Origin of the sequence: Variovorax boronicumulans (assembly GCF_030812215.1) — a bacterium.
GTDB classification, from domain to species: Bacteria; Pseudomonadota; Gammaproteobacteria; order Burkholderiales; family Burkholderiaceae_C; genus Variovorax; species Variovorax boronicumulans_C.
On the sequence record NZ_JAUSSG010000006.1, the window covers coordinates 390,434 to 444,213 of the forward strand.

Genomic DNA, 53,780 nt, shown 5'->3' on the forward strand with positions numbered 1-53,780 from the left:
GCACGCAGCAGGAGCTGCCGTACTTCGGCCCGCTGCAGTCGCTGCCCAAGGACTTCATCGACATCAACCTTGCGTTCTCGCGCACGCCCGGAAGCCCCAAGCGCTACGTGCAGGACCTGATGCGCGAGCGCGCCGCCGATTTGGCCGCGCTGCTCAAGGACGGCGCGAGCCACTTCTACGTGTGCGGCTTGAAGAGCATGGAAGAGGGCGTGGTGCTCGCGCTGCGCGACGTGGCGACGGAAGCCGGGCTCGACTGGGACACGGTCGGCGCCTCGCTCAAGCGCGAAGGTCGCCTGCACCTGGAAACCTACTGAGCTGCGGCGAATGAAGTTCGCCGACTTCCATGCAGGCCAGGTCATCGAGGCCGGGCCTTATGTGCTCAACGAAGCCGAGCTGGTCCGGTTCGCGAGGGAATACGACCCGCAGTGGTTCCACACCGATGCGGAGGCCGCCACCGACAGCGCCTTCGGCGGGCTGATCGCGAGCGGCTGGCACACCTGCTCGATCGCGATGCGCCTCGTGGTCGATGCGGCACTGAAGGGCTCGGAGTCGTTCGCGTCGCCGGGGCTCGAGCATGTGCGCTGGCCCAACCCCGTGCGGCCCGGCGATGCGCTGCGGCTCGTGGCCGATGTGATCGAGGTGCGGCGCTCCGAGAAGCGGCCCATGCTGGGCATCCTGCGCTGGCGCTGGCGGCTGTTCAACCAGCGTGAGCTGATGGTGCTCGACGTGGAAGTCACGAGCCTTTTCAAGCTCGAAGCGCCCGGCTGATACGCGGAAAAAGCCCGCAACGCGCGAGCGCTGCGGGCCTGTGCGAACGAAGCGCGCTTACTTCGTGATGTCGACCGCGCCCGAGCCCTTGGCCTTGCCGCTGGCCTTCGCGCCCACGCCGGCACCCGAAGGCTTCACCGCACCGCCGGCTGAGCCGACTGCACCGGTCGCGCTGTTCAGCGTGCCGCCCACGGTGTTCGTGAGGCCGCCTGCCGCGCCTGTTGCCGCACCGGTCGCACCGCCCACGGCACCCGTGGCACCGCCGACCGTGCTGGTCGCGTTGCCCACGGCGCCCGTTGCGCCGCCGACCACGCCACCGACCGTGTTGCCCAGGCCGCCTGCTGCGCTGCCGGCACCGCCATTGGCCGATGTGCCTGCGCCTGCCGCAGCGCCGGTGCTTGCGCCTGCACTGCCTTGCGCCGGTGCGGCCTTGACTGTGCCCGATGTATTCACATCGGCGTTCACGCCCACGCCGACCCCGACGCCCTGTGCCTGGGCGAAGCCGCTCATGGCAAGAAGGCCTGCGAGCAAGGCGCCGACGAAGATGGATTTGTTCTGATGTTGCTTCATGGGTGACTGTTCCTTTCGTTTGAATGGTCACGGATTGACAAGAACCGGCTCAGGGCCAGTTCGGTCGCTACCGTGACCACCTCGCACCCTGTCGCCATGTGCGGGGTGTTCGCTCTCGCTTGTGGGACGTGTCCGTCGGCGGGAATGGGGGGTTGTGCGTTAGGGCGACGCCTTGCATTGGATGGGTTTCGCATGGCGCAAACCTTTCTCCGGACAGGGTCAAAGCAAGCTCCTTCCGGCAGGGCCAATTTCACGCAACTAATAATGTTGCATGAAACGAGACAGCAAGCTTTCGGCCGTTCTCCATGTGTTGCTGCACATGGCCGAAATGGACGGACCCATCACCTCCGAGTCGCTTGCGGCGGCGATGCACACCAACCCGGTCGTGGTGCGGCGGCTCATGGCGGGCCTGCGCCAGGCCGGCTTCGTGAGTTCCGCCAAGGGGCACGGCGGCGGCTGGGTGCTGTCGTGCTCGCTGGCGCGCGTGACGCTGGGCGACATTCACAACGCCGTCGGCGCACCCGCGCTGCTGGCCCTGGGCAACCGCACCGAGAGCCCCGGCTGCATCGTCGAGCAAGCCGTGAATGCGGCGCTCGACGATGCATTCGATGCGGCCGAGGCCTTGCTGCTCAAGCGTTTCAACAGCATCACGCTGGCCGATCTCTCCAAGGACTTTCATCGCCGCATGACGGGCGGCGGCTTCACCAAGAAGGACATTGAACATGCGCTATGACGCTCTCGTCGTGGGCGGCAGCTTTGCCGGCCTTTCCGCTGCCATGCAGCTCGCTCGCGCACGCAAGAACGTGTGTGTGGTCGATGCGGGTGCGCCGCGCAACCGCTTCGCCGCCGCGGCGCACGGCTTCTTCGGGCAGGACGGCGTGCCGCCGCTGAAGATGATTGCCGACGCGCGCGCCAAGCTGCTGGCCTATCCGAACGTCACCTTCATCGAAGGCCGCATCGTGAGCGCGCAGGCCGATGGCGCGGGCGGGTTCGTCGCGTCGCTCGACAGCGACCGGCAGCTGTCGGCTGGCAAGCTCATGTTGGCTTTCGGCGTGCAGGACGGTTTTCCGGACGGCATCGCCGGCGTGCGCGAACGCTGGGGCACCAGCGTGCTGCACTGCCCGTATTGCCACGGCTATGAATTCAGCGGCCGGAGGCTCGGCGTGCTGATCGAAGCACCGCATCCGCCGGACCACGCAATGCTGATTGCAGAGTGGGGACCAACCACGCTTTTCCTGAACGCCAACAACACGATGGACGACGAGGCGCGCGCCAGGCTGCAGGCGCGCGGCGTGACGATCGAGCCCGGCCGCATCGCGGCGCTGGAGGGGGCGGGGCAGGATCTTGCGGGCATACGCCTCGAAGACGGCCGCATCGTGGCGGTCGAGGCGCTGTTCATGGTGCCCCGCACGCGTCCGTCGAGCCCCATCGCCGAACAGCTGGGATGCGCATTCGACGACGGCCCCGCCGGTCCGGTGATCCGCACCGACGCGATGAAGATGACCACCGTGCCCGGCGTGTACGCCGCGGGCGATGCGGCCATGCCGATGCACAACGCCACGCTGGCCTCGGCCGATGGCGTGATGGCCGGCACGGCGATGCATCGCGCCATGGTGTTCGGCGCTTGACCCCACTTTTTTCTCGGGCTCGGAAAAATCGGGCTCCGAGACCCCTATAATTCGACGCTCGAAATGCGGGAATAGCTCAGTTGGTAGAGCGCAACCTTGCCAAGGTTGAGGTCGAGAGTTCGAGACTCTTTTCCCGCTCCACATTTCATGCAAAAGGCCACCTCCCCGGTGGCCTTTTCTTTTGGAACGCGCCGAACGCGCTTTCAGCCCTTGGCCGGTAACACCGTTCCGCGGCTCTCACCGAAGCCGATGCGCGCATGTCCCGGCTTCTCGCACCAGCCGCGCAGCAGCACCGCGTCGCCGTCTTCCAGGAACCCGCGCTGTTCGCCGTTGGCCAGCGCCACGGGGCTCTGCCCCGCACGCGTCAGCTCGATGATCGCGCCGGCTTCGCCAGGCCCCGGGCCCGAGATGGTGCCGCTGCCGAACAGATCGCCCGCGTTCAGCTTGCAGCCGCCCATCGTGTGGTGCGCCACCATCTGCGCCACGCTCCAGTACTGGTGCTTGAAGCTCGTGCGCGACAGGCGTGACGGGCCGCTTCCGCCTTCGCGCGCCTTCCCGCTTTCGAGCCAGACCTCCAGGCTGATATCGATCGCGCCGCTTTCGCGGTTCGCCCTGCTCTCCAGGTAATCGAGCGGCTGGGGCTCGCTGGCTGGCCGCGTCCAGGCCTGGCGATAGGGCGCGAGCGCTTCCATCGTCACGATCCACGGCGAGATGGTGGTCGCGAAGTTCTTCGCGAGGAAGGGCCCGAGTGGCGCCATTTCCCAGAACTGGATATCGCGCGCCGACCAGTCGTTGAGCAGGCAGATGCCGAAGATGTGGTCTTCGGCGCGATCCAGTGGAATTGGCTCGCCCGCCGCGTTGCCTTCGCCGATCCACACGCCGAGTTCGAGTTCGTAGTCGAGCCGCGCGCAGGCGTGGTACGTCGGCGCCTTCGCGCCCGGCGCCATCGTCTGCCCCATCGGCCGGTGAAAGCGCTGCCCGCTCACGCCGATGGTCGAGACGCGCCCGTGGTAGGCCGTCGGAATCCAGCGGAAGTTCGGCGTGACGTCGCCTTCGGGATTGAACAGGCGCGTGATGTTCAGCGCATGGTCGATCGATGTGTAGAAGTCGGTGTAGTCGCCGATGCGCGCGGGCACGGTGTATTCGGCGTCGGTTTGCGGCACCAGGCACTTGCGCAGGTCGTCCACGGTCGAGGCCGGCGCATCGCTTCGCAGCAGTGAAAAGACGAGGTGGCGCAGCGCCTGCCAGGCGGAGGGACCCAGCGCGAAGAAGTCGTTCAGCGCGGGCAGGGCGGCCGCACGTGCCGCGTCGAGCGCGAGCCCGTCGGCATGCGAGCCAGCGGCCAGCGCCGCCAGGTCGAGCACCTGGTCACCGATGGCCACGCCGCCGCGAAACGGCTCGGGGCTGCCGATGCGTCGGAACACCGCATACGGCAGGTTCTGGATCGGGAAGTCGCAGCCCGCGACATTGGCCGAGTCCACCCAGCTGCGCGCGTCGACATCGTGCGTGTGATTGAGTTCGATCATGGGGGCGGTTTTCCTTCGTTCAGGCCGACGCCATCAGCGCGTCGTCGAAGATCGCCACCGCGCGCGTCCAGCCCGCCGACGCGCCACGGATCTTGTGCGGAAAGCAGCTGATGAAGAAGCCCGTGGGCGGCAGCACTTCCAGGTTGTGCAGCTTCTCGATGTGGCAGTAGCCGATGTCGCGACCGGCCTTGTGGCCCTCCCAGATCAGCGAGGCGTCCTGCGTCTCGCCGTACTTCTTCGCGGTGTGCACGAACGGAGCATCCCAGCTCCACGCGTCGGTGCCGGTGAGGCGCACGCCGCGTTCCAGCAAGTACATCGTCGCTTCATAGCCCATGCCTGCGCCGGCAGATACGTAGTCGTTGCTGCCGTAGCGCTTGCCCGCACGCGTGTTGACCACCACGATCTCCAGGGGGCTCAGCGTGTGACCGATGCGCTTGAGTTCGGCCTCCACGTCGGCGGCCGTGACCACGTAGCCATCGGCAAAGTGGCGAAAGTCGAGCTTCACACCCGGCTGGAAGCACCATTCGAGCGGCACGTCGTGGATGGCGATGGCAGGCTTCTTCTCGCCGAGCGCCTTGTCCATGGTCGAGTGGAAGTGATAGGGCGCATCCAGGTGCGTGCCGTTGTGCGTGGACAGCTGCACCAGTTCCACGGCCCAGCCTTCGCCGTCGGGCAGGTCCTCTTTCTTCAGTCCGGGGAAGAAAGGCTCTATCTGCTCGTAGGTCTGCTCGTGCGTGAAGTACTGGATCTTCGGCGCGAAGGCGGGCGGATCGGAGAGCACATCGTTCTCAAGAAAGATCGAGAGGTCGACGAATTTGCGTGGCATGGCGGGGCTCCTTGTGGGGGATATTGGTGTTGGCGTGAAGGAAGAAATGAGTGAATGAAGCAATCGGTCAGGGCTGCTGCCAGCGCAGCAGGCGCTTCTCGGCAAAGGCCAGCAGCGCATTGCTTACGAAGCCGATGAGCCCGAGCAGCACGATGCCGGCGAAGAGATCGCTGGCGCGGAAGGCGCGCGCAGCCAGCAGGATGGCCTGGCCCAGCCCGCTTTGCGAGGCGATCATTTCGCCCACCACCGCGACGATGAGCGCGATGGTCAGTGCGAGACGCATGCCTGCCAGGATGTCGGGCATCGCATTCGGCAGGCCCATCTTCCAGATGTACGCCGCGCGCGACATCTGCAGGCAACGCGCCACTTCCGCCAGGCGCGGCTCCACTGCCGCGAAGCCATGCACCGTGGCCAGCAACACCGGCCACATCGCGCCGAATGCGACCACGAACAGCACCATGCCGGGGTTGAGCCCGAAGATCGAAATGGCGAGCGGCAGCAATGCCGATGCGGGCAAGGGGCGAATGAATTCGAGCGTCGGCTGCACCCACGCGCGCACCGCGGGCGACACGCCGATGGCCGCACCCAGCACCACGCCGAACAGCGAGGCCAGCAGCCAGCCCTCGACCATGCGGCCGACGGTGGCCTGCGTGAAGGCGAGCAGCTCGCCATTGCCTGAATCGCCGGAGAGATTGAGCCCTTCGAGCAGGCTCGCGAACGTGGCCTGCGGTGTCGGCAGGAACACGCGGCTCACCCAGCCCGCGTTGCTCGCGACCCACCAGAGCGCGACGAGCGCGCACAGCACGGCGAACGAACCGAGCCAGTGCAGGCCCGAGGGCGCGCGGTCATTGCCGTTCATGGCATCGCTCCCATGCGCCGCGCGACCGTGCGCTGCAGCAGCACCATGCCCGCGTTGACCGCAAAGCCCACCACGCCGATCCAGCCGAGCCATGCGAGCATCAACGCGGGATCGAAGCTTTGCTGCGCGATCATCATCGCGTAGCCCATGCCGTTCGGATTGGCCGCGATCTCCACCGTGACCGCGACCACCAGCGCCACCGCCACGCCGAGCCGCAGCGCGACGAACAGGCGCGGCACGATGGCCGGCAGCACGATCTTGAACGCACGCTCGCGCGCCGAGAGGCCGAGCACGCGGCTCACTTCGAGCAGGCGCGGCTCGATCTGCTGCACCGCCGACTGCACCAGCACCAGCAGCGGCCAGAAAGTGGCGAAGGCGACGATGGCCAGCTCCATGCGCACGCCGAAGCCGAAGGCCAGCATCGCGAGCGGAATCAACGCGACCGAAGGCACGGGCCGCAGCACCTCGATGGAGACGGAGCCCAGCTGTGCCGCGCGGCGCGAGAGGCCGAGAACCAGGCCCAGCGCGATGCCGAGCACCGCGCCGATCAGCAAACCAAGCGCCGCGGTGCCGAGCGTGAAGCCGGTCGCTTGCCAGAGCGAGCCGTCGAGTGCCGCGCCGACGAAAGCCTTGGCGGCCGCGCTCGGCGGTGCGAGCGCATCGCTGCCCAGCGCCGCCGCACGCCGCGCGTACCACTCGAAGGCGACGACCAGCACCGCGGGAAAGACCCACGGACGCAGCCAGCGGAAGAGGCGGCCTTCAGTCATGGCCTTGCTCGATGAAGGCGAACAGCTCACGCCGCAACTGGAGGTATTCCGGATGCTCCTTGGTCGTGAGCTGGTCGCGGGGGCGCGGAATCTTCACGTCGATCATCCGCGCGAGGCTTGGCCGTCCGGGGCCGGGATTGGCCTGCAGCGCGATCACGCGGTCACCGAGGTAGATGGCTTCCTCGAGGTCGTGCGTGACGAACAGCACCGTGAGCCCGTCGTCGCGCACCAGCCGCGCGAGTTCGTCCTGCAGGCTCTGGCGGGTGAGCGCGTCGAGCGCGCCGAAGGGCTCGTCCATCATCATCAGCTCGGGTTTCTGCGCAAGGCAGCGCGCGATCTGCGCGCGCTGCTGCATGCCGCCCGAGAGCTGCACCGGAAACTTCTGCGCATGCTTCGCAAGGCCGACCTTGCCCAGCACATCCGCGATGCGCGGCGCGCGTTCGGCGGCGGGCACGCCGGCCGCTTCGAGCGCGAGGCTCACGTTGCCTTCCACCGTGCGCCACGGCAAGAGGGCGCGGCCGTAGTCCTGGAACACGAAGGCCACTTCGCGCGAAGGCTCGGTCATCGTCACGCCGTTGCGCCGCACCTCGCCGGCGCTCGCGGTGACGAGGCCGCTGGCCGCGCGCAGCAGCGTGGTCTTGCCGCAGCCGCTCGGGCCGACGATGCAGACGAACTCGCCGCGCGCCACGTCGAACGAGGTGGGCGAAAGAATCTCGCGGCCGCCCAGGCAGATGGTGACGCCGTCGAAGCGAAGGAAGGGTGTGGCCTGCATCGTGGAACTTGTCGGCAAACGCGCAGCGCTCACGGAAAGCGCGGCGCGCGCGGTGATCGGGGCTGGAGCGGAAATCACTTGGCGATCAGCTTCGCAACGTCGATGTTCGTCTTGAGCATGTCCTGCTCTTTCATGAGCCCGGTCCAGTAGCCGAGCTGCTTGTCGGTGACGACCGGGCCGGGCGGCGAGACCTGCACCTTGGCCAGCACGTCGGGCGGCAGCTTGATGTACTTGCCGATGGCCGCGCGCACCTTCGCATCGTTCTTCGCCTGCTGCATGAAGCCGCCGGACTCGACGAGGGCTTCGCGGAACGCACGTGCCGTTGCGGGGTTCTTCGCGACCCATTCGCGCTTGGCTGCATGCACGATGGTCTGATTGTTCTCGGGCAGGAAGGTCGAGTAGTAGGAGGCCACATAGCCCGCGCCGCTCTCGGTGATGCGGCTCATGAACGGGTCGGCCGACACCACCGCATCCACCGAGCCGCCGCGCAGAAGGTCGGCGTGCTGCGGGAACGAGGCTTCGACGAAGTTGACCTTGCGGTAGTCCACGCCGCTGTCCTTGAGCCATGCACGGAAGGTCACGTGCAGGAACGCGCCCAGGCCCGGCACGCCGATCTTCTTGCCCACGCAATCCTGCGGGCTCTTGATGCCCGAGCCCGCGCGCGCCACCAGGCCGAAGCCGGTGATGGTCTTGGAGGTGAGGCCGCCGCCGGCCACCAGCACCAGGTCGAGGCCGCCGTCCACCGCCTGCAGGAACACCGAGGGCGTGGGGCCGCCGATCTGCAGCGAATCCGATTGCAGCGCTGCCGGGATCGTGGAGTTCAACGGGATGAACTTGAGCTCCACCTCGAGCCCGCGCTTCTTGAAGTAGCCCTCTTCGGCCGCCACGAAGACAGAGGCGAAATCGGTCACCGCCGTGTAGCCGAACACGATCTTCGGATGGGACTGCTGCGCGCGCGAAGGCAGCGCCGCGCTGGCCGAAGCGGCCGCGAGTGCCGACAGCAAGGTGCGTCGTTTCATCATGTCTTCTGTCTCCGGGTGGGGGTTTTTTGTGTGCGCGGGGCCTTGGGCTTCGGCAGCGCGGCGCGCAGGCCGCCGACGATGAAGTTCACGAGCATTGGCGCCACGGCCGGGTCGGCGCGCTTGTTCTCGCCGCGCGAGAGCCGTTCGATGCGGCTGTCGTTCAGGTGGTGCAGCAGCGCACCGAGCGCGAACTGATAGCCCCACGCGACCTGCGCGCGCGTGGCGTGCGGCAGCGCCACGTGCAACGCATCGATGTACGCGGCGGCCAGTGGATCGAAGTAGCCGCGCAGCACACGGTCGGCTTCCTCGGTCGCGTGATAGAGCTCGCGCGCCACCAGCAGCGCGTAGTACTCGCCCTCGGCGCTTGCACGCAATGCGAGCACGGGTGCGGTGAAGGCTTCGATGATGCGCGGCAGCGTGTGCACGTCGTCGGGATCGTTGTCGACCTGCGAGAGCCGCGCGAGCCGCTCGTCGATGGTGTGGCTCCAGTGCTCGAAGATGGCGTGGAAGAGATCGTGCTTCGGCCCGAAGTAGTAGCCCACCAGCGCGAGCGGCACGCCGGCTTCCTCGGCGATCTGCCGGATCGTCACCGCGTGGTAGCCGTGCTGCGCGAACAGCTTCTCGGCGGCCAGCAGGATGGCCTGGCGGCGGTCGGGCCTGCCGGCTTCGACGGTGATGGCCGCGGCCCGCGGGGCACTGCGTCTGGCGGTCGTGGTGCGGGTGTTCATGGGGGCGTATTGAACGGCCGTACAAAAATGTTGAACACGCGTACAAACCCTGAGGTCAACCCTCATTGAGCACGGTCGTTCGCAGCGCTACGCTCGGTTCATGCCCGCTCCCAACATCCCCCAGATCCGTCTCTATCAAAACTGGCTGCGCGACCAGCGCGGCCTTTCGTTCGACACCTACGACGCGCTGTGGCGCTGGTCCGTCACCGACCTCGATGCGTTCTGGCAAAGCATCTGGGACTACGCCGGCCTGCAGTCGCCGACACCGCATACGGCAGTGCTCGCCGAGGCGCACATGCCCGGTGCACGCTGGTTTCCGGGCGCGCAGGTCAACTACGCACGCGAGGTGCTGCGCCATGCCGATGCCGCGCACGCCGCCGGCATGCCCGCCATCGTGAGCGACAACGAACTCGGTGAAGTGCGCGAGCTGTCATGGCCCGAGATGCGCCGCCAGGTCGCCGCGGTGGCGCTCACGCTCAAGTCGCTCGGCGTGCAGCGAGGCGACCGCGTCGCGGCCTACATGCCCAACGTGCCCGAGACCATGGTCGCGTTTCTCGCGTGTTCCAGCATCGGTGCGATCTGGAGCGTGTGCGCGCCCGACATGGGCACCGCCGCCGTGGCGGATCGCTTCCGCCAGATCGAGCCCAAGGTGCTGATCGCCGTCGACGGCGTGCACTACGGCGGCAAGCCGCTGGACCGCAGCGCCGTCCTGCAGGAACTGCGCGCCCAATTGCCCAGCGTGCAGAAACTGCTGCTTGTGAAGACGCCCTTCGCCGCGAGCCCCGTCGCGCACGATGTCGACTGGACCGAAGCCACCGCGCGCAACGACGCCGAGGTCGCCGCCTTCGAACCCGAGTGGCTGCCTTTCGACCACCCGATCTGGATCGTCTACTCGAGCGGCACCACCGGCCTGCCCAAGCCCATCGTGCACGGGCAGGGCGGCATCCTCTTGACGATGCACGCCTGCGGCCTGCACAACGACGTGGGCGCGAGCTACGGCGCCAACAACTTCGGCGAGCGCTACCACTGGTACAGCTCCACCGGCTGGGTGATGTGGAACTCGCAGCTGTCGGGCATGGCCTTCGGCGCCACCATCTGCATCTACGACGGCAACCCGGCGGGCAGCAAGGAGAAGCCCGACTGGGGCGTGCTGTGGCGCTTCGTCGCACGCCACAAGGTCACCTTCTTCGGCGCGGGGGCCGCCTACTTCACCAACTGCATGAAGGCCGGCATCGTTGCCAAGGAATGCGGCGATCTCTCGCGCGTGCGCGCACTCGGCAGCACCGGTTCGCCGCTGCCCGACGAGGTGCAGCGCTGGGGTTCGAAGCAGATCCTCGATGCGGGCTCGAAAGAAGTCTGGTGGTGCAACATCTCAGGCGGCACCGACTTCTGCGGCGCCTTCGTCGGCGGCAACCGCGAGCTGCCCGAGGTGCCGGGCCAGATGCAGTGCCGCGAAATCGGCCACGCGGTCGAGGCCTGGAACGAGCAGGGCCAGCCGGTCATCGGCGAGGTGGGCGAACTGGTCTGCACGAAAGCCATTCCGTCGATGCCGCTTTACTTCTGGGGCGACGAGGGCAATGCGCGCTATGTGTCGAGCTACTTCGACACCTACCCCGGCGTGTGGCGCCACGGCGACTGGATCAAGATCGGCGAGGACGGCGGCTGCATCATCTACGGCCGCAGCGACGCCACCATCAACCGCCAGGGCCTGCGCATGGGCACCAGCGAGATCTACAGCGCGGTCGAAGGCCTGCCCGAAGTGCTCGACTCGATGGTGGTCGATCTCGAGTACCTCGGCCGCGACAGCTACATGCCGCTCTTCGTGGTGCTGCGCCCGGGCGTGGCGCTCGACGAGGCGATGCGCAACCGGATCAACAACGCGATCAAGACCTCGCTCTCGCCGCGCTTCGTGCCCAACGATATCTTCCAGGTCGCCGAGATTCCGCGCACGCTCTCGGGCAAGAAACAGGAGCTGCCGATCAAGAAGCTACTGCTGGGCCAGCCGATCGAGAAGGTGGTGAACCGCGAGGCGATGGCGAACCCCGGCAGCCTCGATTGGTATGTGGCATTTGCCGCCCAGCGTACCTCCGCATAATGGGGCGGATGAAAAGACGCACCAGCCTTCTCCTGATTTCCGCCGCTGCCGGCACCTCGTTGCTGAGCGCATGTTCAGCGCCTGCGCCTGCACCGACGTCCGCCTCGCCCGCTGCCTCGTCGCTGCGCGTGAGCGGCACGGTGGCCTACCGCGAGCGCATCGCGCTCGACCCCGCGGCCGAGGTCGTGGTCCAGCTGCTGGACGTGTCGCGCATGGATGCGCCTTCGGTCACGCTGGCCGAGCAGCGCATCAAGGCCAACGGCAAGCAGGTGCCCTTCGGGTACGAGCTTCAGGTCGATGCCGCGCGCATCGATCCGCGCATGCGCTACGCGGTGTCGGCGCGCATCCTGCGCGGCGAGCAGCTGCTGTTCATCAACGACACGCAGTACCCGGTGCTCACGCAGGGCAGCGGTACCACCGCCAACCTGATGCTGGTACGCGTCACGCCGTCGCCACGCTGAACGGCGCTGGAGCCGGGCGCTACGGCGTCATCAGTTCGTAGAGCACCATGCGTGTCTGCCTGCCGCGCAGCTCCACCAGTTCCTCGATGCGGCGCGTGCTGAGGCGCCCTTTCAGCCCCGCGAAGGTGTCTTCCGACATCAGCGTCTGCGTGCCCAGCTGCTTGTTGATGCCCTCGATGCGGCTTGCCACGTTGATGACGTCGCCGAACGCCGTGTACGACAACCGGTCGTTCGAGCCCAGCACCCCCGCGATCACCACGCCGGTATGGATGCCGATGCGCGTGCGGAACTCGGGCAGGCCCTGGGCGCGCCACTTGCTGTTGAGGTCGCCCATCTGCACATGCAACTGCAGCGCGGCGAGGCAGGCTCGGTACTCCGCGTCTTTCATGTCCGCGGGCGCGCCCCAGAGCACCATGATGCCGTCGCCGATGAACTTGTCGACCACGCCGCCGTAGCGTGCGAACACGCCGGTGGCGAGGTTGAAGTACTCGGTCAGCATGCCCACCAGCACGTCGATGGGCAGTGACTCCGAGATCGAAGTGAAGCCCTCCACGTCGGTGAACATCACCGTCACTCGCCGCGAAGAGCCGTTGGGCGCGAGCGCATGCCCCTCGGCGACGAGCTGGTTGATCACGTCCACCGGCACGAACTTGCTGAAGGCCTTGAGGCTGCGCGCCGAATCGTCCAGCGCCTGGTCCAGGTGCTGGATCTCCAGCACGCGGCTGGGCTCGCGCGGCAAGTTGTCCAGCTCCAGCCGGCCGATGCGGCGCGCGATGAGAGAGAGGTTCTCCACCGGCGAGGTCACCAGCTTGGAGAGCTTGAGCGACATGAAGAGCGCCAGCGCCAGGAACACCAGCGCCAGCAGGAGCCCCCAGAGCAGCGCGCGACGCAGGTCGCCCAGCACCATGTCCTCGGGCACCCAGCTCACCAGCTCCCAACCGGTGGATGGGATCAGCGAGGTCTGCACGAGGTAGCGCTTGCCGTCGAAGTCGACGGAGAAGGTCGCATCGCTGTTGCCGTCGATGGTGCCATCGGTCGCCGTGTGTTCGTGCATCTGCGTATGCAGCGCACCGAGCACGCCCGTGGGCGGCTCCAGCCGGTGCAGCACGCCCGGCGTGTCGCTGCGCGCCAGCACCTCGTGATCGGCACTCAGCAGGGCGCTGTGGCCATAGCCGTTGCTGCTGAAGAGCCGCACGAATTCCGACAGGCGACCGAGCGACACGTCGCCGGCCACCACCAGCGCCTTCGGGTTGCCTTCGGTGTAGCGGCGCTCGCTCGGCTGCGCGTAGGTCACGCCCAGCTCCTGTGCGGCCGCGAACACATAGGGCTGCGTCCATATCGGCCCCTGCATCTTGTTGGCCTGCCGGAACCAGCTGCGGGCGGTCGGGTTGTAGCTGCTGCGAAAGGACTCGATGCGCTGCGTGGCAAAGCGCTGTTGCGCATTCAGCTCCGCGCCGAGCGGCCGCTTGTACTCCCAGGTCTCGGTGGTGAACTCCGCGCCAAGCGCGATGTGCCGGACCGCGGGCACCGGATAGCGCAGCGCCATCAGCATCTGGCCGCTTTCGTTGGCCACGTACAGGCTGTCGAGCTCGGGCGATTGCTGCAGCAAGGTCCAGAGCAGTTCGGCGGTGCGCTCGGAATGTTCGCCCGCCGGGCTCAGGCTCGGCGCGCTTGCGATGGCGCCGACCACCGACTCGGCCTTCGCCAGGAAAGCGAGCACCTTGTCTTCGGTCCGATCGTGGGCGGCCCGGTGCGCGGAGGTGCCGATGTTCGACACCAACCGCTGCGAGCCCCAGTAGCCGAGCGAGACCAGCAGCAGCGACTGGGCCAGTGCGACTGCGCTGACGATGGTGCCTACGTCGACCCTGAAACGGCGCGAGCGCCGGGGTGGGGCTTCGGGCCCGGCCGGCGGCGACGGGACGCGCACGCCGGCGGATTCAAACGGCGGCTTTCCCGCCACATCCGGAGATCCGGACGAGTTCATGTTCATACAGCTCCCTGTCGACCACTCGAACACATCCGCTGCGGGTCGGCCGCGGATCGGCGCCAGGGTGGCTTGCCGTTCCGATCGTTGGGTGTCGGAAATTCTGGCGAGCGCGCCAGGCGCGACAGGGATTTTGCGCGACTTCGGCTTTTTCGTGCGTTATTGCACGGTCGTTCGCAAGCCAGGCGTTGTCATCGTGCGTCGTGGAAGATGAGGCCCACCGTGTGCCGTCGCCCCGAGCGCAGGGGGCTCACGCCGTGGCGCATCGTCACGCGGTAGGTGCCGCGCGTGCCCGCCACCGGGCGCTGGTTGACCGCGAAGATCACGGCCTCGCCCTGCGCGAGCGAGACCACTTCGGCGCGCGACTGCATGCGCGGGCGCTGCTCGGTCAGCACGAACTCGCCGCCGGTGAAGTCCTCGCCCGGCCGGCTCAGGAGCACCGTGAGCTGCAGCGGAAACTGCAGGTCGCCGTACAGGTCCTGGTGCAGGCAGTTGTAGTCGCCCTCGTCGTAGCGCAGCAGCAGCGGGGTGGGGCGCAGCTGGCCCGCCGCATGGCAGCGCGCGAGGTAGGCGGCATGGCCGGGCGGGTAGTCGGCCGGCTGGCCCATCGCGCTCGCCCAGGCATTGGCCAGCGGCGCGAGGCGTTCGTAGAGCGCGCTGCGCCACGCGGCGATGAGCGGCGGCAGCGGGTTCGCAAAGTATTGGTATTCGCCCTGGCCGAAGCCGTGGCGCTGCATGACCACGCGGCTGCGGAAATGGCCGCCTTCGTCGTACATCGCCGCGAGCTGGGCGCATTCCTTCGGCGTGAAAAGCGGGCCGGTGGTGGCGCAGCCGCGGGTGGCGAGATCGGTCTCGATGCGGGGCCAGTCGAGCGCATCGATGCGGGAAACGTGGGTCGTTGTCATGCCCGCAGTGTCTCGCCGCCGTGCGCATGGGGCTCGCCGTTTTCGGACCTGCCTTTTGCAGGACTTACTACTGAACATGGTCGAAGATGCGTTGCGTGTCTGAGCGATGGCGCGGCATGAGTTCACTCACCATCTCAAAGCGTTATCTTCTCTACATCACAAGGAGAAGATCGATGCCCGGATCTATTTTTCTGCATGGAATTGCACTTGCCAACTATCGAGGGATTGGCAGTGACGTCGTCCGAATAGGACCATTTCAGAGATTTAACTTCTTTGTGGGGCCTAATAACTCGGGTAAATCGACCGTACTGAACTTCATTTCACAGCATTTGAGTACACATGTCAGCTCGCCCCCACGAGGATCGAGAAATCAACCTGTAAGTTTGCGGCCGTTAGATAAAAACACAAAAACTAATGAGGATGTGATCATGGGCATTGGCCTTCCTATGTCGAAGGCGCGGGAGCAGCTTGAACATATTTTTAGTGAAGAGCCCCATGACTGGCACTCGCACATGAATGCCATCGAATATTTGTTGGAGTTCTTTCAGGAAGAAAATATTCTATGGTTTCAGCGTGGCGCAGATCCGAGCAAGCCGTTGGCTCCTATACCTTTAAATCGCCTCCCCTCCGTTGAAGAGATAGCAAATGCTAGTCGAGTGAATATTAAAGGATTGTGGTCAAGACTGACGAGGCAGAGTGGGGGAGGGCCAAATCTTTGGGTTGGCGAGTCAATCAATCGATTGCTTTCGTTAATTGATATCTCCCTTCCTGATGTGGCTTTAATACCGGCAATTAGGCAAATATCTGAAAGAGGGCAGGATTTTTCAGACTGGTCTGGAAAAGGGTTGATCGAAGAGCTTGCAAGGCATCAAAACCCAGATTACTCCGAGCGGTTGAAAATAGAAAAATTCGAGGCAGTGAATAGCTTTGTTAGAGTGGTGACTGCCAATTCATCGGCAAGAATTGAGATTCCGTATGATCGGCAGCACATTTTGGTTCATATGGATGACAAAGTTCTTCCTCTTCATGCGTTAGGAACAGGGATTCACGAAGTCATCATGTTGGCTGCCTTTTGCACTCTACTTGAGCAGCAAATTGTGTGCATAGAGGAGCCTGAAATTCATTTACATCCCCTGCTGCAACGACGGTTGGTGCAGTACCTTGCAGATCAAACTTCGAATCAATATTTCGTGGCAACTCACTCTGCGAGCATCATTGATGCAACCGAGGCCGCGGTGTTTCATGTATCCAATAAGTTGGCGACAACTAAAATCGAACCAGCATTAACTTCTGCAGCAAAATTTCAGGTTTGCCGGGACTTGGGATATCGAGCATCAGACATCTTGCAAACCAATGCAATTATTTGGGTCGAAGGGCCTTCGGATCGGATTTATTTGAACCATTGGATAGTTGCAATGGATTCAACACTGCGTGAAGGCACAGATTACTCAATTATGTTTTATGGAGGGCGCTTGCTAAGTCATTTAACCGCAGCGGATGATGTTGAAGTCAGTGGTAGTGAAAAAGATCTTGAAGCATTGATTGAAGTTCGCCAGTTGAACAGACATCTTTGTGTGGTAATTGATAGCGACAAATCTAGCAAAGATTCTCCAATTAATTCTACGAAGAGACGAGTTATTTCAGAGTTGCACCGACATGGCGGAATTGGTTGGATAACCGAGGGGCGAGAAATCGAAAATTATGTGGGAAAAGAAGAGATGAGTATTGCTTTGCGCGAAGTCTATGGAGAGCGTTTTGGTCGTCGCCTCAGGAATGGGCAGTTTGAGCACGTTCTTCCATTTGTGAAAGCAGATGGAAAAATACTCAAGGAAGTGGATAAGGTGGCAGTGGCTCGTGCAGCCTGCAAAAAACCAGCGAATTTGGATATCTTTGATCTAAAAATGCGCGTAGAAGAGATCGTTGCGTTCATACATGAGGCGCGTGAATAGTCAGAGGTTTTTTAAATTTTTTCGTAGAGAATTAGTTAAATTTTCTCGGCATCACATTTGCCGTGCATGTTTTAGTAGCCAATAGCGCTAATCAGAAAGCACCTAGTGAACACTTCGAAGCGACCGCCTGCCGACCAAGGCACGCACGACTGGCAACTCCCCTGGGAAGGCGGCTGCCGCTGCGGCCAGGTGCGCCTTCGCATCACGGCGCCGCCGCTGCTGTCGATGGCCTGCCACTGCACCGGCTGCCAGCGCATGAGCGCGAGCGCGTTCTCGCTGTCGCTCGCCATCCCGACGCCGGGCTTCGAAATCATCGCGGGCGAGCCCGTCCTCGGTGGCCTCCACGGCGACTCGCATCACTATTGCTGCCCGCACTGCAAGAGCTGGATGTTCACCCGCACCGAAGGCATGGACGAGTTCGTGAACATCCGGCCCACGATGCTCGACCGCCACGAATGGTTCGTGCCCTTCATCGAGACCTGGACCGACGAGAAGCTGCCCTGGGCCACGACGCCCGCGCCGCACAGCTTCGGCAAGCTGCCCGACTTCGCTGCGTTTCCAGCGTTGATTCAGGCCTTTGCGAAAGAGGGCGCGCGGCCCGCGAAGGCCTGACGCACCTTGAGGCACGCGTCGCTCAGAGCGGCGCGATCGGAATGCAGATGTCGCACTCGAACGCCATGGTCTTCTCGTCGAAAGCCATGTCGGGTGCGTAGTACTCGAAGGCGGGCCGGCTGTCGAACTGGAAGCCGCTCGCGGGCAGCCAGTCGCGCATCAGGCGCGTCCACGCATCGTTGATCTCCTCAGGCAGGCCCTGGAACTTCAGCGAGGCGTAGCGACCGCCCGGCAGCACCGTCTTCTGGAAGCCGCCGTCGGGCACGAAGTCCTCGGGCACTTCCACGCAGGCGTCGTAGCGCGCGTGCTCGGGCGCGGTGATGCTCGGGTCGTCGTGGCTGATGCCGTAGCGCGCACGCGACCACAGCTTGTGTGCGCCGATCCAGGGCGCGGCCTTCTCGGCCCAGAACTCGCCCACCGGCGCGCCGAACGGGCCGGTGTAGCGCAGGTACGCGATGGTGACGGGCGGGCGGGTGATCAGTTGAACGTTCACGGGTGGCTCCTCGTGCGCGGGATTGCGCGGCGTGGCGCCATTCTTCGTGAAGCCGTGCAGGGCGATCTGACCAGGATTGCTATCGCGCGAGGGATCGTCGCAAGGCAGCACCCAGTCGTGCGACGCGCGCCATGCGGTGGGGGAACTGCCGAAGCGCGCACGAAACGCTCGCGAGAACGCCTCGCCCGAGCCGAAGCCCACCGACACCGCCGCCTCGAGCACCGACAGGCGCGGCTGCGTCGTGAGCCGTAGCGCCGCCACCTCCACGCGGCGGCGCCGGATGTAGTCGCCCAGCGTCTCGCCGGCCCACGCCGCGAAGAGGCGATGGAAGTGGTACGCCGAGAAATGCGCCACGTCGGCCAGCGCCGCGAGCTCGAGCGCCTCGTCGAGGTGGTTGTCGATGTGCGTCAGCACCTTGTGCATGCGCCATTCGTATTCGGAGCGGCTGTCGCGCGTCATGGCGCGCATTCTCGATCAACCCCGGCGCGCCTGTTCGAGCAGCCAGTCGCTGAAGAACCTGAGCAACGGCCGCTGGTCCGCCCGCTCCGGCGTCACGAGGTAGTAGTTGCGCTCGCCCGAGAGCGGCCGCGCGCAGGCCACCACCAGTTCGCCGCGCGCGAGCTCGTCGGCCACCAGCATCGTCGGCATCAGCGCGACGCCAAGGCCGTGCGATGCCGCCGCGGCGAGGATCGAGAACAACTCGTAGCGCGGACCGCCGCGCGCGTTGGGCGCATCGATCTGCTGCGCATCGAACCACTGGCGCCAGCCGTCGGGCCGCGTGCTCTGCTGCAGCAGCGGCATCTTCGCGATGACCGCCGGCGCCACCGCCTTGCCGCGAGGGAGAAGGGAAGGGCTGCACACCGGCACCACGTCTTCATGCATCAGCAGCAGCGCGCGCGTGCCGGCCCAGTTATCGACCTGCGCGGGCGTGCCGGCATAGAGAGCCGCGTCGAACTCCGCATCGGCAAAAAGAAAGGGGCGGGTGCGCGTCTCGATGTGCACCACCACGTCGGGCTGCAGCGCGGCGAATCCCTTCAGGCGCGGCATCAGCCAGCGCGTGGCGAAGGTGGGCACCGCCGCCAGCGAGAGCGAGCCGCCTTCGCCTTGATGCGCCATGGCGTCGAGGGTGTCGCGCTCCATGGCCTCGAGCCGCTTGGTGATCTGCCGCGCATAGGCCGCGCCGCTCGCGGTGAGCGCCACGCCGTGCCGCGTGCGGCGAAAAAGGGCCACGCCCAGGAAGGCTTCGAGCGTGCCGATCTGCCGCGACACCGCGCTCTGCGTGAGCGCGAGCTCCTGCGCGGCGCGGGTATAGCTCTCGTGGCGCGCGGCGGCGTCGAAGCACACGAGGGTTTGCAGGGGTGGGATCTTGCGGCGCATGTATGCCTCGGGTGTATGTATGGAGACCGGGCCTTGCCAATGGCAGGGCTGCTCGAACATCTTGCAAGACATTCTACAAACGCATATCTGGGTGAGGATTCATCGTTTGCGCCCGCCCCCTCGCGTGGCTAGGATCGCTCCCATCCCCCTCTTTTCTCTTTTTTCCCTCTTTCCGGAGACAGCACATGGCCGCCAAAGCGCAATTCCACTGGGACGATCCCCTTCTTCTCGACCAGCAACTGACCGACGAAGAACGCATGATTCGCGACGCGGCCAATGCCTACTGCCAGGAGCGCCTGGCGCCCCGCGTCATCGAGGGCTTCCGCACCGGCGAGACCGACCCCGCCATCTTTCGCGAAATGGGCGCGCTCGGCCTGCTGGGCCCGACGATCCCCGAGCAGTACGGCGGCCCCGGCCTCAACTACGTGGCCTACGGCCTGATCGCCCGCGAAGTCGAGCGCGTCGATTCGGGCTACCGCTCGATGGCCAGCGTGCAGAGCTCGCTGGTGATGGTGCCGATCTTCGAATTCGGCACCGAAGCGCAGAAGCAGAAATACCTGCCCAAGCTCGCCACCGGCGAATGGATCGGCTGCTTCGGCCTGACCGAGCCCGACCACGGCTCGGACCCCGGCAGCATGGTCACCCGCGCCAAGAAGGTGCCGGGCGGCTACTCGCTCAGCGGCGCCAAGATGTGGATCAGCAATTCGCCCATCGCCGACGTGTTCGTCGTGTGGGCCAAGGAAGTCAGCGAAAGCGGCACGGTCGGCCCGATCCGCGGCTTCGTGCTCGAGAAGGGCATGAAGGGCCTCTCGGCCCCCGCGATCCACGGCAAGGTGGGCCTGCGCGCCAGCATCACCGGCGAAATCGTGATGGACGGCGTGTTCTGCCCCGAAGAAAACGCCTTCCCCGAAGTGCAGGGCCTCAAGGGCCCGTTCACCTGCCTGAACAGCGCCCGCTACGGCATCTCGTGGGGTGCGCTCGGCGCCGCCGAAGACTGCTGGCATCGCGCCCGCCAGTACACGCTGGACCGCAAGCAGTTCGGCCGCCCGCTCGCCGCCAACCAGCTGATCCAGAAAAAGCTGGCCGACATGCAGACCGAGATCACGCTGGGCCTGCAAGGGAGCCTGCGCCTGGGCCGCATGAAGGACGAAGGCACGGCCTCGGTCGAGATCACCTCGATCATGAAGCGCAACAACTGCGGCAAGGCCCTGGACATCGCCCGCCTGGCGCGCGACATGATGGGCGGCAACGGCATCAGCGACGAATTCGGCGTGGCCCGCCACCTGGTGAACCTGGAAGTGGTCAACACCTACGAAGGCACGCACGACATCCATGCGCTGATCCTGGGGCGCGCCATCACCGGCATCGCCGCTTTCGCGAACTAAGCAAGAACGAATGACCAGCAAGCCCGCAGCCCTGGACGGCATCAAGGTCCTGGATCTGTCCCGCGTGCTCGCGGGCCCGTGGTGCACGCAGATCCTCGCGGACCTGGGTGCCGACGTCATCAAGATCGAACGCCCGGGCGTCGGCGACGACACGCGCACCTGGGGCCCGCCGTTCATCAAGGACGCGGACGGCAACGACACCGACCAGGCCAGCTACTTCACCGCCTGCAACCGCAACAAGCGCTCGGTCACGGTCGACATGGCCACGGCCGACGGGCAGGCGCTGCTCCAGCAGATGGCGGCACAGGCCGACATCGTGGTGGAAAACTTCAAGACCGGGGGCCTCAGGCAATACGGCCTCGACCAGGAGAGCCTGCGCGCGGCCAACCCGCGCCTCATCTATTGCAGCGTGACCGGCTTCGGCCACGACGGCCCGTACGCCGAGCGCGCGGGCTACGACCTGATGATCCAGGCCATGACCGGCATGATGAGCATCACCGGCCGTCCCGACGACGTGCCCGGCGGCGGCCCGCTGCGCGTGGGCGTGGCGCTCACCGACCTCTTCACCGGCGTCTACGCGAGCACCGCCATTCTTGCGGCGCTGCAGGTGCGCGACCGCACCGGCGAAGGCCAGCACATCGACATGGCGCTGCTCGACGTGGGCATGGCCATCCTCGCCAACCAGGCGAGCGCTTTCCTCAACACCGGCAAGGCGCCGCAGCGGCAGGGCAACACGCACCCGAGCCTCGCGCCCTACCAGGACTTTCCGACGCTCGACGGCGCGATGCTGCTGGCCATCGGCAACAACGGGCAGTTCGCGCGTTTCTGCGAAGCGGCCGGCCACCCGGAATGGGCGGCCGACGCGCGCTTTGCGACCAACACGCTGCGCGTGAAGCACCGCGGCGTGCTCATTCCGATGATGGAAGAGCTCACCCGCACCCGCACCACCGCCGACTGGGTCACGTTGCTCGAAGACAAGGCCGTGCCCTGCGGCCCGATCAACGACATCGCGCAGGCCTTCGACGATGCGCAGGTCAAGGCGCGGGGCCTGGCAGTCACGCTGCCGCGCGATGCGGGCGACGGCATCGCCAGCATCACCGGCGTGGCGAGCCCGCTGCGCCTGTCGGCGACGCCACCCGTGCTGCGCCATGCGCCGCCGGCGCTCGGGCAGCACACGCGCGAGGTGCTGGCCGAGTTCGGCATCGACGCCGCGCGATTCGATGCACTGCGCTCGGCGGGCGTGGTGTAAACCGCATGTAGAAAGGACGCACGCGATGACCGACAGCACGACGCACAGCCTTCCGTTCTCGGTCCTGCGCATCGACCATGTCGTCTTGCGCGTGAAAGATGCCGAGCGCGCGATCGCCTTCTACCGCGACGTGCTGGGCTGTACGGTCGAGAAGCGCCGCGACGACCTGGGGCTCGTGCACCTGCGTGCCGGCACGAACCTCATCGACCTCGTAACGCACGATGGCCCGCTCGGCAGGCAAGGCGGTGCGCTCGCCGGCAAGGAAGGCCGCAACGTCGATCACCTGTGCCTGCGCATCGAGCCCTTCGATGAAGCGGCGATTCGCGCCTTGATGGCGCAGCACGGCGTGCCGGTGCACGGCGACGTGCAGAACAACTTCGGCGCCGAGGGCAACGGCCCGTCGATCTACATCTCCGATCCCGACGGCAACGGCGTCGAGCTCAAGGGCGCCGCCGGCTGAGAAGGTGTGAATAAACCTACTACGCGGTCCGATCTCGCACCTGCGGTCCTCACCGTACAGAGTACGGCTCCGGTCCTCGATGCAAGCTCGAACCGCTCGCTACGGTTTCTTCACACCTTCTGAGCGCCGGCCCTTCGTCCATCCCTTTTCCGAATCGCAGCGCGGCCCGCGAGGGCCGATTTGTACGCCACTGTGTCCAGCCGGCGAAGCGCACACACGCGCATGCAAAACGGCCCGGATCTCGACACATCGCAGATACAGCCCGCCGATGTAATTCATTCATCGCCACACGGCACCCCGACGTAGCGATGAATGTCCCGATAGATCACTGACTCAATCAACTTATTTTTGAAAGATACCGCCATGAAGACCACCAAGCTCCTCCTCGCCGCCGCTGTTCTCTCCGCTTTCGCCGCTGGCGCCAGCGCCGAGGAATACCAGGGCGTGCTGCAGTTCCAGTCGACCGCCAGCCGCGCCGCCGTGCGTGCCGATGCAGTCGTTGCAGCCCACAGCGCCGACCCGTACGCCGAAGGCGCATCGAGCGGCGTGCCCGTCGCCATCGCGAGCGCCACCGATCGCGCCACGGTGCGCACGCAGGCCGTGGCTGCCGCCCGTGCCGGCGACCTGTACGCCGAAGCCGCATCGGCCGGCACCGTGCCCCGCCTGTCGAGCCCGCTGGACCGCGCCACTGTTCGCGCCCAGGCCGTGGCCGTGGCGCACGGCATCGACACGCTCGGGCTGTAAGTCAATTGGCAACGTTGTGTCTCCGTGCAGAATCGGACGCGCGTCCCCAGAGGCGCGTCCGATTCACGAGGGAGATCACCGATGACCAGACACCTGTTCGCCGCGCGCATTGCCGCGCGGCTTTCCTTTGCAGCGGGCACTGCCGCACTGCTCGCCGCCTGCGGCACGCGCCAGCCAGCGCCTCCCGAGCCCCCACCGCCTGAAGCCACTGCGCGCAACAGCGTGGTCATGCCCGCCGTCACCTATGGCGCCACCGCCAAGGGCATCCAGCTGAAAAAGGAAGACGACGCGTGCGACGTCCCTGCTTCGCTCAAGCAGGCCGTGCAGGACCAGTTGCTCGAACCTTACGAATACCTTCTTGCGCCACCGATGGCCGCAAGCGCCGAGGGCGCGCCGGTTCTCAAGGTCGAGATCACCGACCTGCTGGCCAACGCAGGCGGCCTCTACGGCGGCCCGAAGATCGTGCAGCTGCGCGGCACGCTCGAGCGCAAGGGCGAGGCGCCCGCGCGCTTCACCGCCGAGCGCCAGATGTTCATCTACTTCGGCATGCCGCGCAGCACCTGCAGCATGGTCGGCGTCGTGACCTATGCGCTGGGCGAAGACATCGCCAAGTGGCTGCAGAAGCCGGTCGACGGTGCCCTGCTCGGCGAATTGGCCAGCGCTTCCAGCAAGCGCTGACAGGCGCTAGCCCGCGCGCCCGATGGTCGCAACGGCGAACACCACCACGCCAAGCGCAAGATTCAGGCTCACCAGCTTGCGCACCGTGTTCAGCCGCGCGGCCGCCACCGGCCACGCGCTCTCGTCGACCGCACGGCGCAGCGCCTTGAACACCGAGGCGCGGATGTACACATAGATGCCGGCCATCACGATGGCGATGCTCATCATCGCCTCGATGCGCCAGTGCACGCCGCGAAAACCGCCCGCCAGCAGGATCATCGACACGCCGCTCACGAACAGCAGCGTCACCGACGCGTCCACGCCAATGAAGAAGCGCCGCAGCGCCGCGGCCATCGTGCGCAAGCGCAGCGGAGGCTCCAGCGTGGCGACGGCGGCGGGGCGCACCGCGAAATGCATCGTGGCCATGCCGCCGACCCAGAAGGCGGCAGCGAGGAGGTGAAGGAAAAGCAGGATGGCGTAGGGCATGGGGGCCGATCAGAACACCGAAGGGCGCAGGCGCGCAACATCCGCGCGGTTGCGTTAAAACCCATCCTCCGCACAAAGCAGGAAAGACGAGGCCCCATGACCCGCACCATCGCCCAGAAACGCGCCGACTTCCGCACGCTCCACGAACAAGGCTGCTTCGTCATCCCCAACCCCTGGGACACGGGCAGCGCGCGCTACCTGCAGGGCCTGGGCTTCAAGGCGCTGGCCACCACGAGCTCGGGCCATGCGTGGTCGCAGGGCTTTGCCGACGGGGCGCAATCGCGCGATGCCGTGCTCGCGCACCTGCGCGACATCGTGGCGGCGACCGACCTGCCGGTGAACGCCGACTTCGAGAACGGTTTCGCATCCGACGCGCAAGGCGTGGCCGAGAGCGTGCGGCTCGCGGTCGAGACCGGCGTGGCGGGCCTGTCGATCGAGGACTCGACGGGCGATGCGGCGCATCCGCTCTTTCCCATCGATGTTGCGGTCGAGCGTCTTCGCGCCGCACGGAAGGCCATCGATGCTGCGGGCGGCGACACCTTGCTCGTGGGCCGCGCCGAGAATTTCTTCGCGGGCCGGCCCGATCTGGACGACGCCATCGCGCGGCTCAGGGCCTATGCGGAGGCTGGGGCCGACTGCCTCTATGCGCCCGGCATCAAGACGCGCGAGCAGATCGCCGCCGTGGTCGCGGCCGTGGCGCCGAAGCCTGTCAACCTCCTGGTCGGCGGAGTGAGCGAACTCACGATGAAGGACATCGCCGATCTCGGCGTGCGCCGCGTCAGCGTGGGCGGCGCGCTGGCACGCGCGGCGTGGGGCGGCTTCGATCGTGCCGCGCGCGCGCTCGCCGAACACGGACGCTTCGACGGCTTCGAGGGGGCCGCCGCGGGTGCGGATCTCAATGGGTTCTTCGGCCGTTTCTCCAGTTAGCGGGCCGCGCGGCGCCATGGACGTGCTGCTGGCGGAAGTCCGCGATTGCCGTGCCTGCGCCGCGCACCTGCCGCTCGGGCCGCATCCCGTCGTGCAGGCCAGCGCCACGGCGCGCCTGCTGCTCGTCGGCCAGGCGCCGAGCATGACGGTGCACACCACCGGCGTGCCGTGGAACGACAAGAGCGGCGAGCAATTGCGCCGCTGGCTCGGCATCGACCGCGAGGTGTTCTACGACGCCACGCGCGTCGCGCTCATGCCGATGGGTTTCTGCTATCCCGGTCGCGGCACGAGCGGCGACCTGCCGCCACGCAGGGAGTGCGCCGAACTCTGGCAAGCGCGCCTGCTCGCGGAGATGAAGCAGGTCGAGCTCACGCTGCTGATCGGCCAGTACGCGCAGCGCCACTTTCTGGGCGCGGCGCGCAAGGCCGGCGTGACCGAAACCGTCGAGGCCTTTGCGGCGTACGCGCCGCGCTTCATCCCGCTGCCGCATCCGTCGCCGCGCAACACCGGCTGGTTCAAGCATCACCCGTGGTTCGAGAGCGATGTGCTGCCGGTGCTGCGCGAGCGTGTGCGGCGGGCGCTCACGCCATCCTTCGTTCCATAGCGAAGCGAGGCGGTGCCCGGGCCGGCATCATCGAACGCATCCTTTGCAGAAAGCCGCGTTCATGAAGAAAGAAGTCATCCGTGTCGAGCCCCTGTCGACCTACCTGGAATACCTGAAGGCGCCCGCCTCGGTCGTTACGCGGCATGGCGATACGGTCTACGTGTCGGGCCTGCCGCCGCTCGACCCCGCCACCGGCCGGCCGGTCGACGCGCCGATCGAGCGGCAGACCGAGATCGTGCTCGACCAGTTGAAGCTCTGTCTGGAGACGGCCGGCTCTTCGCTCGACAACGTGCTCAAGTGCAACGTCTATTGCACATCGGTCGAGAAGTTCACAGCGGTCAATGCGATCTATGCGCGCTACTTTCCGAAGGACCCGCCCGCGCGCATCTTCGTCTGCGTGCCCGCGTGGTTCGGGCCGTTCGACATCGAGATCGACTGCATCGCTGCCTGCTGATCAGCGGGCAGGGTGCGCGGCCTTCTTGCGGGCGCCAGGCCGCCGCGGCGGTTTCGCCTCGAGCACCAGCTCGGCGGGCAGCGTGTCGTTCCACGATTCGGTGAAGTAGGCGCGGTCGCTCGGCACCAGTTGCGGCAGCGCCTCTCGCAGAAACCCCAGCGATTGTTCGGCGGCTTGCAGCTCGCCCGCATGCGCGGCATACCAGGCGTGCTCGAACAGCAGGCTGCAGTGCTGCAGGCCCGGGTAGCGTCGTCGCCCGGCCTGGTGATCGGTCAGCCGCGCCTGCGCCACGTCGACCCAGCGCGCGGGCCAGTGCGTGGCATCGAAGGCATCGGCCAGCGGCCCCGCGAGCGTGGAGATCGCTGCCGGGTCCAGCGGTTTCTGCGCGCGGAACTGCGCGAGGGTGGGTTGCTTGTCGGGCCGGCAATGGCCGCGCGCGATGCGCATCAGGTAGATCGCATTCCATGCCGAGCGCCCTTGGCCGTCGGTGTGGCCGCAGAGCCATTCGCTGAAGGCGATCCACTGCACCGCGCGGCGCGTGGTGTCGGCGTGGCCGTCGTGCGCGAGCGCGGGAAGGTCGGAGAGCCCGACGCGGTCGAACAGCCACGCGGCCATGCCCATGTTGGCGGCCACGTGCTGCGCGGCGTCGAACGAATGCGACTCGAAGGCGGCGGCCAGCGCCTCGCCGAAGCGCTGGAGCGACTCTTCGGCAAGTGCAGCGGCAGCCGGCTTGTCGTCGGCGGAAAGACCGAGTGCGCGCGAGCGGCACACCAGCGCCCAGAGGTTGCACCACTCGAAGCGCACATCGGGGTGATGCCGCAGCACCAGCCCGCGCGCGGCGTCCTCGGCCATGCCGCTCAAGAGCGACTGCGCAAGCGGCAGGTCGCGCGCGGTGTAGGCGCACCACGCCGAGACGATGCATTCCATCGAGCCCAGGTAGTCGTTGCCCGCCACGTGATGGGCAAGGCGCTGCTTCTTGAGCGCCTGCAGCCGCCGGCGCGCCTGCTCGTTGTCGCCGAGCCGGCGCCACAGCATCGCCTCGTTGAGCGTGACCAGCGCGCGCTGGAAGTCGGTGGCGGCCAGCGTGCCGGCCAGGCGGATCGACTCCAGCGCGCTGGTCGGCAGCCCGGTCGCGTTGCCCCCAACCACGGACGCCACGGACGCCACGGGCGTCATGAGCCGGCCCTGCCGCGCGGCCTGTCGCGACGCGACCAGCTGCTTCCAGAAGGCCGCGTCCTGCAGGTGCACCGCATCGGGCGGCGGGGCGCCGGGTTCCGCCGCGCGGCGCTTGCGCGCGCGCAGGCCGAGGAAGGAGGCCACTTCAGCGGCCGTGGCCGCGCGCCCGCCCACCAGCATGCGCACGCGCTTCGCCTCGGCGGCCGGCAGCCAGAACGGCCCCTGGCTGCGCCGCTCGGCGTTCAGGAAGCGGGGCTCGCGCTGCGTGTCTTCGCCCCAGCCGACCTCGATGTTCCAGGCCTTGAAGTCGCGAAACGCGCGGCTCACGACCATGCGCAGCGTGCTCGCATCGGAGACTTCGCCGCGCAGGTCGGCCAGCCGCACCAGGCCGCTTTCGGCATCGTGCGCATGCTGCATGCGCACCAGCAGCCAGAGCGACTGGAAGGCCGCGCGCTTGCCGTTGACCGACTGCGGCGAGGTGAGTTCGAGGGAGAGCGGGGCGGGCGTCTTGAGTTGGGGCACGCCCCGGATTGAACCTCAAATTCCGGGGCGAAGGCTGAAGGCCAATGTCGCTTCTTCGCTTCCTTCAGTACCTGTCGCGGTCGATCAGTTGCGGCACCTCGCTGCGCCCGATGCCCAGGTCGCGCAGGTCGTGGTCGCTCATGCCGGCCAGGTGCTGCGAATCGGCGCGACTGCGGCGGCGCTGTGCGGCGCGGCGGCGCCAGTCGTGCAGGGCATGCAACAGGCGTTGATGAAAGGTCGAGGGCTTCGGCGCTGTCACGGTGGGCTCCTTGGTGTGGAGCAGTCATCTTCCGGCGCTGCGTGCTATTGTGGAAGTTGAGATTCCTGAACCCCACAATCAGCATTCCTGATGCGACAGCTCAACCTCGACCAACTTCGAACGCTCATCGCCATCGCGGACCTCGGCACCTTTTCCGCGGCGGCCAAGGCGCTGCACCTGGCGCAACCCACGGTGAGCCTGCACATCAGCGAGCTCGAATCGCGCCTCGGTGCGCAGCTGGTGGTGCGAGGCAGCCGCACCGTCACGCCCACGGCTGCCGGCGTGGCGCTGGTGGAGCGCGGACGCAGGCTGCTGCGCGACACCGACGAGGCCATCGACGCCGTCAAGCGTCAGACCGAAGGCCGCACCGGCCGCGTGCGGCTGGGCACGTCGACCGGCGTGGTGGTCGACCTGTTGCCGCAGGTGTTCGAGGCACTGGGCACGGTGCATGCGGGCATCGACGTGGAAGTGAGCATCCTCGGCTCGACCGAGGCGATGGCGCGGCTGGCCGCCGGCACGCTGGACATCGGGCTGGTCGCGATGCCGCAGCCTCCGGTGCGCGATCTGGTCGTCACGCCATGGCGCGACCAGCCGATGATGGCCTTCGTGCCGCAGCGCTGGAAAGCGCCGAAGCGCGTGACGCCCGCATGGCTCGCGGCGCAGCCGCTGATCTTCAACGACGCCACCACCCACATGTACCGGCTCACGATGGAGTGGTTCGCCGAGGCCGGCTTCGCGCCGCGCGCGCGCATCGAGCTCAACTACGACGCGGCGATCCAGAGCCTCGTCGCCGCTGGCTATGGCGCGGCACTGCTGCCGCTGCAGCACACGGCCGACGATGCACCCGGCAAGCGCATGCAGGTGCTGCCGATCACCCCGAAGCTCACGCGCCGCCTGGGCATCGCGCACCGCTTGCCCGGCGTGATCGATGGCGCGACGCAGAGCGTGCTGAAGGTGCTGACGACGTTCCGTCAGCTCTGATTGCCGGTTTCGTTCGGAAGGCCCTCGATCGGACACTCGGCCGTGCCGATCGTGCGGCGGGTGAACGACTCCACCTGCTCGCGCGCGCCTTCGGGGTCGTTGATCCACTGCTTGTAGAAATCGAAGGGGCAAGCCGCCACGCCCTTGTCGCCGTCGCCCGAGTTGATGACGCCGGTGTAGCCGCGGTGCATGAGCTTGAAGAGGTGGTTCTGCGACTGGCCGTTCCTGCGCGCATCGCGGATGAGCCCCATCGACAGCTCGGCGTAGTTGATGCCCATCTCCTCCTCGCCGCATTCGCCCAGCGTGCGGCCGTCGAAGCCGATGAGCGCGGAGTGGCCGAAGTACGAATACACCCCGTCGAAGCCCGCCGCGTTGGCCACCGCCACGTAAGTGTTGTTCATGAAGGCCATGGCCTTGGACACCAGGATCTGCTGCTCCTTGGCCGGGTACATGTAGCCCTGGCAGCGGATGACGAGCTCGGCGCCGCGCATCGTGCAGTCGCGCCAGATCTCGGGGTAGTTGCCGTCGTCGCAGACGATGAGGCTCACCTTCATGCCCTTGGGGCCGTCGCTCACGTAGGTGCGGTCGCCCGGGTACCAGCCCTCGATGGGCACCCACGGCATGATCTTTCGGTACTTCTGGACGATCTCGCCCTCGTTGTTCATGAGGATCAGCGTGTTGTAGGGCGCCTTGTCCGGGTGCTGCTCGTGGCGCTCGCCGGTGAGCGAGAACACGCCCCACACGTTGGCGCGGCGACAGGCGTCCGCGAAGATCGCGGTCTCCTCGCCGGGCACGGTGGCGGCGGTGTCGTACATCTCCTTGGCGTCGTACATGATCCCGTGCGTGGAGTACTCGGGAAAGATCACCAGGTCCATGCCCGGCAGGCCGCGCTTCATGCCGACCAGCATTTCGCCGATCTTGCGGGCGTTGTCCAGCACCTCGGCCTTGGTGTGAAGGCGGGGCATCTTGTAGTTGACGACCGCGACGCCGACGCAATCGCTGCTGCTCGAAATATCACCATGACGCATGACGCTGCTCCTGAAGTCCTGAAGGGATGGTTGAGAAAAACAAAAAGGCCCGAGCCGGTGTTCAACCGGTTCGGGCCCTGTCTGTCTTGCGTCTTGAAATAGGTTCGTGTCGTCGGAGCCGATTGTTCTCAACTCACCGCGGGCTGCCCATACGTCATTTCGCTGATTGCGGGTTGCGGCAGGCGCGCGTTCAGCGCGGGCGGGCGAAGTCGGCCTCGATCCAGCTGGTGGCGCTGCCCGAGGTGAGCTTGAAGGCCGGCGAGACATTCACGCTCGCCAACTCGCTGTCGTCTTCGTCGTCGTGCGCGCTCAGCGTGGCCGAGGGGTTGTCCTCGTCGGGCACGATGGCCAGCGCCACGCGAATGCGCCGGCCGTCGCGCGCCGTCACGGTCACGCTCTTGTTGAGCGTGGCGTGCAGCTGCTGCTCATGGCGGCGGATCACTTCGGCGGCGGTCTTCACCAGCGTGGAAAAGGCGGGGCCGTCGAGCGGCTTGGGGTTCTTCTTGTCGCGGCCCATGGTCCAGGGGCCGACGAGCGCGGGTTCGGGGTCGCCCTGGCGGGTCATCTCGACGGCCCAGCCGTCGTCTTCCTCGTTCTTGATCACGCGGGCGGTCCAGAGGTCGTCGCGCCAGAGGCGGGCTTCCTGGAGGGGGAGGTTGTCTGTGTCGGTGGGTTCGGTCATTCGGAGGCTTGTGTTCGTGCGCGGCCTATTTTCCCCTGTGTCCCTCGCACGGGTGGACCGATGTATGCCAGCAGTCCGTCGACCAGCGCATCGAAGGCGGCGCGGCAGCGCGGGCTGTTGCGCAGGTCCTCGTGCATCGTGATCCAGGTCTCCAGCTTCATCGAGAAGGCGCGCGGCATCAGGCGCACCAGCGCGGCGTCGCGCCGGGCGAGGCCGGCCTGGCAGATGCCGATGCCCGCACCGGCGCGGATCAGCGCCAGTTGCGCGAGGTCGCTGTCGGTGCGCAGCGAGAAGGCGTCGCGGCCGTAGCCCGGGAGCGCCTTGCCTGCGTTGCGCACGAACGCCGAGGGCTGGTCGTAGCCGATGACGGCGTGCGCCGCGAGGTCGTCCAGCTTGCGCGGCGTGCCGTGGCGGGCCAGGTAGTCCTTGCGCGCGTGAAAACCCAGCTCGATCTGCCCGACGCGGCGCGCGACCAGTTGCTCCTGCTTCGGACGGACCATGCGCACGGCGATGTCGGCCTCGCGGCGCAGCAGGTCCTGCACGCGATTGGTCAGCACCAGCTCGACCTTCAGGGCCGGATGCGCCTCGCGCAGCCGCGCGACGATGGGCGGCAGCACCTCGACGCCGATCACCTCGCTGGCGGAGATGCGCACGACGCCGCGCACGCCTTCGCCCTGGCTGGTCGCGGCGCGCTCCAGAGAGGCGGCGGTGCTCTCCATCGCCTCGGCATGGCCCTCCAATGCGAGCGCCACCTCGGTGGGCATCAACCCCACCTGCGAACGCGTGAACAGCACCACGCCGAGCGCCGATTCGAGCGCGGCGACATGGCGGCCGACCGTCGGCTGGGTGATGCCCAGCGCACGCGCCGCGCCGGAGAGCGAGCCCTCCCGCAAGACGCCGAGGAACGAGCGGTAGAGCTCCCAGCCGATGTTCGAAGTCATACGCAAATGTATAGCTGCTGGCTCATGTTCGGCAATTCCAATGGAGCGAGCATCGACCCAGAATCGAGCCATCGACAACGTTCCTGGAGCATTTCATGGCACACGACAACACGGTTCTGGTTCTCGGCGCGACGGGCGGCATCGGCGGCGAAGTGGCGCGGCAGCTCCGCCTGGCGGGATGGACGGTGCGGGCGCTCCGGCGCGGCATGACGCAACCCGTGCTGCAAGAAGACGGCATCACCTGGCTCAGCGGCGATGCGATGGACCGGCAGGCCGTCATGGACGCCGCGAAGGGCTGTTCGGTCATCGTGCATGCGGTCAACCCGCCCGGCTACCGCAACTGGGCGCAGCTGGTGCTGCCGATGCTCGACAACACCATCGCCGCCGCAAAGGCCGAAGGCGCGACCATCGTGCTGCCCGGCACGGTCTACAACTACGGCCCCGACGCGTTTTCCCGCACGATCGGCGAAGACGCACCGCAGCACCCCGCCACCCGCAAGGGCGCCATCCGCGTCGAACTGGAGCAGCGCCTCGAAGCAGCCAGCCGCAACGGTGCCCGCGTGCTGATCGTGCGTGCCGGCGACTTCTTCGGCCCGAAGGCCGGCAACAACTGGTTCTCGCAGGGGCTCGTGAAGGCTGGGCTGCCGGTCAAGGCGGTGAGCTATCCCGGCCGCGTTGGCGTGGGCCACCAGTGGTCCTACCTGCCGGACGTCGCCCGCACCATGGTCGCCTTGCTGGCGCGGCGCGACAGGCTCGAACCCTTTGCGCGCTTCCACATGGCCGGGCATCGCGACACCGACGGCACGCAGATGAGCGGTGCCATCCGCCACGTGGTGGCGCGCCGCACGGGCAGCACGCCGCGCGTGACGGCCTTCCCGTGGTGGCTGCTGATGCTGGCTTCGCCCTTCGTCACCACCTTGCGCGAAATGCGCGAGATGCGCTACCTGTGGCAGACCCCGGTGCTCATGGACAACGCGAAGCTGGTGGCCTTCCTCGGGCACGAACCGCACACGCCGCTGGAAGAAGCGGTCGAGGCCTCGCTGGAAGGCATGGGGTGCCTGGGCACCGCGCCGGCAGCAGTGGCCGCCTGACCAACCGTTCGGGCTGAGCCTGTCGAAGCGCTTGCGCGGCGCTTCGACAGGCTCAGCGTGAACGGGCTTGCTGCTTCTGGAACGCGGCTTCGGTCAGAAGACCGAGAGCCCCGTGCGCGTCACGAACAGCTCCAGTGCCTTCATGCCGAGCAGCGAGTTGCCGGTGCTGTCCAGTGCCGGCGACCAGACGCAGAGCGTGAGCTTGTCGGGCACGACCGCCACGATGCCGCCGCCCACGCCGCTCTTGCAGGGCAGGCCGATGGAGAACGCGACGTCGCCCGCGGCGTCGTAGGTGCCGCAGGTCAGCATCAGCGCGTTGATGCGCCGCGTCTGGCGCTCGCCGGTGATCTCGGGTTCGCCATCGATCGGATGCGCGCCGTCGCGGCACAGGAACGCCGCGGCGCGTGCGAGCTGGCGGCAACTCATCCGCAGCGAGCATTGGTGAAAGTAGGTGTCGAGCACCGTGCCGACGTTGTTGTCGATCTTGCCGAAGCTCTTCATGAAGTTCGCGAGCGCGACATTCCGGAAGCCCGTGTCTGCTTCGGACTTCGCCACCTCTTCGTCGAACGCAATCGGCTCCCCGCACAGGCCGCTCATCAGCGAGAGGATGTCCGCTTTCGCACTGCCGCCATTGGCTGCCGCCTGGCTCACCAGCCGGTCCGCCACTGCAATTGCGCCCGCATTGATGAACGGATTGCGCGGCTTGCCCTGTTCGTTTTCCAGCTGCACCAGCGAGTTGAACGGGTTGCCCGAGGGCTCGCGTCCGATGCGCTCCCACAGCGTGTCGCCCATGCGCTGCATCGCGAGCGTCAGCGTGAAGAGCTTGGAGACGCTCTGGATCGAGAACGGCACTTCGCCGTCGCCCGCGTACGCTTCTTCGCCACCGCAGGTGCGCAACGCGATGCCGAACTGCCGCGCATCGACACGGGCGAGCGCGGGGATGTAGCTGGCCACGGTGCCGCCCTGGCCGAGTTGCGGGCGCAGGGTGGCGACGATGTCGTCCAGGACGTGCTGGAAATTCATGACGGCCGCGCTCATGCGGTGCGCTGCGCCGCGGGGCGCCGGTTCACCAGCACGATGCCGAGTGCGACGCCCGCGAGCGCCACCATCAGCTGCAGCGTCAGCGGCTCCTTCAGCAGCACCACGCCGAACACCAGTGCGAAGAGCGGCGTGAGAAAGGTGAAGGACGACATCTGCGTCGCCGGGTAGTGCCGCAGCAGCCACATCCAGGTGAGGTAGCTCGCGAACGCGCCGATCACCGTTTGCAGGCCGATCGAGGTCCAGGCCCAGGTCGAGTACGAGAAACGCCAGGTCTCGCCGAGCGCGAGCGACAGCAGCGGGCACACCGCCGCGGTTACCGCCACCTGGTAGAAGAGCGTTTTTTCCGCGCTGGCCGTGGCGAGCTTGGTGGTGCGCAGCGTCAGCGTGGTCAGGCCCCAGAGCATGCCGGCGGCGAGGCCCATCGCATCGCCGATGAGTTGCGACGAGCTCATGTGGCTGAAGCCTTCGCTGAACGCAAGCACCACGCCCGAGAACGCGATGAAGAGCCCGAGCCACTGGAAGCCGCGCAGGCGTTCCGCGGGCACCCAGCGCGGCAGCAGCAACGAGACCCAGAACGGCGCGGTGTACAGGAACACGGTGAGCCGCGAGGCGCTGGTGTGCTGCAGGCCGAGGTAGATGCCGGCGAACTCGCCCGCGAAGAGCGCCCCGGCGAGCAGGCCGGGCCACAGCGTGCCGTCGCGGTTGAACAGCGGCACGCCGCGCGAGGCGCACCACAGCCACAGCAGCACGGTGGCGCCGATCATGCGGATCGAGGCCTGCCACATCGGCGGCACTTCGGTCACGGTCGTCTTGATGAGGATCTGCTGGAGGCCCCAGAACGCGCAGCACGCGATGAGAAGGCCGATGGCGAGGGAGTCGAGATGGGTCTTGCGCTGGATCATTCGGGGTCAGTCACATTCGATCACGGTCGGTAAGGGCGGAACTGCCGCCGAATTCATCCGATGATCGTACTGCGCCAACTTCCTGGCCCTTGTGGGGTCACTGCGCGAAGGCGTCCAGCGCCGGCAGCGGCGCCTGCCGCTCGAAGCGCCGCTCGATCGCCAGCAGCGCGGTCTCCAGGAACTGCAGGAACATGCCCATGGCCACCGCCGTGGTCTGGCCCGCGCGCTGGTAGAGGCAGCTGAACGAGCGCGCGCCCGCGTCGGCCAGCCCGGTCCACACGAGCGTGCCGCGTTCCACGTCCTCGGCCACGTTCTCCGGAATGAGAAAGCCGATGCCCGTGCCACCGGCCACCAGGCGGCGCACCATCGCGACCGAGCTGGTCTCCACCAGCGGGCGCACCTTGCGGTGCTCGCGGTGATCGATCTGGTCGACCATCGCGCGCAGCTCGGTGTCGGGCGTCATGAGGATCAGCGGATGGTCCAGGCAGTCGCGCAGCCGCGGCAGCTTGCCCAGCGCCGCCAGCGGATGGCCCGGCGGCGTGACCAGGCCCAGGTGCTGCGGGAACGCGCGGATTTCCTCCACGCCGGGCGGCGGCTTGCGGCGCAGGCAGAAGCCGATGTCCGATTCGCCGTTGGCCACCCACTTCAGGATGTTCTCGCCGCTGCCCGACCGCACGCTGTAGGTCACGCCGGGGTAGTTCTTCATGGCCGCCTCGATGACCTCGGGCACCAGCTGCTCGGCCGACGAATGCGACACCGCGAGGTTGATGTGCCCGCGGCGCAGCGAGCGCAGGTCTTCTACCTGGGCCATGGCGTTGTCGAAGTCGCGCTGCCCGCGCCGCACGGCCGCCACCATGATCTCGCCCGCCGTGGTCAGCTGCATGCCGCGCGGTAGCCGGTCGAACAGCGGCGTGCCCACCTGCTCCTCGAGGTTGAGCACCTGCTGGTGCACGGCGGCGGCCGTGAGGTGCAGCGCCTCGGCGGCCTTGCGCACCGAGCCGCGGCGGGCCACTTCGTCGAAACAGCGGAAGGTCTGGGAGATGGCGCGCATGGTGCCGCGAAGTGTACGAATTTTCTATACGCACCGTACGAAACAAACAGATTTTCCGGACGGGAGATGCGGCCTACATTCGCGCCATTCTTCAATCTCCCGAGGTTCGTTCCGTGAGCACCACCACCACCGTCGACCAGATCACCCAGCGCCGCCGCGGCACCGGTTTGATCGCCCACGACCCGGCGCGGAGCGCCGGCGGCTACACCCTGATCGCGCCGCAGACCGACGACGGCAACGTCTACCTGATCGACATCGAGGGCCGCGTCGCGCACCAATGGAAGATGCCGGTGCGCCCGGGCCGCGCGGCCGTGATCCTTCCGAACGGCAACCTCGGCTACAACGGCAACCACGCGGATTCGCCCGAGATCTATGGCGCCTGGTCGCTGTGGCACGGCGGCGATTTCTACGAGGCCACGCCCGAAGGCGAGATCGTCTGGCGCTTCCAGGACCCGACGCACCACCACGACGCCCGCTGGCTCGACAACGGCCACCTGCTGTACGCCGGCTGCGCGCCGGTGCCGCCCGGTTTTGCCGAGCGAGTACCGGGTGGCACGGCCCACGGCCCCGGTGAGCCGATGTATGGCGACGTGATCCGCGAGGTCGACCGCGACGGAAAACTCGTGTGGGAATGGAAGGCCTGGGAACACCTGGCGCCGGAAGACTTCCCCATCCACCCCGGCTTCGGCCGCACCCACTGGCCGCTGGTGAACGGCCTGGACGTGACGCGCGAGGGGCTGGTGCTGATGAGCCTGCGCACCACCTCGGGCATCGTGGGCATCGACAAGGCGACGGGCGCCGTGAAGCTGCACATTCCGCCATCGGTGCTGTCGCACCAGCACGCGCCGGTCGCGCTGGCCAACGGCCATATTCTTGCTTTCGACAACGGCAACTTCCGCACCGGCAAGCATGTGGCGTTCTCGCGCGTTCTCGAAATCGATCCGGCCTCCAACGAGGTCGTGTGGCAGTACGCGGACGAGCTGGTCAACGCCTTCTACACCGCCTACATGGGCAGCGCGCAGCGCCTGCCCAACGGCAACACGCACGTCACCGAGTCGGCCACGGGGCGTCTGTTCGAGGTCACGCCGGCCGGCGAGGTGGTGTGGGAGTACGTGATTCCCTGGTTTGCCGAATACCCCGACGAGGCCGCGCGCAAGTACGTGCCCGGCCGGCAGAACAGCGTGTTCCAGACCTTCCGCTACAGCGCGGCGCAACTTCCCTGGCTCAAGGTGTCCGCATCATGATTTCTTCCGTTCTTCGCCGTCTGGCGCTTCCGCTGGCCATGGCGCTGCCGTTCGCGGCACAGGCCGCCGATGCGCCCCAACCCGTGCGCATCCTCAGCAACTGGTTCGCCCAGCCCGACCAGGCTGGCTACTGGCAGGCGCAACAAGACAAGCTCGGCAAGGAGGCCGGCATCGAGATCAGCGTGCTGCAGGGTGGCCCGAAGATCCAGACCATTCCGCAGGTGGCCTCGGGCCAGGCCGAGTTCGGCATCGGCAACGCCGACGACGTGCTGCTGGCCCGCCTGCGCGGCGCGCCGGTGCGCGCGGTGTTCGCGCACCTCGACTACGTGCCCTACACGCTGGTCTACCACGCCGATCCGGCCGTGAAGTCCATCGCCGACCTGCAGGGCCGCACCTTCGCGGTGAACATCGGCAACGCCTACTGGGAGTGGACGAAGAAGCAATACAAGCTCACGGGCACGCGCGAGATCCCGGTGAGCGGCGACCTGAGCCTGTTTCGCAACGACCCGAAAATGGTGCAGCAGGGCTACTCGCTCTTCCTGCCTGCGCGCATGGCCGCGGCCGGCGTGCAGGTGCAGCAGGTCACGCTGGCCTCGCTGGGCTACCGGCCGTACAACGTGCTCTTCACCACCGACGAGCTGATCCGCAAGAACCCCGCGCTGGTGAAGGCCACCATCGCGGCGGTGCAGAAGGGCTGGGCCAACTACGTGCGCAACCCCTCGGGGCTCAAGCCGCTGATCACCGGCATGAACAAGCAGATCGCGCCAGAGATCTACGACGCGGCCAACAAGGAAATGATCGAGACGCTGATCTCGCACGACCTCGGGCGCATCGGCTGCATGACCGATGCGCGCTGGAGCGAGCTCGCGGGCCAGTTGCGCAGCGTGAACTTCCTGCCGGCGGGCTTCGACGCGAAGCAGGGCTACGACCGCACGCTGGTGCCGGGCTGCAACCCATGAGCGGGCAGGGCGTGGCCATCGGGCTGGAGGGCGTTTCCAAGCGCTTCGGTGCGGGCAGGGACGAAGGCCTGCAGGCGCTGGGCACGGTCGACCTGGCGCTTCGCCCGGGTGAGTTCGTCTCCATCGTCGGGCCCTCGGGCTGTGGCAAGTCGACGCTGCTGCGCATCATGGCGGGGCTCGTCGCGCCGAGCACCGGACGCTGCACGCGGCCGGATGGCATCGCGACCGCCTTCGTGTTCCAGGAGGCGGCGCTGTTGCCCTGGCGCACCGTGGAGCGCAATGCGCAACTGCTGATGGAACTCGAAGGCCACGCCCCCGCGGATTACCGCGCGCGCGCCGCCGAGGCACTGGCGCTGGTGGGGCTCGCGGGCTTCGAGAAGTCCTACCCGCACCAGCTCTCGGGCGGCATGCGCATGCGGCTGTCGCTGGCCCGTGCGCTGGCGCTGCGGCCCGGGTTGCTGCTGCTCGACGAGCCGTTGGCGGCGGTCGACGAACTCACGCGCGACGTGCTGCAGGAGGAGCTGTCGTCGCTGTGGCGGCAGGCCGGCTTCACCGGCGTGCTGGTGACGCACAACGTGCACGAGGCGGTGTACCTGTCGAACCGCGTGGTGGTGATGTCGCCGCGTCCGGGGCGCGTTCTCGACGTGATCGAGGTGCCTTTCGAATTCCCGCGCCAGCCCGAGCTGCGCGCCAGCGCGGGCTTTGCCGCGCTCACGGGACAGGTGACGGCGGTGCTGCGCGGGCAACATCGCGCAGAGGCCTCGGCTTGAGGGGAAGGCGATGACCCGATCTGCTTCTTCTTCTCTTTCTTCATCTTCGGCCATGGCTTTCGCGCGCAACGCCGTTCCCGTGCTGGTGGTCGCGCTGCTCGCCATCGGCTTCTGGTGGCTGCTGAGCGCCACCGTCTACCAGGGCAAGGGCTATCTACTGCCGTCGCCGCAGGACGTGGCGGCGGCCACGGCCGAGAACGCCGCGGTGCTCGTGGGGGCGACGCTTTCCACGCTGAAGGAGGCGCTGCTCGGCTACGCGCTGGCCATCGTGCTCGGCATCGTGGGCGCGGCGGTGATGGCCCAGTCGCGGCTGCTGGAGCGCAGCCTGTATCCGTACGCGGTGCTGCTGCAGACCGTTCCGGTGGTGGCGATCGCGCCGCTCATCGTGCTCTGGTTCGGCTACAACGAACTGTCGGTGGTGATCGTGAGCTTCATCATGTCGCTGTTCCCCATCATCAACAACACGATGCTGGGCCTGCGCTCGACCTCGCGAAATCTTGCGGAGCTGTTCGCGCTGCACCGCGCGAGCGGGCTGGTGTCGTTCTGGAAGCTGCGCTTGCCCGGCGCGCTGCCGCACATCTTCGCGGGGCTGCGCATCTCGGCGGGGCTGTCGGTGATCGGCGCCATCGTGGGCGAATTCATCATCGGCTCGGGCAATGCCGAGGGCGGGCTCGGCGTGCAGATCGTGTTCGCGCAGGGCCGCATGTACACCGCGCTGCTGTTCGCGGAGGTGATTGCGGCGACGCTGCTGGGCTTCGTGTTCTTCCTGGTGGTGAGCGCGATCGGCCGGCTGCTCCTGCGGCACTGGCACGAGTCGGCACAGGGGGACTGAAAGAAGGGCGCCGTGCCGCGCTTACTTCGCGGCCACCGGGTAGGGCGGCTTGCCTCGCGTGCCGATCATCAGGTCGGGCACGACAGTCTCCACATCGGGCACCGCGCGCGCGGCGCGTTCGAGCCGCTTGGCCAGTGCCGCGCTCGGCACGCAGCCTTGCAGGTAGACCCAGCGGCGCTGGACCATCACCCACACGCTGCCGCTGCGCACGCCCGGCACGGCCAGCAGCGCGGCGCGCACCTTGGGCGCGAGGGGCTTGTCGTAGCGATAGGCGTTGCTGTCGGTGCACTTGCCGGCGAGCCAGCAGCTGGTGCCGCGCTCCAGCCGCGAGTGGGTCTGGATGCGCCGTTCCTCGGCGGTATAGAACGGGCCCTCGGGCACGGCGCAGGCCGCAAGGCCGCTGGACACCTGGAAGAACGGGTCGTCGAACCAGTTCTGCTTGAGTGCTCCCGCTGCGGCGTCCTGTGCCGGTTGCTGCGCTGCCGCGGCCTGCGCGGTCAGCAGCAGCACGGGCACGAGCGCAGCGGCGCGCATCACAAGGGATGTTCCGTGTAGAAACGCCCGCCGTGGAACAAGAGCGGCGAGGCGCCTGCGTCGTGGGTGCAGCGCTCGACCTCGCCGACGAAGATCACATGGTCGCCTTCGTCGTAGCGGCTGCGGTTGAAGCACTCGAAGCTCGCCGCGGCGCCGACCAGCACCGGCGCGCCGCCGATGCCGCGGGTGAATTCCACATCCGCCCAGCGGTCGATGTTCTTGGTGGCGAAGCGCTCGGCCAGCTGCTTCTGGCTCGCGGCCAGGATATTGACGGCGTAGTGCGAGCCGGTGCTGAGCGCGGGCATCGACCCCGCCGCGCGGGCCAGGCTCCACAACACCAGCGGCGGCGTGAGCGAGACCGAATTGAAGGAATTGGCCGTAAGGCCGACCAGCGTGCCGTCGGCTGCGCACGCGGTGACGATGGTCACGCCCGTGGCGAACATGCCGAGCGCTTCCCGGAACTCGTCGGGCGAAAAGGTGGGCGGCTGGGCCCGGCGGGGAGTGGTCACGAAAGAGGCTGGGCGATGGTCGACTGGGAGACCATTTTGGCTCAGCCCCCGGCGGACCGCTTGAGCGGTCCCATCAACTCTGTCACGAGGCGGGTATAGACGGTGGCGGCGGCCGAGGGCGTGCGGCCCGCGAGCGTCACCAGGCTGTAGTGCGTCTGCATGCGGGCGAAGCCGGCGATCGGCAGGGGCACGAGGGCTTCGGTGTCGGTGTTCAGGGCGGGCGCATGCGGCGCGAGGATCACCGCGTCGGCGGTGAGGGCAAGGTGGCGCAGCGCGCCCGCATCGTCGCAGGTGACGGTGAACACGCCGCGGTCGTCGCGCGGGACCTGGCGGTCGAAATGCGCAGCCACTTCGGCGGGCAGGTTGGGGCCGGCCATGGGATAGGCCATGGCCTTTTCCAGCGTCACCTGCTTCAGTCGGCGCAGCGGGTGCTTCGGCTGCACGAAGAACGACACCGGCAGGTCGGGCAGGCGCGCGAGCTTCAGGCCGGGCTGCTTCTTCAGGTCGCGCGTGTCGGCGATGAACAGGTCCAGCTGCCGCCGGTGCAGGCGTTCGCCGAGCGTGACGGTGTCGGCCACCTCCATGCGCATGAGGAGTTGCGGGTGGCGTTGCGCCATCAGTGACAGAGCCATGCGCCCGAGCGTGCTGGCCGCGAAGGGGCCGAGCCCCACGGCGAGGCTGCCGATGGCCAGGCCTTCGAGCTGAAGCACGTCGCGCTGGATCTGCTGCGCATCGGCCAGGAGCTCGCGGGCGCGGGTGAGCACCAGTTCGCCCGCCTGCGTGAAGCGCACGGTGCCGTAGGCCCGGTCGACCAGGCGGGCCTGCAGGTTGTCTTCGAGGGTGTCGATGCTGCGCGAGAGCGCGGGTTGCGACAGATGCACGGCCTGCGCTGCGCGGCCGAAGCTGCCTTGCTCGGCAAGTGCGACGAGGTGCTGGAGCTGGCGCAGCTGCATTTTGCGTTTTCCGTAAAAAGGAACAGCATATTTTGCATTTGTAATTGCTTCGGGCGGTTCGGAAAATCGCGCCTCGTTCCTCCTGCTTCACCGAAGACAAAGAGACATCGATGACTCCTTCCTCCACCTTCTCCGTGGCCCTGGTCGCGCTGGCCTGCACGCTCGGCAGCGCACAGGCCCCGGCGCAGATCGCGTCCAAGCCGCCCGAGGCCGCCACGCTGAAAGCCAACGCCGACATGGCGAAGACGCTGCCCTTCGCCAACCGGCAGGACTTCGACGACGCGATGCGCGGTTTCATCGGCACCGTGCCCGATGCGCTGGTGCCCGGCAGCGGCCCGCGCCCGGTCTGGAGCATGAAGCCCTACGACTTCCTGAAGGCCAGCGAGCCGGCCGACACCGTCAACCCGAGCCTCTGGCGGCAGGCGCAGCTCAACGCGATCCACGGCCTTTTCCAGGTGACCGACCGCGTCTACCAGGTGCGCGGCTTCGACATCGCGAACATGACCATCGTCGAAGGCGACACCTCGCTGATCGTCATCGACCCGCTGCTCGCTGCGGAGACGGCACGCGCCGCGCTGGCGCTGTATTACCAGCACCGCCCGAGGAAACCGGTCGGCACCGTGATCTACACGCACGGCCATGCCGACCATTTCGGCGGCGTGAAGGGCGTGGTGAGCCAGGAAGACGTCACCGCGGGCAAGGTGCAGGTGATCGCGCCGTCGGGCTTCATGGAAACCGCGGTGGCCGAGAACATCCTCGCGGGCAACGCGATGAGCCGGCGCTCGCAGTACCAGTTCGGCTCGCTGCTCCCGCCGGGCGTGCGCGGGCAGGTCGATACGGGGTTGGGCAAGGCGCTCGCGCGCGGCACGATCTCGCTGATCGCGCCCACCTCGACCATCGCAAAGGTGACGGAGGAGCGCACCATCGACGGCGTGCAGTTCGTGTTCCAGCTGGTGCCGGGCTCCGAGGCGCCGTCGGAAATGCTCATGTACCTGCCGCAGTTCCGTGTGCTCAACATGGCCGAGGACGTGACGCACAACATGCACAACCTCTACACGATCCGCGGTGCCGAAGTGCGCGACGGCAACCTGTGGGCCAAGTACATCGACCAGGCGCGCGTGGCCTTCGGCGACCGCACCGATGTGCTGATCGCCCAGCACCACTGGCCCACCACCGGCCGCGAGCGCATCGCCGACCTGCTGAAGAAGCAGCGCGACATGTACAAGTTCATCAACGACCAGTCGCTGCGCCTGCTCAACCAGGGCTACACCGCGGCCGAGATCGCCGAGACGCTGCGCATGCCCGCGAGCCTGGAGCAGGAATGGTCCACGCGCGGCTACTACGGCACGCTGCGGCACAACGCGAAGGCGGTCTACCAGAAGTACCTCGGCTGGTACGACGCGAATCCCGCGAACCTGAACCCGCTGCCACCGGTGGAGCAGGCGAAGAAGACCGTGGAATACATGGGCGGCGCCGAGGCGGTGATCGCGCGCGCCCGCGGCGATTTCGCCAAGGGCGAGTACCGCTGGGTCGCGAGCGCGATGAGCCAGGTGGTCTATGCCGACCCTGCGAACCGCGCGGCCCGCGAACTCGGCGCCGATGCGCTCGAGCAGATGGGCTACCAATCGGAGGCCGGCACCTGGCGCAGCGCCTACCTGGTGGGCGCGATGGAGTTGCGAGGCGGCGTGCCGAAGATCCCGGGCGGCAGCAGCTCGAACGCCGACACGCTCAAGGCGGTGAGCAACGACCTCTTCTTCGACTTCCTCGGCGTGCGGCTCGACGCGGCCAAGGCCGAGGGCAAGACGATGGTCATCAACTGGAACTTCACCGATTCGAACCAGCGCTTCGTGCTGACGCTGGAGAACTCGGCGCTCACCCACATCGCCGGCCAGCAGCCCGGCGCCGACGCCACGGTGACGCTGAGCCGCGCCACGCTCGATGCCATCACGCTGAAGGAAACGAGCTTTCCCGCGGCGGTGCTGTCGGGCAGGGTGAAGATCGATGGCAACCGCGCAAAGCTGGGCGAGCTGATGGCGATGCTCGATACCTTCGAGCCGATGTTCCCGGTGGTGGAGCCGCGATAGGAGAGGACGCGGCGGTCACGCCTTCAGCAGCTTCAGCCTGACCAGGCTCTCGGCCGTCGCAACGATCGCTTCCTCGGCCGATCGCGGGTTCCATCCGAGCAGCCGCCGGGCCTTTTCGCTGGTGGCGTTCATGTTGACGCCGAGCATCGGCACGACGGCCTTCATGCGCCGATCGGTCTTGGCGCCGAGCCGCACCAGCCAGTTCGGCAGGGCGCGCGTCGACACCTTGTCCGCCGCGGCGCCCATGCGCTCGCGCAGGACCTTGGCCACGTCGGCGAGCCACATGCTCTCGCCTGCAATCGCGAGGAAGCGCTCGCCGTTGCCGGCCGGATGCGTCATCGCCCGCAGGTGCAGGTCCGCGACATCGCGCACGTCGATGAAGCCCGAGTTGATCCTGGGCGATCCGGGCTGGCCGTCCATCATTCCCTTGATGATCTGGATCGAGTGCGAGAAGTCGGCACCGAGCGCCGGGCCGAGCACCGCGGTCGGATTGACGGCCGCGAGCTCGAGGCCGCGGCCTTCCTTCCTGACGAACTCCCACGCGGCCCGTTCGGACAGCGTCTTCGACTTCTGGTACGGCGCGACATCGCCCGCGAGGTTGCTCCAGTCCTCCTCGTTGAAGGGCCGGTCCATCGGCCCATGGCCGACGCCGACCGCGCCGAAGGCCGAGGTGAGGACGACGCGCTTGACGCCGGCATCGCGCGCGGCGCGCAGGACGCGCAGGTTGCCGTCGACCGCCGGCCTGACCCAGTCTTCGTCGGTGGCGTAGGTGCCGGACGGCGTGGGCGATGCGCCGTGGATCACGTAGGTGCATCCCTTCGCGGCGTCGGCCCAGCCCGCGTCCGCGCTCAGGTCCGCGACCACGAAGGACAGCCGGTCGCCCGGCTCGGCGCCGCCCGTCTTGAGGTGCTCGCGGACCTCCGCTTCCCGCGAGAGCGTCCGCACTGTCGTGCGCACGCGAAATCCTTGGTCCAGCAGCGCGAGGATGCAGTGCTGCGCGATGAAGCCGGTGCCGCCGGTGACCAATACCAAAGCCTGTTCCATGTCCGTTCCTTGTTCGGGTGTCTTTCGAGATGGGGAACGATATTTCGAGAGTGCCGGACTGTGAATGCGTGGGAATACGCTTTGCTTGCGCAATAGTACGAAGATGAGTGCCGATCCCTTCTCCGACATCCTCAAGCTGACCCATGCGCAGAGCCTGGTGACCGGTGGCTTCACGGCCGGCGGAACCTGGGCCATCCGTTTTCCAGCGCCCGACAAGATCAAGTTCTTCGCCGTCGTGAAGGGCCACTGCTGGGTTCGCGTCGAAGGCGTGCCGGAGCCCGCGCGCTTCGAGACCGGTGACGTGGGGCTGCTGTCGGCGCATCGCTGGTCCATCCTGTCCAGCGACCCTGACGTCGAGCCGGTCGATGCCATGGGCCTTTTCTCGGGCGCGGGCCGCTCAACGGCGCAGTTGGGGGATGGCAGCGCGTTCGCGCACATCGGCGGCCACGTGCTGCTCGACCCCGTCAGCGGGCCGTTGCTGTTGAATGCGCTCCCTCCCTGGATCCATGTCCGCGCTTCGGCACCGCAGGCGCCGGTCTTCCGCTGGTTGCTCGATCACCTCGTGCAGGAACGCACGCAGGAACAACCGGGGGCGCAGCTCGCCGCGGCACAGCTCGCGCAGCTCCTGTTCATCCAGATCCTGCGCGCACACCTGGGAACTTCGGGGCCTCTCGTCGCGGGGTGGCTGCGGGCGCTGAGCGAGCCGCGCATTGCGCCGGCCCTCCGGTTGATGCACGACGAGCCGGCGCGCGCCTGGCACCTGGAGGATCTGGCCAGCGCCTGTGCCATGTCGCGAACCACGTTCGCTTCGCACTTCAAGGCGGTGGCCGGCGTGGCGCCGCTGACGTACCTGACCGAGTGGCGAATGCGCCTGGCCGAGCGGGCCCTGGGCGAGGACAACAAGGCCGTCGCGGTCGTGGCCCAGAGCCTGGGCTACACCTCCGAAAGCGCATTCAGCAACGCATTCAAGCGCGTCACGGGCAGTTCTCCCACCGCCTATCGACAGGCGCTGCGCGCGGCGGGAAACCGTGCGGCGGTCGCCCCGCAGGAAACCTAGCCGAAGAACCAGTAGCACACCGCAATCGCCGCGACCACGCCCGCCAGCTCGGCCAGCAGCGCGCACGACACCGCGTGCCGCGCGCGCTGGATGCCGACCGCGCCGAAGTACACGGCCAGCACGTAGAAGGTGGTTTCGGTGCTGCCCTGGATGGTGGCGGCCACGAGCGCCGGGAAGCTGTCGACACCCTGGCTCTTCATGGTCTCGATCAGCATCGCGCGCGCCGCGCTGCCCGAGAAGGGCTTGACCAGCGCGGTGGGCATGGCATCGACGAAGCGCGAATCCCAGCCACCGGCGGTCACCAGCCAGCGCAGGCCGTCGAGGATGAGGTCGAGCGCGCCCGAGGCCCGCAGCACGCCGACCGCGCACAGCATCGCGACCAGGTAAGGCAGCAGGTTCTTCGCGATGTCGAAGCCTTCCTTGGCGCCTTCGATGAAGCACTCGTAGACCTTGATGCGTCGGATCGCGCCGGCCGCCAGGAACACGATGATCACGCCGAAGAGCGCCAGGTTGCCCATCAGCGAGGAGAGCGAGGCGATCGCCGCCGCCGACAGCGTGCCCAGCAGCGCCATGAAGCCGCCCAGCACCAGCGCGCCCGGGATCAGGTAGGCCAGCACCACCGGGTCCCAGAGCCGCAGGCGCTGCGCGATGGCCACCGTGAGCAGTCCGACCAGTGTCGATGCGCTGGTCGCCAGAAGGATCGGCAGGAACACCATCGTCGGGTCGGGGGCGCCCTGTTGCGCGCGGTACATGAAGATGGTGACGGGCAGCAGCGTCAGCGATGAGGCGTTAAGTACAAGAAAAAGAATCTGCGCGTTGGTGGCGGTGACCGGATCGGGGTTCAGCCGCTGCAGTTCGCGCATGGCCTTCAGGCCGATGGGCGTGGCGGCGTTGTCCAGCCCGAGCGCGTTGGCCGCGAAGTTCATCGTGATGAGCCCGAGCGCCGGGTGCCCCGCGGGCACGCCCGGCATGAGCCGCCGGAACAGCGGACCGAGCAGCCGCGCGAGCCAGCCGACCAGCCCCGCCGCCTCGGCGATGCGCAGGAACCCGAGCCACAGCGTGAGCGTGCCGAACAGCAGCACCATCACCTCGACCGCGAGCCGCGCCATCGCGAAAAGGCTCTCGACCAGCGCCGCGAACACGGCCGGATCGCCGCCGACGAGCCACCGCACGAGCGCCGCGACCGCCGCCATCCCGAAGAAACCCAGCCACAAGCCGTTGAGCACGCTTTTTTCCTTTTTGTCGGCGCGATCATAGGGTGCCGCGCATGCGCGCTGCGCGCTACAGTTCGGCCCATGCGCGCCTCCTTCGTCCGCAGTTTCGCCACCCTCCTGGGGGTGCTTGCGGCTGCGTGGTTGACCGGTTGCGCGAGCCTCCCGCCGCCCGAGCCGCGCTCGCCGGTCGTGGCCTTCACCGATGTGGCGAACACCGAACTCGGCCAGCTCGCGGCCAAGGACGTGCCGGGCAACTCCACCGCGCTATCGGGTTTCCGGCTGTTGCCCGAGGCCGCCTTCGCGTTCGATGCGCGCATCTCGCTGGCGCGCCATGCCGAGAAGTCGCTCGACGTGCAGTACTACCTGATCCAGAAGGACGACGTCGGCCTGCTGTTCCTGAAGGAGCTGCGCGAGGCCGCGGCGCGCGGCGTGCGCGTGCGCCTCCTGGTGGACGACCTGTACACGGCAGGCGAGGACGAGGTGTTCAGCGCCTTCTCGGCCTTTCCGAATGTGGAGGTGCGGCTCTTCAACCCGCTGCCGTCGCGGGCCAACTCGCTGACCACGCGGCTCCTGTTTTCGCTCACCGATTTCGGCCGCATCAACCACCGCATGCACAACAAGATGCTGATCGCGGACAACAGTTTCGCGGTCTCGGGCGGACGCAACATCGGCAACGAGTACTTCATGCGCAGCACGGCCGCGAACTTCATCGACATGGACGTGATCTCCAGCGGCCCGGTCGTGCGGCAGATGTCCGAGGGGTTCGACCGCTACTGGAACAGCTCGCACGCCTGGCCCATCGAGCGCATCGCGCCGCTGCGCACGGCGCCCGAAGCCGCGCAGCGCCGCTTCGACGAGATCGTGCGCACGGCCGTGCCCGACGTACCGATCCGCCCGCGCGACGTGCTGAACAAGTCGCCCGTCGGCGAGCAGCTCATCACCGGCAAGATCGACCGCTACTGGGCGCTGGGCACGCTGTTCATCGACGACCCCGAGAAGATCACGCGCAAGGCCGAGGAGGCCTATGCGGGCAGCGTGACCGAAGGCGCGCTGAGCGTGATCAATGCGGCGCGCCGCGAGGTCACGATCGCCTCGCCGTACTTCATTCCGGGGCCCAAGGGCATGGAGGAGATGCGCGCCTGCATCGCCAAGGGTGGCCGCATCACGGTGGTGACGAACTCGCTGGGCGCGACCGACGAGCCGCTGGCCTACGCAGGCTACGAGCGCTACCGCGCGGACATGCTGAAGATCGGCGTGACCATCTTCGAGATCGCGCCCACGCTCACCGGGCGTTCGGGCCGCTTCGGCGACTTCGGCAAGTCGATCAGCCGGCTGCACGCCAAGCTCGCGATCGTCGACAACGAGCGCTTCTTCGTCGGCTCGATGAATCTCGACCACCGCTCGGCCGCCGTCAACACCGAGGTCGGGCTGGTCATCGACAGCCCCGAGCTGGTGCGCGACTACAACCAGCTCATGACGGGCGAGCGCGTGAACCTCGGCTACCGGCTGCGCCTGGGCCCGAACGGCCGGCGCGTGCAGTGGCTCGAATACGACGATGCCGGCGGCGACATCGTCCACGAAGACGAGCCCGGCGAATTCCTCTGGCTGCGCTTCAAGAACTGGCTGCTGCTGCCCATCGTGGGCGAAGAGCTGCTGTAGCCGGCTGTCATCTCCGGCACGGTGACGTGCGTTACATTTCTGATTGAAATGTGTACTTTTGTCACCGAATTGGGGAGACCTCGACCATGACCGTTCCCGAGCAGCGCGTGTTCCTTGCGCCGCCCACCACCAGCCGTCGCCGTGTGCTGACCGGCCTGGCTGCAACCGCCGCCGCGGGCCTGGGCATGCCGGCCTTCGCGCAGGGCAAGCCGATCCGCATCGGGACCACCTTCGACAACAGCAGCGTCGAAAAGGCCAACGGCCAGGGGCTCTTCCAGGGCTCGAGTGCGTTCTTCAACGCGCTGAACAAGTCGGGTGGTCTCAACGGCACCAAGGTCGAACTGGTCATGGCCGACGACACCTTCAAGCCCGAGGTGGCCAAGGCCAACGCACTGGCCTTCGAGAAGGACAGCTCGGTGCTCGCGCTGCTGCACCCGCTGGGCACCCGCCAGACCTCGGAGGTGATGGACGCCGTGCCCGGCATGGCCGTGGTCGGCCCGATCACCGGCACCGTCGCGCTGCGCAAGAAGACCGCGCCCAACACCTTCTGGGTGCGCGTGAACTACGACCAGGAAGTCGAGAAGCTGGTGACCACGGCGGCCGTCCTGGGCCAGAGCCGCATCGGTCTCGTGCATTCGAACGACCCGCTGGGCCAGTCGGTGCTGGCGGCGTTCAAGGCGGCGCTCGCGAAGGCGAAGCTGGAGCCGGCCGTCATCGCGACCACGCCCAACACCACCAGCATGGAAGTCGGCCCCGCGGCCGAAGCCATCGCCAAGGCCAAGCCGCAGGTCGTGATCATCGGCCTGGCCGGCACGGCGCCGGTCTTCATGAAGGCGCTGCGCGATGCCGGTGGCAACAGCTCGGCCTACGGCCTCTCGATCACCGCCAGCGCGCTGTCCGCCATGGGCGACCTCGCGCGGGGTCTCGGCTTCGTGATCGTGGTGCCCTCGCCGTACTCGACCAAGTTCGAGATCGTGCGCCGCTACCAGGCCGACATGGTGGCCAATGGCACCAAGGATTTCTCGCTCACGAGCCTGGAGGGCTACATCAACGCCGCCGTGCTCGCCGAGGGCCTGCGCCGCGCCGGTGGTTCGCCCACGCGCGCCTCGGTGATGGCGGGCATGGCCAGCATCGAGAACTTCGACCTGGGTGGCATGAAGCTGCACTACGGCCGCACCAACCGCGAAGGCGGCCAGTTCGTGGACGTGGCCGTGATCGGCAGCCGCGGGCAGATGCTGAGCTGATCCGGCTTCGTACCGCGTGCCGTGGCGCGCGGTAGCGTCCATCGGTACTCCGGGGACGCCGGCCTGTTTCCGGGGGGCGCGACCTTACAGTGCGCGCATGGTCCTCGACTTCTGCATTTCCTTCGGCCTGGCTGCCCCCGTGGTGCTGAGCGTCGTTCTCTATCAAGTCGGCCATCGCGCCGTCGCCCGAGGACGCGTGGGCCCGATGACCGCCAGCCTTGTCTATGGACTGTGCGTGGCGGCGCTTCCGCTGGCCGTGTGGTGGGGCGTTCACGCCCTCGCGGAGTTCTACCTCCTCGGCGAAAGCACTTCGTTCTGGAAGCCCGTGTTGCAGATCGGGCTGGCCTTCATCATGTATGCGTACCTGTGCATCTCGTGGGCCTTGAGCTTCGTGGCGGCGTGCCTGGCCGCATGGCGGTTCACGGTCTGCGCGAAGCGGTTGAAGCAGGAAGCCCTGGCCTGACGCCGGGCGGCTCGTTCAGCCCGCCACGTCTTCGGCAATCCCCACGCCGAGCAGCCCTTCGAGCAGATTCTTGTCGGCAGCGAGCCCCGCGCTCGAGCCGGCGTGCACCACGGTGCCGCGCTCCAGCACGATGGCCTGGTGCGTCATCTCCAGCGCGAGCACCGGGTGCTGCTCGACCACGATCGACGCCAGGCCTTCCGATTCGCACAACCGCCGGATCGCCGCGGACAGTTCCTCCACGATGATCGGCGCGAGGCCTTCCATCGGCTCGTCGAGCAGCAGGAGCTTGGGGTTGGTCATCAGCGCGCGGCCGATGGCCAGCATCTGCTGCTCGCCGCCCGAGAGCTGGTTGCCGTAGTTGCCGCGGCGCTCGCGCAGGCGCGGAAAGAAGTCGTAGACGCGCTTCAGGTTCCAGCCACCGAGCCGCGCGATCACCGTGAGGTTCTCTTCGACGGTGAGCGAGGGGAACACCTCGCGCTCCTGCGGCACCCAGCCCAGGCCCGCGCGCACGCGCTGGTGCGAGGGCCAGCGCGTGATGTCCGCGCCCTGCCAGCGGATCGCGCCCTGCATCACGCGGGTGTTGCCCATCAGCGTTTCGAGCAGCGTGGTCTTGCCCACGCCGTTGCGCCCGAGGATCGCGAGGCTCTCGCCCTGCTGCAGGGAGAAGTCGAGACCGTCGAGCACCACGGCGTTGCCGTAGCCGGCGGTGACGTGGTCGAAGGCGAGCGCTTCAGGCATGGTGGTGGGAGCTTCCAAGGTAGACCTCGCGCACGCGCGGATCGGCGCCGATCTCGGCGGGCGTGCCTTCGGTGAGGATGCGTCCGCCCACCAGCACCGAGATGCGGCGGGCGAACCGGAACACGAGCTTCATGTCGTGCTCGATGAAGAGCACGCTGATGTCGTCGGGCAGCGCCGCGATGGCCTCGAAGAGTTCGCCGCTCTCGCCCTCGGGCACGCCGGCCGCGGGTTCGTCGAGCAGGAGGATGCGGGGCCTGGCGGCAAGCGCGAGCGCGATCTCCAGCAACCGCTGCTTGCCGTAGGCCAGCTCGGAAACCGGCACATCGGCCAGGCTGTCCAGCTTCAGCGTGCCGAGCAGCGCATGCGCCTCGTCGAACACCGCCGTGCAGCCCTTGAGCGGCCGCCACCAGGTGGCGCCCAGCCCTTCGCGCTCGCTGATCGCCAGCACCACCGACAGGAGCGGCGTGAGGCTCGGGAACAGCGTGTTGATCTGGAAGGTGCGCGCAAGGCCCATGCGCGCGCGTTTGTCGCCCGAGAGGCGCGTGATGTCGCGCCCGCCCATGTGGATCGACCCGCTCGTGGGCTTGAACACGCCGGTGAGCAGGTTGATGAGCGTGGTCTTGCCCGCGCCGTTGGGACCGATCAGCGCCTGCCGCGCGCCGGGTTCGAGCGAGAGGTTCACTTCGCTCACCGCATGGAAGGCGCCGAAGCGGATGCCGAGGTCGTGCGTGCGGAGGGTATGGGTGGATGTCATCGCGTCTTCCCCGTCCGCACGAACCGCGAGAGCGCGCCCATGATCCCGCCGCGTCCCAGCATGACCGCCGCGATGAGGAAGATGCCGAGCCAGAACATCCAGTACTGCGGGTTCATGTCCGCGAACCCGTCGTGCACCAGCATGTAGACGATGGCGCCGATCATCCCGCCGTACAGGCGCCCGGTGCCGCCGAGCACCAGGATGATCAGCACCTCGGCCGAGCGGTTGAAGCCGATCGATTCGATACCCACGAACTGCGTGGTTTGCGCGAGCAGCGCGCCCGCCACGCCGGCCACCGCGGCCGAGAAGGCATAGGCCATGCGCAGGCGCGCCTCCACCGGCGAGCCGATGGCCGTCATGCGCTTGCTGCTGTCGTGGATGCCGCGCAGCGCCAGGCCGAACGGCGAGCGCAGCACCAGCCGCACCAGGAGGAACATCGCAAGCACCACGCCGAAGGCGTAGCCGAATGCGGTCTTGCCGTAGAGGTCGAAATCGAAGAGGCCCAGCACCGGCGCGATGACCACGCCCTGCAGCCCGTCGGTGCCGCCGGTGATGCCCGAGAGCCGGTTGGCCAGCTCGTACAGCAGCACGCACACGCCGATGGTGATCATCAGCCGCGTGAGGTCGGCGCCGCGCACCACGAGGTAGCTGAGTGCGTAGCCGAGCACGCCGCTCACGACCAGCGCGAAGGCAAGGCCGGTGAAGGGTTCGCTCCAGCCGTACTTGGCGAGCAGGCCGGCCGCGTACGCGCCCGCGCCGAAGAAGGCCGCGTGCCCGACGGTGAGGATGCCCGCGTAGCCGAGCGCCATGTCCAGCGACACGGCGAAGAGCCCGAAGATCATGATCTGGCTCATCAGCGTGAGCTTGTCGGGCAAGAGGAAGAAGCTGGACGCGAGCGCGAGCCAGAAGGCGACTTCGGCGATGCGCAACTGCGCGGGAGAAACGGTGAGGGCTTTCATGCGAGCCCCTTCTTCGCGACGATGCCGTTGGGCCGCACCAGCAGCATGACGATCATGAAGACGTAGATGAGAAAGGCGCCGGCTTCAGGCCAGTAGTACTTGCCCGCCACGTCGACGATGCCGACCAGCAGCGCCGCGATGAACGGCCCCGTGACGGTGCCCGCGCCGCCCACGCACACCACCATCAGGAAGTAGACGAGGTATTTGAGCGGGAACGACGGCTCCAGCCCCAGCATGCCCAGGCTCAGCGCGCCGCCCAGCCCCGCGAGGCCGCAGCCCAGCGAGAAGGTGAGAAAGAAAAGGCGCTGCACATGGATGCCGGTGCCGCCGGCCACGCGCTGGTTGTCGACCGCCGCGCGCACCATGGCGCCGTAGCGCGTCTTGCCCAGCACCAGCAGCAGGGCGGCCAGCACGGCCACGCCGCAGACGATGAGAAAGAGCCGGTAGCGGCCCACTTCGAGCCCACCGATGGAAACCTGCCCGTCGAGCGCCGTCGGCAGCGCGAACGGCTGCATCGTCGGCCCGAAGAAGTAGGTGAACGCGGCGATCGACACGAACACCACGCCGATCGACAGCAGCACCTGGTCCAGAGGGTGTGCGCGGTACAGCCGCCGGTAGAACACGAACTCCAGTGCGGCACCCACCAGCGCCGCGGACACGAAGGCAGCCGCCAGCGAGAGCCCGAAGCCGAGCCCCCAGTGGTTCATCAGCAGGCTCGCCGCGTAGCCGCCCACCATCGCGAAACTGCCGTGCGCAAGGTTGACGAAGTTCATCAAACCCA

General features: G+C 67.2%; 57 protein-coding genes and 1 tRNA gene (2 of these 58 running past the window's edge). 28 read left to right on the forward strand and 30 right to left on the reverse strand.

Annotated elements, in window-relative coordinates:
- Together boxA and J2W23_RS18455 are read left to right on the forward strand one after the other, a co-directional pair.
- A protein-coding gene (gene boxA / locus J2W23_RS18450; protein ID WP_307649738.1) for a benzoyl-CoA 2,3-epoxidase subunit BoxA crosses the window boundary here: on the forward strand, positions 1-314 show its 3' portion. The gene continues 964 nt to the left of window position 1, outside the view; only the last 314 of its 1,278 coding nucleotides appear in the window; its start codon lies beyond the left edge, outside the window; the stop codon is at positions 312-314.
- Between the two features lie 10 nt (positions 315-324).
- Positions 325-768 (forward strand): MaoC family dehydratase, encoded by a 444-nt coding sequence (locus J2W23_RS18455; protein WP_307649739.1) that lies wholly within the window; start codon positions 325-327, stop codon positions 766-768.
- Between the two features lie 57 nt (positions 769-825).
- Here J2W23_RS18455 and J2W23_RS18460 read toward each other — a convergent pair whose 3' ends face one another.
- Positions 826-1,338, reverse strand: coding sequence for an adhesin (locus J2W23_RS18460; RefSeq protein WP_176661025.1), 513 nt, complete (start codon positions 1,336-1,338; stop codon positions 826-828).
- 271 nt (positions 1,339-1,609) lie between these two features.
- Here J2W23_RS18460 and J2W23_RS18465 point away from each other — a divergent pair, with 271 nt between their 5' ends.
- From J2W23_RS18465 to J2W23_RS18475, 3 genes are all read left to right on the forward strand, one after another.
- The gene (locus J2W23_RS18465) at positions 1,610-2,071 is read left to right on the forward strand and encodes an Rrf2 family transcriptional regulator (RefSeq protein WP_176661024.1); all 462 of its coding nucleotides are present in this window, start codon (positions 1,610-1,612) and stop codon (positions 2,069-2,071) included.
- Entirely contained in the window at positions 2,061-2,966 is a 906-nt protein-coding gene (locus J2W23_RS18470) for an NAD(P)/FAD-dependent oxidoreductase (protein WP_307649740.1), read from the forward strand. Before J2W23_RS18465 ends, J2W23_RS18470 begins: the two co-directional genes overlap by 11 nt.
- Positions 2,967-3,031: 65 nt before the next feature.
- Positions 3,032-3,107: transfer RNA gene (locus J2W23_RS18475), tRNA-Gly, on the forward strand.
- A 62-nt stretch (positions 3,108-3,169) separates the two neighbouring features.
- Here J2W23_RS18475 and fahA read toward each other — a convergent pair.
- The 7 genes from fahA to J2W23_RS18510 all read right to left on the reverse strand — a co-directional run bounded on the left by fahA (position 3,170) and on the right by J2W23_RS18510 (position 9,466).
- The gene (gene fahA / locus J2W23_RS18480) at positions 3,170-4,492 is read right to left on the reverse strand and encodes a fumarylacetoacetase (RefSeq protein WP_307649741.1); all 1,323 of its coding nucleotides are present in this window, start codon (positions 4,490-4,492) and stop codon (positions 3,170-3,172) included.
- A 19-nt stretch (positions 4,493-4,511) separates the two neighbouring features.
- Positions 4,512-5,318 carry a cyclase family protein gene (locus tag J2W23_RS18485; RefSeq protein WP_307649742.1) on the reverse strand — a complete coding sequence of 269 codons (807 nt, stop codon included), beginning with the start codon at positions 5,316-5,318 and terminating at the stop codon, positions 4,512-4,514.
- Between the two features lie 67 nt (positions 5,319-5,385).
- Positions 5,386-6,177 (reverse strand): ABC transporter permease, encoded by a 792-nt coding sequence (locus J2W23_RS18490; protein WP_176661020.1) that lies wholly within the window; start codon positions 6,175-6,177, stop codon positions 5,386-5,388.
- Positions 6,174-6,944: an ABC transporter permease gene (locus tag J2W23_RS18495; RefSeq protein ID WP_307649743.1), complete on the reverse strand. Its 771-nt coding sequence runs from the start codon at positions 6,942-6,944 to the stop codon at positions 6,174-6,176. Before J2W23_RS18495 ends, J2W23_RS18490 begins: the two co-directional genes overlap by 4 nt.
- Entirely contained in the window at positions 6,937-7,794 is an 858-nt protein-coding gene (locus tag J2W23_RS18500; protein ID WP_307649744.1) for an ABC transporter ATP-binding protein, read from the reverse strand. Before J2W23_RS18500 ends, J2W23_RS18495 begins: the two co-directional genes overlap by 8 nt.
- Entirely contained in the window at positions 7,791-8,738 is a 948-nt protein-coding gene (locus J2W23_RS18505; RefSeq protein WP_307649745.1) for an ABC transporter substrate-binding protein, read from the reverse strand. Before J2W23_RS18505 ends, J2W23_RS18500 begins: the two co-directional genes overlap by 4 nt.
- A complete protein-coding gene (locus tag J2W23_RS18510) occupies positions 8,735-9,466 on the reverse strand; it encodes a TetR/AcrR family transcriptional regulator (protein WP_307649746.1) in 732 nt (243 codons plus the stop codon). The genes J2W23_RS18505 and J2W23_RS18510 overlap by 4 nt, the downstream gene beginning before the upstream one ends.
- Positions 9,467-9,566: 100 nt before the next feature.
- Between J2W23_RS18510 and J2W23_RS18515 the strand changes: the two genes are divergently transcribed.
- Positions 9,567-11,561 carry an acetoacetate--CoA ligase gene (locus J2W23_RS18515; protein WP_307649747.1) on the forward strand — a complete coding sequence of 665 codons (1,995 nt, stop codon included), beginning with the start codon at positions 9,567-9,569 and terminating at the stop codon, positions 11,559-11,561.
- A gap of 8 nt (positions 11,562-11,569) precedes the next feature.
- Complete coding sequence (locus J2W23_RS18520; protein ID WP_307649748.1) at positions 11,570-12,022, forward strand: YbaY family lipoprotein; 453 nt, start codon at positions 11,570-11,572, stop codon at positions 12,020-12,022.
- A 19-nt stretch (positions 12,023-12,041) separates the two neighbouring features.
- Here J2W23_RS18520 and J2W23_RS18525 read toward each other — a convergent pair whose 3' ends face one another.
- Positions 12,042-14,012 carry an adenylate/guanylate cyclase domain-containing protein gene (locus tag J2W23_RS18525; RefSeq protein ID WP_307649749.1) on the reverse strand — a complete coding sequence of 657 codons (1,971 nt, stop codon included), beginning with the start codon at positions 14,010-14,012 and terminating at the stop codon, positions 12,042-12,044.
- A gap of 185 nt (positions 14,013-14,197) precedes the next feature.
- A complete protein-coding gene (locus J2W23_RS18530; protein ID WP_307649750.1) occupies positions 14,198-14,911 on the reverse strand; it encodes a 2OG-Fe(II) oxygenase in 714 nt (237 codons plus the stop codon).
- Between the two features lie 116 nt (positions 14,912-15,027).
- Between J2W23_RS18530 and J2W23_RS18535 the strand changes: the two genes are divergently transcribed.
- Positions 15,028-16,860 carry an AAA family ATPase gene (locus J2W23_RS18535; protein WP_307649751.1) on the forward strand — a complete coding sequence of 611 codons (1,833 nt, stop codon included), beginning with the start codon at positions 15,028-15,030 and terminating at the stop codon, positions 16,858-16,860.
- Positions 16,861-16,965: 105 nt separating this feature from the next.
- Positions 16,966-17,472, forward strand: coding sequence for a GFA family protein (locus J2W23_RS18540; protein WP_307649752.1), 507 nt, complete (start codon positions 16,966-16,968; stop codon positions 17,470-17,472).
- Between the two features lie 22 nt (positions 17,473-17,494).
- Here J2W23_RS18540 and J2W23_RS18545 read toward each other — a convergent pair whose 3' ends face one another.
- Entirely contained in the window at positions 17,495-18,424 is a 930-nt protein-coding gene (locus J2W23_RS18545) for an AraC family transcriptional regulator (RefSeq protein ID WP_307649753.1), read from the reverse strand.
- A 15-nt stretch (positions 18,425-18,439) separates the two neighbouring features.
- On the reverse strand, positions 18,440-19,342 hold the full coding sequence (locus J2W23_RS18550) for a LysR substrate-binding domain-containing protein (RefSeq protein ID WP_307649754.1): 903 nt from the start codon (positions 19,340-19,342) through the stop codon (positions 18,440-18,442).
- A gap of 185 nt (positions 19,343-19,527) precedes the next feature.
- Here J2W23_RS18550 and J2W23_RS18555 point away from each other — a divergent pair, with 185 nt between their 5' ends.
- From J2W23_RS18555 to J2W23_RS18575, 5 genes are all read left to right on the forward strand, one after another.
- Positions 19,528-20,727 (forward strand): acyl-CoA dehydrogenase, encoded by a 1,200-nt coding sequence (locus J2W23_RS18555; protein ID WP_093241960.1) that lies wholly within the window; start codon positions 19,528-19,530, stop codon positions 20,725-20,727.
- A 10-nt stretch (positions 20,728-20,737) separates the two neighbouring features.
- Complete coding sequence (locus J2W23_RS18560; protein ID WP_307649755.1) at positions 20,738-21,976, forward strand: CaiB/BaiF CoA transferase family protein; 1,239 nt, start codon at positions 20,738-20,740, stop codon at positions 21,974-21,976.
- Between the two features lie 25 nt (positions 21,977-22,001).
- Entirely contained in the window at positions 22,002-22,436 is a 435-nt protein-coding gene (locus J2W23_RS18565) for a VOC family protein (protein ID WP_176661007.1), read from the forward strand.
- A gap of 363 nt (positions 22,437-22,799) precedes the next feature.
- The gene (locus tag J2W23_RS18570; protein ID WP_307649756.1) at positions 22,800-23,180 is read left to right on the forward strand and encodes a helicase SNF2; all 381 of its coding nucleotides are present in this window, start codon (positions 22,800-22,802) and stop codon (positions 23,178-23,180) included.
- 81 nt (positions 23,181-23,261) lie between these two features.
- The gene (locus J2W23_RS18575; protein WP_307649757.1) at positions 23,262-23,858 is read left to right on the forward strand and encodes a hypothetical protein; all 597 of its coding nucleotides are present in this window, start codon (positions 23,262-23,264) and stop codon (positions 23,856-23,858) included.
- A gap of 6 nt (positions 23,859-23,864) precedes the next feature.
- Here J2W23_RS18575 and J2W23_RS18580 read toward each other — a convergent pair whose 3' ends face one another.
- Complete coding sequence (locus tag J2W23_RS18580; protein WP_176661004.1) at positions 23,865-24,323, reverse strand: CopD family protein; 459 nt, start codon at positions 24,321-24,323, stop codon at positions 23,865-23,867.
- Between the two features lie 96 nt (positions 24,324-24,419).
- Here J2W23_RS18580 and J2W23_RS18585 point away from each other — a divergent pair, with 96 nt between their 5' ends.
- The 3 genes from J2W23_RS18585 to J2W23_RS18595 all read left to right on the forward strand — a co-directional run bounded on the left by J2W23_RS18585 (position 24,420) and on the right by J2W23_RS18595 (position 26,308).
- Entirely contained in the window at positions 24,420-25,250 is an 831-nt protein-coding gene (locus J2W23_RS18585) for an isocitrate lyase/PEP mutase family protein (RefSeq protein WP_176661003.1), read from the forward strand.
- A 16-nt stretch (positions 25,251-25,266) separates the two neighbouring features.
- The gene (locus J2W23_RS18590; RefSeq protein WP_307649759.1) at positions 25,267-25,854 is read left to right on the forward strand and encodes a uracil-DNA glycosylase family protein; all 588 of its coding nucleotides are present in this window, start codon (positions 25,267-25,269) and stop codon (positions 25,852-25,854) included.
- 61 nt (positions 25,855-25,915) lie between these two features.
- Positions 25,916-26,308 (forward strand): RidA family protein, encoded by a 393-nt coding sequence (locus tag J2W23_RS18595; RefSeq protein ID WP_307649760.1) that lies wholly within the window; start codon positions 25,916-25,918, stop codon positions 26,306-26,308.
- Here J2W23_RS18595 and J2W23_RS18600 read toward each other — a convergent pair whose 3' ends face one another.
- Together J2W23_RS18600 and J2W23_RS18605 are read right to left on the reverse strand one after the other, a co-directional pair.
- The gene (locus J2W23_RS18600; RefSeq protein WP_307649761.1) at positions 26,309-28,006 is read right to left on the reverse strand and encodes a hypothetical protein; all 1,698 of its coding nucleotides are present in this window, start codon (positions 28,004-28,006) and stop codon (positions 26,309-26,311) included.
- Positions 28,007-28,070: 64 nt separating this feature from the next.
- Complete coding sequence (locus J2W23_RS18605) at positions 28,071-28,265, reverse strand: DUF1127 domain-containing protein (protein ID WP_307649762.1); 195 nt, start codon at positions 28,263-28,265, stop codon at positions 28,071-28,073.
- 90 nt (positions 28,266-28,355) lie between these two features.
- Here J2W23_RS18605 and J2W23_RS18610 point away from each other — a divergent pair, with 90 nt between their 5' ends.
- A complete protein-coding gene (locus J2W23_RS18610; protein WP_307649763.1) occupies positions 28,356-29,246 on the forward strand; it encodes a LysR family transcriptional regulator in 891 nt (296 codons plus the stop codon).
- On the opposite strand, the gene J2W23_RS18615 is transcribed toward J2W23_RS18610, so the two are convergent.
- From J2W23_RS18615 to J2W23_RS18625, 3 genes are all read right to left on the reverse strand, one after another.
- Complete coding sequence (locus J2W23_RS18615) at positions 29,237-30,274, reverse strand: aliphatic amidase (protein ID WP_307649764.1); 1,038 nt, start codon at positions 30,272-30,274, stop codon at positions 29,237-29,239. The genes J2W23_RS18610 and J2W23_RS18615 overlap by 10 nt on opposite strands.
- 190 nt (positions 30,275-30,464) lie before the next feature.
- Positions 30,465-30,956 carry a hypothetical protein gene (locus J2W23_RS18620; protein WP_307649765.1) on the reverse strand — a complete coding sequence of 164 codons (492 nt, stop codon included), beginning with the start codon at positions 30,954-30,956 and terminating at the stop codon, positions 30,465-30,467.
- Positions 30,953-31,897, reverse strand: a complete 945-nt coding sequence (locus J2W23_RS18625) for a LysR family transcriptional regulator (RefSeq protein WP_307649766.1) — start codon at positions 31,895-31,897, stop codon at positions 30,953-30,955. The genes J2W23_RS18620 and J2W23_RS18625 overlap by 4 nt, the downstream gene beginning before the upstream one ends.
- Positions 31,898-31,992: 95 nt before the next feature.
- Between J2W23_RS18625 and J2W23_RS18630 the strand changes: the two genes are divergently transcribed.
- Positions 31,993-32,988, forward strand: a complete 996-nt coding sequence (locus J2W23_RS18630) for an NAD-dependent epimerase/dehydratase family protein (protein ID WP_307649767.1) — start codon at positions 31,993-31,995, stop codon at positions 32,986-32,988.
- Positions 32,989-33,081: 93 nt separating this feature from the next.
- Here J2W23_RS18630 and J2W23_RS18635 read toward each other — a convergent pair whose 3' ends face one another.
- From J2W23_RS18635 to J2W23_RS18645, 3 genes are all read right to left on the reverse strand, one after another.
- A complete protein-coding gene (locus tag J2W23_RS18635; RefSeq protein WP_307649768.1) occupies positions 33,082-34,026 on the reverse strand; it encodes a glutaminase in 945 nt (314 codons plus the stop codon).
- Entirely contained in the window at positions 34,023-34,931 is a 909-nt protein-coding gene (locus tag J2W23_RS18640; RefSeq protein ID WP_307649769.1) for a DMT family transporter, read from the reverse strand. The genes J2W23_RS18635 and J2W23_RS18640 overlap by 4 nt, the downstream gene beginning before the upstream one ends.
- 97 nt (positions 34,932-35,028) lie before the next feature.
- Positions 35,029-35,982: a LysR family transcriptional regulator gene (locus tag J2W23_RS18645; protein ID WP_307649770.1), complete on the reverse strand. Its 954-nt coding sequence runs from the start codon at positions 35,980-35,982 to the stop codon at positions 35,029-35,031.
- 113 nt (positions 35,983-36,095) lie between these two features.
- Here J2W23_RS18645 and J2W23_RS18650 point away from each other — a divergent pair, with 113 nt between their 5' ends.
- Genes J2W23_RS18650 through J2W23_RS18665 form a run of 4 tightly spaced genes read left to right on the forward strand, consistent with a single transcriptional unit; the run spans position 36,096 to position 39,787 of the window.
- Positions 36,096-37,226, forward strand: a complete 1,131-nt coding sequence (locus J2W23_RS18650; protein WP_307649771.1) for an aryl-sulfate sulfotransferase — start codon at positions 36,096-36,098, stop codon at positions 37,224-37,226.
- Positions 37,223-38,185, forward strand: a complete 963-nt coding sequence (locus tag J2W23_RS18655) for an ABC transporter substrate-binding protein (protein ID WP_176660990.1) — start codon at positions 37,223-37,225, stop codon at positions 38,183-38,185. The genes J2W23_RS18650 and J2W23_RS18655 overlap by 4 nt, the downstream gene beginning before the upstream one ends.
- Positions 38,182-38,955 (forward strand): ABC transporter ATP-binding protein, encoded by a 774-nt coding sequence (locus J2W23_RS18660; RefSeq protein WP_176660989.1) that lies wholly within the window; start codon positions 38,182-38,184, stop codon positions 38,953-38,955. Before J2W23_RS18655 ends, J2W23_RS18660 begins: the two co-directional genes overlap by 4 nt.
- Positions 38,956-38,965: 10 nt before the next feature.
- Positions 38,966-39,787, forward strand: coding sequence for an ABC transporter permease (locus tag J2W23_RS18665; protein ID WP_307649772.1), 822 nt, complete (start codon positions 38,966-38,968; stop codon positions 39,785-39,787).
- A 21-nt stretch (positions 39,788-39,808) separates the two neighbouring features.
- Here the strand turns inward: J2W23_RS18665 and J2W23_RS18670 are convergent, their stop codons facing one another.
- The 3 genes from J2W23_RS18670 to J2W23_RS18680 are packed head-to-tail and all read right to left on the reverse strand — an operon-like array spanning position 39,809 to position 41,783.
- Complete coding sequence (locus J2W23_RS18670) at positions 39,809-40,321, reverse strand: BON domain-containing protein (RefSeq protein ID WP_307649805.1); 513 nt, start codon at positions 40,319-40,321, stop codon at positions 39,809-39,811.
- Complete coding sequence (locus J2W23_RS18675; RefSeq protein ID WP_013538620.1) at positions 40,321-40,830, reverse strand: flavin reductase family protein; 510 nt, start codon at positions 40,828-40,830, stop codon at positions 40,321-40,323. The genes J2W23_RS18670 and J2W23_RS18675 overlap by 1 nt, the downstream gene beginning before the upstream one ends.
- 41 nt (positions 40,831-40,871) lie before the next feature.
- The gene (locus tag J2W23_RS18680) at positions 40,872-41,783 is read right to left on the reverse strand and encodes a LysR family transcriptional regulator (RefSeq protein WP_307649773.1); all 912 of its coding nucleotides are present in this window, start codon (positions 41,781-41,783) and stop codon (positions 40,872-40,874) included.
- A 110-nt stretch (positions 41,784-41,893) separates the two neighbouring features.
- Between J2W23_RS18680 and J2W23_RS18685 the strand changes: the two genes are divergently transcribed.
- Positions 41,894-43,867 (forward strand): alkyl/aryl-sulfatase, encoded by a 1,974-nt coding sequence (locus tag J2W23_RS18685; RefSeq protein ID WP_307649774.1) that lies wholly within the window; start codon positions 41,894-41,896, stop codon positions 43,865-43,867.
- 15 nt (positions 43,868-43,882) lie between these two features.
- On the opposite strand, the gene J2W23_RS18690 is transcribed toward J2W23_RS18685, so the two are convergent.
- Positions 43,883-44,911 (reverse strand): SDR family oxidoreductase, encoded by a 1,029-nt coding sequence (locus tag J2W23_RS18690; RefSeq protein ID WP_307649775.1) that lies wholly within the window; start codon positions 44,909-44,911, stop codon positions 43,883-43,885.
- A gap of 103 nt (positions 44,912-45,014) precedes the next feature.
- Between J2W23_RS18690 and J2W23_RS18695 the strand changes: the two genes are divergently transcribed.
- Complete coding sequence (locus J2W23_RS18695; RefSeq protein WP_307649776.1) at positions 45,015-45,968, forward strand: AraC family transcriptional regulator; 954 nt, start codon at positions 45,015-45,017, stop codon at positions 45,966-45,968.
- Here J2W23_RS18695 and J2W23_RS18700 read toward each other — a convergent pair.
- On the reverse strand, positions 45,965-47,194 hold the full coding sequence (locus J2W23_RS18700; RefSeq protein WP_307649777.1) for a nucleoside recognition domain-containing protein: 1,230 nt from the start codon (positions 47,192-47,194) through the stop codon (positions 45,965-45,967). The genes J2W23_RS18695 and J2W23_RS18700 overlap by 4 nt on opposite strands.
- A 69-nt stretch (positions 47,195-47,263) precedes the next feature.
- Here J2W23_RS18700 and J2W23_RS18705 point away from each other — a divergent pair, with 69 nt between their 5' ends.
- From J2W23_RS18705 to J2W23_RS18715, 3 genes are all read left to right on the forward strand, one after another.
- Positions 47,264-48,841, forward strand: a complete 1,578-nt coding sequence (locus J2W23_RS18705) for a phospholipase D family protein (protein ID WP_176660980.1) — start codon at positions 47,264-47,266, stop codon at positions 48,839-48,841.
- A gap of 86 nt (positions 48,842-48,927) precedes the next feature.
- Positions 48,928-50,085 (forward strand): ABC transporter substrate-binding protein, encoded by a 1,158-nt coding sequence (locus tag J2W23_RS18710; protein WP_176660979.1) that lies wholly within the window; start codon positions 48,928-48,930, stop codon positions 50,083-50,085.
- A gap of 97 nt (positions 50,086-50,182) precedes the next feature.
- On the forward strand, positions 50,183-50,548 hold the full coding sequence (locus J2W23_RS18715) for a hypothetical protein (protein WP_307649778.1): 366 nt from the start codon (positions 50,183-50,185) through the stop codon (positions 50,546-50,548).
- 15 nt (positions 50,549-50,563) lie between these two features.
- On the opposite strand, the gene J2W23_RS18720 is transcribed toward J2W23_RS18715, so the two are convergent.
- The 4 genes in view from J2W23_RS18720 to J2W23_RS18735 are tightly spaced (each overlapping or abutting the next) and all read right to left on the reverse strand, a layout consistent with a single transcriptional unit that may run on beyond the window.
- A complete protein-coding gene (locus J2W23_RS18720) occupies positions 50,564-51,286 on the reverse strand; it encodes an ABC transporter ATP-binding protein (RefSeq protein ID WP_307649779.1) in 723 nt (240 codons plus the stop codon).
- A complete protein-coding gene (locus J2W23_RS18725; RefSeq protein WP_307649780.1) occupies positions 51,279-52,040 on the reverse strand; it encodes an ABC transporter ATP-binding protein in 762 nt (253 codons plus the stop codon). Before J2W23_RS18725 ends, J2W23_RS18720 begins: the two co-directional genes overlap by 8 nt.
- Entirely contained in the window at positions 52,037-52,999 is a 963-nt protein-coding gene (locus J2W23_RS18730; protein ID WP_307649781.1) for a branched-chain amino acid ABC transporter permease, read from the reverse strand. The genes J2W23_RS18725 and J2W23_RS18730 overlap by 4 nt, the downstream gene beginning before the upstream one ends.
- Positions 52,996-53,780: the 3' portion of a branched-chain amino acid ABC transporter permease gene (locus J2W23_RS18735; RefSeq protein WP_307649782.1), read on the reverse strand. The gene runs 76 nt beyond the window's last position; only the last 785 of its 861 coding nucleotides appear in the window; the start codon falls outside the window, past its right edge — the gene reads right to left on this strand; the stop codon is at positions 52,996-52,998. The genes J2W23_RS18730 and J2W23_RS18735 overlap by 4 nt, the downstream gene beginning before the upstream one ends.

Excerpts from the sequence above, each read along its gene's own strand:
- J2W23_RS18660 (WP_176660989.1), top strand. The coding sequence starts at position 38,182 with ATGAGCGGGCAGGGCGTGGCCATCGGGCTGGAGGGCGTTTCCAAGCGC.
- J2W23_RS18725 (WP_307649780.1), bottom strand. The coding sequence starts at position 52,040 with ATGACATCCACCCATACCCTCCGCACGCACGACCTCGGCATCCGCTTC.
- J2W23_RS18685 (WP_307649774.1), top strand. The coding sequence starts at position 41,894 with ATGACTCCTTCCTCCACCTTCTCCGTGGCCCTGGTCGCGCTGGCCTGC.
- J2W23_RS18715 (WP_307649778.1), top strand. The coding sequence starts at position 50,183 with ATGGTCCTCGACTTCTGCATTTCCTTCGGCCTGGCTGCCCCCGTGGTG.
- J2W23_RS18520 (WP_307649748.1), top strand. The coding sequence starts at position 11,570 with ATGAAAAGACGCACCAGCCTTCTCCTGATTTCCGCCGCTGCCGGCACC.
- J2W23_RS18630 (WP_307649767.1), top strand. The coding sequence starts at position 31,993 with ATGGCACACGACAACACGGTTCTGGTTCTCGGCGCGACGGGCGGCATC.
- J2W23_RS18595 (WP_307649760.1), top strand. The coding sequence starts at position 25,916 with ATGAAGAAAGAAGTCATCCGTGTCGAGCCCCTGTCGACCTACCTGGAA.
- J2W23_RS18490 (WP_176661020.1), bottom strand. The coding sequence starts at position 6,177 with ATGAACGGCAATGACCGCGCGCCCTCGGGCCTGCACTGGCTCGGTTCG.
- J2W23_RS18730 (WP_307649781.1), bottom strand. The coding sequence starts at position 52,999 with ATGAAAGCCCTCACCGTTTCTCCCGCGCAGTTGCGCATCGCCGAAGTC.
- J2W23_RS18670 (WP_307649805.1), bottom strand. The coding sequence starts at position 40,321 with ATGCGCGCCGCTGCGCTCGTGCCCGTGCTGCTGCTGACCGCGCAGGCC.
- J2W23_RS18640 (WP_307649769.1), bottom strand. The coding sequence starts at position 34,931 with ATGATCCAGCGCAAGACCCATCTCGACTCCCTCGCCATCGGCCTTCTC.
- J2W23_RS18570 (WP_307649756.1), top strand. The coding sequence starts at position 22,800 with ATGAAGACCACCAAGCTCCTCCTCGCCGCCGCTGTTCTCTCCGCTTTC.
- J2W23_RS18555 (WP_093241960.1), top strand. The coding sequence starts at position 19,528 with ATGGCCGCCAAAGCGCAATTCCACTGGGACGATCCCCTTCTTCTCGAC.
- J2W23_RS18635 (WP_307649768.1), bottom strand. The coding sequence starts at position 34,026 with ATGAGCGCGGCCGTCATGAATTTCCAGCACGTCCTGGACGACATCGTC.
- J2W23_RS18465 (WP_176661024.1), top strand. The coding sequence starts at position 1,610 with ATGAAACGAGACAGCAAGCTTTCGGCCGTTCTCCATGTGTTGCTGCAC.
- J2W23_RS18710 (WP_176660979.1), top strand. The coding sequence starts at position 48,928 with ATGACCGTTCCCGAGCAGCGCGTGTTCCTTGCGCCGCCCACCACCAGC.
- J2W23_RS18705 (WP_176660980.1), top strand. The coding sequence starts at position 47,264 with ATGCGCGCCTCCTTCGTCCGCAGTTTCGCCACCCTCCTGGGGGTGCTT.
- J2W23_RS18695 (WP_307649776.1), top strand. The coding sequence starts at position 45,015 with ATGAGTGCCGATCCCTTCTCCGACATCCTCAAGCTGACCCATGCGCAG.
- J2W23_RS18585 (WP_176661003.1), top strand. The coding sequence starts at position 24,420 with ATGACCCGCACCATCGCCCAGAAACGCGCCGACTTCCGCACGCTCCAC.
- J2W23_RS18505 (WP_307649745.1), bottom strand. The coding sequence starts at position 8,738 with ATGATGAAACGACGCACCTTGCTGTCGGCACTCGCGGCCGCTTCGGCC.
- J2W23_RS18620 (WP_307649765.1), bottom strand. The coding sequence starts at position 30,956 with ATGACCGAACCCACCGACACAGACAACCTCCCCCTCCAGGAAGCCCGC.
- J2W23_RS18530 (WP_307649750.1), bottom strand. The coding sequence starts at position 14,911 with ATGACAACGACCCACGTTTCCCGCATCGATGCGCTCGACTGGCCCCGC.
- J2W23_RS18575 (WP_307649757.1), top strand. The coding sequence starts at position 23,262 with ATGACCAGACACCTGTTCGCCGCGCGCATTGCCGCGCGGCTTTCCTTT.
- J2W23_RS18525 (WP_307649749.1), bottom strand. The coding sequence starts at position 14,012 with ATGAACATGAACTCGTCCGGATCTCCGGATGTGGCGGGAAAGCCGCCG.
- J2W23_RS18565 (WP_176661007.1), top strand. The coding sequence starts at position 22,002 with ATGACCGACAGCACGACGCACAGCCTTCCGTTCTCGGTCCTGCGCATC.
- J2W23_RS18580 (WP_176661004.1), bottom strand. The coding sequence starts at position 24,323 with ATGCCCTACGCCATCCTGCTTTTCCTTCACCTCCTCGCTGCCGCCTTC.
- J2W23_RS18545 (WP_307649753.1), bottom strand. The coding sequence starts at position 18,424 with ATGACGCGCGACAGCCGCTCCGAATACGAATGGCGCATGCACAAGGTG.
- J2W23_RS18655 (WP_176660990.1), top strand. The coding sequence starts at position 37,223 with ATGATTTCTTCCGTTCTTCGCCGTCTGGCGCTTCCGCTGGCCATGGCG.
- J2W23_RS18625 (WP_307649766.1), bottom strand. The coding sequence starts at position 31,897 with ATGACTTCGAACATCGGCTGGGAGCTCTACCGCTCGTTCCTCGGCGTC.
- J2W23_RS18645 (WP_307649770.1), bottom strand. The coding sequence starts at position 35,982 with ATGCGCGCCATCTCCCAGACCTTCCGCTGTTTCGACGAAGTGGCCCGC.
- J2W23_RS18455 (WP_307649739.1), top strand. The coding sequence starts at position 325 with ATGAAGTTCGCCGACTTCCATGCAGGCCAGGTCATCGAGGCCGGGCCT.
- J2W23_RS18610 (WP_307649763.1), top strand. The coding sequence starts at position 28,356 with ATGCGACAGCTCAACCTCGACCAACTTCGAACGCTCATCGCCATCGCG.
- J2W23_RS18615 (WP_307649764.1), bottom strand. The coding sequence starts at position 30,274 with ATGCGTCATGGTGATATTTCGAGCAGCAGCGATTGCGTCGGCGTCGCG.
- J2W23_RS18485 (WP_307649742.1), bottom strand. The coding sequence starts at position 5,318 with ATGCCACGCAAATTCGTCGACCTCTCGATCTTTCTTGAGAACGATGTG.
- J2W23_RS18470 (WP_307649740.1), top strand. The coding sequence starts at position 2,061 with ATGCGCTATGACGCTCTCGTCGTGGGCGGCAGCTTTGCCGGCCTTTCC.
- J2W23_RS18535 (WP_307649751.1), top strand. The coding sequence starts at position 15,028 with ATGAGTTCACTCACCATCTCAAAGCGTTATCTTCTCTACATCACAAGG.
- fahA (WP_307649741.1), bottom strand. The coding sequence starts at position 4,492 with ATGATCGAACTCAATCACACGCACGATGTCGACGCGCGCAGCTGGGTG.
- J2W23_RS18460 (WP_176661025.1), bottom strand. The coding sequence starts at position 1,338 with ATGAAGCAACATCAGAACAAATCCATCTTCGTCGGCGCCTTGCTCGCA.
- J2W23_RS18515 (WP_307649747.1), top strand. The coding sequence starts at position 9,567 with ATGCCCGCTCCCAACATCCCCCAGATCCGTCTCTATCAAAACTGGCTG.
- J2W23_RS18590 (WP_307649759.1), top strand. The coding sequence starts at position 25,267 with ATGGACGTGCTGCTGGCGGAAGTCCGCGATTGCCGTGCCTGCGCCGCG.
- J2W23_RS18720 (WP_307649779.1), bottom strand. The coding sequence starts at position 51,286 with ATGCCTGAAGCGCTCGCCTTCGACCACGTCACCGCCGGCTACGGCAAC.
- J2W23_RS18690 (WP_307649775.1), bottom strand. The coding sequence starts at position 44,911 with ATGGAACAGGCTTTGGTATTGGTCACCGGCGGCACCGGCTTCATCGCG.
- J2W23_RS18680 (WP_307649773.1), bottom strand. The coding sequence starts at position 41,783 with ATGCAGCTGCGCCAGCTCCAGCACCTCGTCGCACTTGCCGAGCAAGGC.
- J2W23_RS18665 (WP_307649772.1), top strand. The coding sequence starts at position 38,966 with ATGACCCGATCTGCTTCTTCTTCTCTTTCTTCATCTTCGGCCATGGCT.
- J2W23_RS18495 (WP_307649743.1), bottom strand. The coding sequence starts at position 6,944 with ATGACTGAAGGCCGCCTCTTCCGCTGGCTGCGTCCGTGGGTCTTTCCC.
- J2W23_RS18550 (WP_307649754.1), bottom strand. The coding sequence starts at position 19,342 with ATGCGCCGCAAGATCCCACCCCTGCAAACCCTCGTGTGCTTCGACGCC.
- J2W23_RS18560 (WP_307649755.1), top strand. The coding sequence starts at position 20,738 with ATGACCAGCAAGCCCGCAGCCCTGGACGGCATCAAGGTCCTGGATCTG.
- J2W23_RS18510 (WP_307649746.1), bottom strand. The coding sequence starts at position 9,466 with ATGAACACCCGCACCACGACCGCCAGACGCAGTGCCCCGCGGGCCGCG.